Consider the following 56,292-nt stretch of genomic DNA (forward strand, 5'->3'; position numbering starts at 1 on the left):
CCGGTCGTGAGGCTCGCGGACCACCTGGTCGACACCAGTGCGTTGGTCCGGCTCCTGCGCGACCCCGACGCCCAGGCCCGGTGGGAACAGCCGCTCACGGCCGGCCTGCTCGCGGTCTGCCCGCTGGTCGAGCTGGAGTTCCTGTATTCGGCCCGCTCGCTGAGCGATCGCAGGTGGCTGGGAGAGCGGCTTCGCACGGTGTTCAACCGGGTGGGCATGCCGGACCGGATCCACGAGCGGGCGGCCGAGATCCAGGAACAGCTCACCGCCCGGGGCACCCACCGCTCGGCCGGTGCCGTCGACCTGCTGATCGCGGCGACGGCCGAACACCAGGGCCTGTCCCTGCTGCACTACGACCGTGACTTCGACCAGATCTCCGAAGTGACCGGTCAACCCATGCGATGGCTCGCCCCGGCCGGCACGATCAAGTAGGTCCCGGACCAACTCGTGCCAGCCGGGCATCCGCCGCCGACCCCACCCTGCCGCGGGCCGGGTCACCAGGCGGGGCGGGCGGCCGGGTCGAGGGCGAGGTCCCGGAGCTGCTCCGGGGTGAGCACGAACCGCCCGTCACGGCTGTGCAGCCAGATCCTGATCCAGGTGCCGTCGCGGTGCAATACGTCGACCCGCCGGTAGTGCGTCACGGCCCCGCCCCCGAAGGCTTCCCAGACGCGCGCGGTCTCCCGGACGCGCGCGCCGTCCGGCCCCGTCGACAGACCGCACGAGTCGACGATCTGCTTCCCGCAGTCCATGACGTCGCGGTTCAGGCCCGGCTGCGGTTCGGCCAGCGCCAGGGCCGACAACTCGTTGCCGAACGCGCCGGTGGGGTCGACCGGATAGGCGCGCACCGAGAAACCGACGTTGCGGTAGTCCTCGGACGCGCCCCCGACCGGCGCGTCGCCGGCCGGACCCGTCGGAACGACGTCGCGGCCCACCACGGTCGGTGACATCCAACGGACTCCAGGCGCCCGCGCCACGAGGGCCGCCGCCACCCCGTCCCGGTAGCGCCAGGCCGCCTCCGTGGGCAGGTTCTGGTTGCTCTTGCGGTGCGGGGGCCGCGAGGCGGTTGCCGGGGCCGCCGGCTGCATGTCCGGACGGTTGACCACCAGGCCCGCGCCGAGCACCAGCGCGAACACCCCGCCGGCCGCCGAGGCGTACGCCCCGAGCCGGCGCGTGCGGACCAGCCGGCGCTGCCGCAGGATCACCCCGTCCAGGTCGATCGAGGAGGGCGGCGGATCGCCGATCGCCGCGTCGAAGATCTCCCGGTACGTCACGCGAACCTCCCCGTCCTCAGGGCCGGCTGGTCCACGGCCAGCAGGCGTAGCGACTCCAACGCTCTGGCGGCCTGGCTCTTCACCGTGCCGGTGGTGACGCCCAGGATCTGCGCGGTGTCCTCCACGGAGAGGTCGCAGTAGAAGCGCAGCACCAGCACCGCGCGCCGCCGCTCGGGCAGCTTCCCGAGCAGGTCGAGCAGCAGCTCCCGGTCGGCCAGGTCGGGTTCGCTGTCCGGCGCGGCATCGTCGGGGACCTCGTCGGTGCTGCGTTCGCGCCGCCACGGCCGCCGCCGCTCGTCCAGCCAGGCGCGCGTGAGCACCTGCCGGACGTACGCCTCGACGTTCTCCGCCGCGCGGACCCGGGGCCAGGCCCGGTAGAGCTTGCCCAGCGTGATGGAGACGAGGTCGTCGGCGGTGTGCCAGTCCCGGCAGAGCAGGTACGCCGTGCGGCGCAGGTGCTCCAGCCGGGCCTCGACGAACTGCCGATACTCGTCCTCGTCCGCCCGCTTCACCTGTTCCGCCTTCGCCGCCTCATGTCCAAGGGACGGAGAGCGGGGCCGCGCAGGTTGCCCGGGTCAGCGTTCGAGGATGGCGGTCACGCCCTGGCCGCCGGCGGCGCAGATGGAGATCAGCCCCCGGCCGCCGCCCTTCTCCGCCAGCAGCTTGGCCAGGGTCGCCACGATCCGGCCGCCGGTGGCCGCGAACGGGTGCCCGGCGGCCAGCGACGAGCCGTTGACGTTCAGCTTCTCCCGGTCGATCGCGCCGAGCGGGGCGTCCAGCCCCAGCCGGTCCTTGCAGAACTCCGGGGACTCCCAGGCGGCCAGGGTGGCCAGCACCTGCGAGGCGAACGCCTCGTGGATCTCGTAGAAGTCGAAGTCCTGGAGGGTCAGCCCGGCCCGGGACAGCATCCGGGGCACCGCGTACGCGGGGGCCATCAGCAGCCCCTCGTCGCCGTGCACGAAGTCGACGGCGGCGGTCTCCGACCAGGAGAACCACGCCAGCACGGGCAGACTGTGCGCGCGGGCCCACTCCTCGCTGGCCAGCAGCACCGTCGAGGCGCCGTCGGTCAGCGGCGACGAGTTGCCGGCCGTCATGGTCGCCGCCTCGGCGTCGGGCCCCTTCGCGCCGAAGACCGGCTTCAGCGAGCCGAGCCGCTCCAGGCTGGTGTCGGGGCGCAGGTTCGCATCCCGGGTCAGCCCGAGGTAGGGGGTCAGCAGGTCGTCGAAGAACCCCCGGTCGTACGCGGCGGCGAGCCGCTGGTGCGAGCGCAGCGCCAGCTCGTCCTGGGCCTGCCGGTCGATCTGCCAGCGCAACGCCGTGCGGGCGGCGTGCTCCCCCATCGACAGCCCGGTACGCGGCTCCGCGTTGCGCGGGATCTCCGGCCTGAACGGCTGGGTGGGGCGCAGCTTCGCGGCGATCTTCAGCCGCTCGCCGAGGGTGCGGGCGCTGTTGAGCCGGAGCAGCGTGCGGCGCATCTCCTCGTTGACCGCGAGCGGCGCGTCGGAGGTGGTGTCCACGCCGCCGGCGATGCCGACGTCGATCTGCCCGAGGGCGATCTTGTTGGCGACCAGGATGGCGGCCTCCAGCCCGGTGCCGCAGGCCTGCTGGATGTCGTACGCCGGGGTGTGCGGGTCGAGCTTCGAGCCGAGCACGACCTCGCGGGTCAGGTTGAAGTCCTTCGCGTGCTTGAGCACCGCGCCGGCCACCACCTCGCCGACCCGCTGACCGGCCAGCCCGAACCGGGCGACGAGCCCGTCCAGCGCGGCGCCCAGCATGTCGGAGTTCGACGCGCTGGCGTACCGCGAGTTGGACCGCGCGAAGGGGATGCGGTTGCCGCCGATGACCGCCACCCGCCGGATGTTCTGCACGATCCCGCCTCCTCGAAAGACTTGCTCTCAACCTACTCGCCAGTAGGCTACGCCTATGACCGACAGGTACGCGAGCTTCGTCCGATCGGGGGCCGGTCGTGCGCTGGTCAAGCGCCTCGGGCTGCCCGACCCGCCGCGACTGCGCCGGCACACCCCCGGCGACCCCCTCGTGCCCGGCCCCGTCCTGCTGGGCGCCGCGACCGGCGGCCGGCTCGCCGAGCAGGCCGGCAAGCTCCTGACCGCCGCCGGGGTCGAGCTGCGCGATCCCGGCGCCGCGGAGTCCACCGGGCGCTTCGCCGCTCTGGTGTACGACGCCACCGGCATCACCGACTCCGCCGAGCTGCGGCAGCTGTACGACTTCTTCCACCCGCACGCCCGGTCGGTGCTGCCCAGCGGCCGGGTCGTCGTGCTCGGCACCCCGCCCGGGGAGTGCGCCTCGCCCCGGGAGGCAACCGCCCAGCGGGCCCTGGAGGGGCTGACCCGCAGCATCGGCAAGGAGTTCGGCCGGGGCGTCACCGCCCAGCTCGTCCACGTCACCAAGGACCCCGACGCCGGCACCTGGACCGGCCTGGAGGCGACCCTGCGGTTCCTGCTCTCCGGCCGGTCCGCGTACGTCTCGGGGCAGGTGGTCCGGGTCGGCACCGGCACGGCCGAGGCGCCGGCCGACTGGGACCGCCCGCTGGACGGGCAGGTCGTCCTGGTCACCGGGGCGGCCCGGGGCATCGGCGCGGCGTTGGCCCGGGTGCTGGCCCGCGACGGCGCCCGGGTGGTCGCGCTGGACATCCCGGCGGCCGGGGACGAGCTGGCGGCGGTCGCCAACGAGATCGGCGGCACGGCCGTCCAGCTCGACCTGACCGCCCCCGACGCCCCGGCCCGGCTCGCCGCGCACCTCGCCGACCGGCACGGCCGGGTCGACGTGGTGGTGCACAACGCCGGCATCACCCGCGACAAGACCCTCGGCCGGATGGACGCCGACCGGTGGGACTCGGTGCTCGACGTCAACCTCTCCAGCCAGGAGCGGATCAACGACGTGCTGCTGAAGCGGGAGCTGATCCCGGCCGGCGGCCGGATCGTCTCGGTCTCCTCGATCGCCGGCATCGCCGGCAACCGGGGCCAGACCAACTACGCCACCAGCAAGGCGGGCGTGATCGGGCTGGTGGAGTCGCTCGCCCCGGCGCTGCGCGAACGGCAGATCAGCGTCAACGCGGTCGCCCCCGGGTTCATCGAGACCCGGCTGACCGCGCGCATCCCGCTGGTGCTGCGCGAGGCGGGCCGGCGGATGAACAGCATGTCCCAGGGCGGGCTGCCGGTGGACGTCGCCGAGACCATCGGGTGGCTGGCGTGGCCGGCCTCCGGCGCGGTCAGCGGCAACGTCGTCCGGGTCTGCGGCCAGAGCCTGCTGGGGGCGTGATGGCGAGGCGAGAACGACCGGCGCCGGACCCGGACGACCTGTCGGTGCACGAGCTGATCGACGGCCCGACCGAGATCCTGTCGCAGGACACCCTGGACGCGGTCCGCGGGCCGGAAGCGTCCGGCCACGACCTGAGCCTGGAACAGACGCACGACCTCTCCGCCTCCGCCGCCGAGGCGACGCAGGACCTGTCGGGCCGGGGCCCGGCCGGTACGGGTGCCCGGGAGCGCGTCGAGCTGCCCCGGATGCCGGCGGCCGGGGCGCTCTACCGGCGGGCGCTGCTCGGCGCGCTGCCCGGCCTCGGCGGTGGGCGGCGCTCGGCGGGCGTCCCGGCGGTCGAGCTGGCCGTCGGCGGGATCGCCGTCGACCGGACGCATCTCGCCGACTACGACCGGGTCTGCGGGTTCCGGCTCACCGACCGGCTGCCCGCCACGTTCCCGCACGTCATGGGCTTTCCGTTGGCCCTGCGGCTGATGACCGCGCCCGAGTTCCCCATCCCGCTGACGGGCGTGGTGCACGTCGGCAACCGGATCACCGTGCACCGCCCGGTCACCGCCGACGAGACCCTCGACTTCCGCGCGTACGCCGAGAACCTGCGCCCGCACGACCGGGGGCGGCAGGTCGACGTGGTGCTGGTCGGCTCGGTCGACGGGACGGAGGTCTGGCGGGGCGTCTCGACGTACCTCGGCAGGGATGGCAAGCGGGGCGGCGGCGGTGGGCGGCGCGACCAGACCGGGCGGCCGACGACGCCGGCCGGTTCGGCCCGCTGGCGGGTCGAGCCCCGCGTCGGTACGGACTACGCGCGGGTCTCCGGCGACCACAACCCGATCCACACCTCCCGCCTCGGGGCCCGGCTGTTCGGTTTCCCCCGGCCGATCGCGCACGGGATGTGGAGCAAGGCCCGCTGCCTGGCCGCGCTGGAGAACCGGCTGCCGGACGCCTACACGGTCGAGGTGGCCTTCAAGCTGCCGGTGCCGCTGCCGAGCACGGTGAGCTTCGGCCTGCTGCCGGAGGGCGGGTTCGCCCTGCACGACTCGCGTGGTCGACCGCACCTGGCGGGCCTCGTGCGCTGAGGCGCCCCTGCCGAAGCTGGGCACGCCCCCGCCGGATCCGGATCCCGGGCTTGGCAGGGGCGTTCTCGTGCGCTAAGTTGTTCTCACAGCGAGATGTTCTCAGAATGAGAGAGACATGGTTGACGAGCAGGACTTCCTGGCCGGGTACGACCCCGGGGCCTACCCGTCGGTCGCCGTGACCGTCGACGTGGTGGCGCTGACCATCCGGGACGGCGCGCTGCACCTGCTGCTGATCCGGCGCGGCCAGCCCCCCTTCGAGGGGCACTGGGCGCTCCCCGGCGGCTTCGTCCGCCCCGACGAGGACCTCACCGCCGGCGCCCGACGGGAGCTGGCCGAGGAGACCGGGCTCGGCGGCGAGGGGCTGCGCCGCGTACACCTGGAGCAGTTGGGCAGCTACGGCACCCCCGACCGCGACCCGCGCATGCGCGTCGTCTCGGTCGCCCACCTCGCGTTCGCCCCCGACCTGCCCGACCCGGCCGCCGGCACCGACGCCGACGAGGCGGTCTGGCTGCCGGTGACCGCGCTGACCGGCCGGCAGCTCGCCTTCGACCACGGCCGGATCATCGACGACGCGCTGGAGCGGGCCCGGTCCAAGCTGGAATACACCCCGCTCGCCACGCGCTTCCTCGCCGGCGAGTTCACGATTAGCGAGCTGCGCGCCGTCTACGAGACGGTCTGGGGCCACCCGCTGCACGCCGGCAACTTCCACCGCAAGGTGCTCTCCGTGCCGGGCTTCGTGGAGAGCACCGGCACCAGCACCGAGCGCGGCGGCGCCCGGGGCGGCCCCCGCGCCCGGCTCTACCGGGCCGGCGACGCCCGACTGCTGCACCCGGCGCTGCTGCGCCCCGCCCGGGAGGAGGCGGTCCGATGAGGACCGCCGACGCCGTCCGCCTGGTCGCGGCGGCCCGCACCGACGCCGACCTGTTCGGCACGGACCAGCCGGCCCGGCGCTACCGCGAGCTGGTCGCGGCCCTGCACCCCGACCGCCTGCCGCCCGATCCGGCGGTACGCGCCGAGGCCACCGACGCGTTCATCCGGGTCACCACCCGCTGGCGGGCCCGGCAGGTCACCGTCCTCGGCGACTACCGGCTCGGCACGCCGGCCTACTCGGGCGACCTGGCCGATCTCTACGACGTCGGCGCCGACCGGCTGCTCAAGCTGCCCCGGCGGCCCGCCGACAACGACCTGATGGCCCGCGAGGCGCACGCCCTGCGCACCATCGCCGAGCGCGGCGACCCGCGCTACCTGCCGTACGTGCCCCGCCTGGTCGAGGACTTCCCGCACCGGGACGCCGCGACCGGCGCCGAACGGCGGATCAACGTGCTCGCCACCGCGCCCGGCCTGCACGACCTCGACGAGGTCCGGCGCGCGTACCCGGACGGGCTGGACGCCCGCGACGTGGCCTGGATGTGGCGCCGGCTGCTGGTGGCGCTCGGCCTGGCGCACGGGGCGGGCATCGTGCACGGCGCGGTCCTGCCGCCGCACGTGCTGATCGAGCCGGACGGGCACGGCGTGGTGCTGGTCGACTGGTGCTTCTCCGCCCCCGTCGGCAGCACGGTCCCCGCGCTGGTGCCCGGCTACGACGCGAACTGGTACCCGGACGAGGTCCCCCGGAAGCGGCCCTGCGGGCCGGGCACCGACATCGCCATGGCCAGCGGATGCATGAGCTGGCTGATGGGGCCGCGCGCGCCCCGCGAGCTGGACGCCTTCGCGCGGGGCTGCCGGCAGCGGGCCCTGGACGCCCGGCCCGACGACGCGTGGCGGCTGCTGCGCGAACTGGACGAGGTGCTGGAGCGGCTCTACGGGCCGCGCACCTTCCGACCCTTCACCCTCAACCCGTAAGGAGCTGTCATGGGCAGTGGAATGTGGTCCACCGACGTGTACGACGCCGCCGACCGCTACCGCCGGAAGACCGGCAAGAGCGCGTTCTCCTACAGCGACAGCGGGGCGCGGACCGTGCACTCCGCCCTCGACCCCCGCGACGCGATGCGCGAGAGCCGCGACTCCGCCGAGCACCCCCGGTCGACGCCCATCGCGGTGCTCTTCGACGTCACCGGCTCGATGCGCAACGTGCCGCGCGTCCTGCAGACCAAGCTGCCGCAGCTGCTCGGGCTGCTGCAACGGCAGGGCTACGCCAGCGACCCCCAGATCATGTTCGGCGCGATCGGCGACGCCACCTGCGACCGGGTGCCGTTGCAGGTCGGCCAGTTCGAGTCGGACAACCGGATGGACGACGACCTCGGCCGCATCGTGCTGGAGGGCGGCGGCGGCGGACAGATGACCGAGTCGTACGAGCTGGCCATGTACTTCATGGCCCGGCACACCGTGACCGACTCCTGGGAGAAGCGCGGCCGGCGCGGCTACCTGTTCATCATCGGCGACGAGCTGGCGTACCCGAAGGTGAAGGCCCGGGAGGTGGCCCGCGTCATCGGCGACGACATGCGCCAGGACGTGCCGCTGCGACAGGTCGTCGACGAGTTGACCCGCCGCTGGGACACCTACTACCTGCTCCCCGCCGGCAGCCACAACTCCGGCAACGCCAAGGTGCTCGACTTCTGGCGGGACCTGCTCGGGCAGAACGCCGTCGTGCTGGACGACCTCGACGCGGTCTGCGAGACGATCGCGCTCACCATCGGGCTCGGCGAGCAGGCCATCGACCTGGACGAGGGCCTGCGCGACCTCGACCGGGCCGGCTCGGGCGCCACCGGCACCGTGTCCAAGGCGCTGGCCCGCCTGCGCGGGGGGCGGCGCGCCGAGGTGTCGACGCTGCCCGCGTTCCGCGACACCGGCGGCGAGGTGACCCGGCTGTGAGACCCGTGACGGTGGTCGACCTCGGCTCCGGAAAGGTGACCCGGCGATGAGACACGTGGCGGTGGTCGACCTCGGCTACGGCGACGCCGGCAAGGGCACGGTCGTGGACTGGCTCTGCGCCACCCGGCCCGTGCACACGGTGGTCCGCTTCAACGGGGGCGCACAGGCGGCGCACAACGTCGTGCTGCGCGACGGGCGGCACCACACGTTCGCGCAGTTCGGGGCCGGTACGTTCCACCCCGGCGTCCGTACGCACCTGTCGCGGCACGTGGTGGTGGACCCGCTGGCGCTGGCCGCCGAGGCCGACCACCTCACCTCGGTCGGGGTGCCCGACGCGCTCGACCGGCTGACCGTGGACGGGGAGGCGCTGCTCGCCACCCCGTACCACCGGGCCGCGAACCGGGCCCGCGAGATCGCCCGGGGAGCCGACCGGCACGGCTCCTGCGGGCTGGGGGTGGGCGAGACCGTCGCGTACGGTCTCGCCCACCCCGACGAGGCGCCCCGGGTGGCCGACTGCCGCAACCCGGGGCTGCTGCGCCGCCGGCTGACCGCCCTGCGGGACCGGCTGACCGCCGAGCTGGGCCCGTTGGACGCGCCGCCCGTCGAGGACTGCCTGCCCGCGTTCACCGGCTTCGCCGGGCGGGTCGCGATCGTCGACCGGAGCTGGCTGGCCGGGGCGCTGCGCGCCGGCACCTGCGTCTTCGAGGGCGCGCAGGGAGTGCTGCTCGACGAGTGGCACGGCTTCCACCCGTACACCACGTGGAGCACCACCACCTTCGCCAACGCCGACAGCCTGCTCACCGAGGCGGGCCAGCCCGGCGGCGCCACCCGCATCGGGGTGCTCCGGGTGGTCACCACCCGGCACGGGCCCGGCCCACTGGTGACCGAGGACCCGGCCCTGCCGCTGGCCGACCCGCACAACCCGACCAACCCGTGGCAGGGGCGGTTCCGGTTCGGCCACTTCGACGCGGTCGCCCACCGGTACGCCCTCGCCGCCGCCGGCGGGGTCGACGGCCTGGCGCTCACCCACGTCGACCTCGCCGGCCCCGGGCTGCGGATCTGCCGCCGCTACGACACCACCGACCGGCTCACCCCGGGCCCGCCCGGCGACCTGGACCGGCAGGCCGCGCTCACCGCCCGCCTGATGCGCTCCCGTCCCGTGTACGACGACCCGCCCGTCGACTGGCCGTCGGCGGTGGCCCGGGAACTCGGCGCGCCGGTGGTGCTCACCTCGCACGGCCCCACCGCCGACGACAAGACCCCGCACGGCCCGCTCCTCGCTCCGCGCCCCCTCCCGCCGGTCAGAACGCCGGCCGAGGCGTCGGCGTGACGCCGGGCCCCGCCGGAGGTCGACGCGGGTGATCCGGCGACTCGGCCACCGGCCGGTGCGCGCCCGGCGAGCATGGGAGGCATGGAGTCCGTGCTCGACCTGCTCCGGCAGCTGGTCGCCTCACCGTGGGTGTACCTGCTGATCTTCGGGCTCACCGCGGTCGACGCGTTCTTCCCCGCCGTGCCCGGCGAGGCGGCCGTGATCACCGCCGCCGTGCTCGCCACCGGCGGCGACCCCGACCTGGTGTGGGTGATCGTCGCCGCCGCGCTGGGAGCCTTCGCCGGCGACCACGTCTCGTACGCCATCGGTCGCGGCGGCGGCGCGAACCGGCTCGCCCGCTTCCCGGCGGACAGCCGGCGCCGGGCCAGCTCGGAATGGGCCCGGCGGGCGCTGCACCGGCGCGGCGGGCTGATCCTGACCACCGCCCGGTACGTCCCCGGTGGCCGCACGGCGGTGACCCTCACCATGGGCGCGGTCCGCTATCCGCTCCGGTCGTTCCTGCTCTTCGACGCCGTCGCGGCGGTGAGCTGGGCGCTCTACTGCGCCCTGCTCGGCTACTTCGGCGGGCTGGCCTTCGAACGCGATCCCATCAAGGGCATCCTCGCCGGCGTGGGCCTCTCGCTGGCGATCACCCTCCTGCTGGAGTCGTTCCGCTGGCTACGCCGCCGCAGGCGCCGCTGAACGCGCGACGGGACGCGGCACACCCGCCGCCGAACCGCGTGACGGGTGGAACGCCACGGCTGTCTCGGGGCCTCTTTGACAACCATGGCGTTCCACTCGTGCGACTGCCGCCGCGGATGCCCGCCGCCGGCGGGCGAGCAGGTCAGGAGGGGGTGGCCCGTGGGTGCCAGGTGACGCCGTGGAGGAGTTGACCCGCGCCCAGCCAGGCCACGTTCATCATCCGGGTGGCGGTCTTCTCCGGGTCGGCCTCCGGGTGGTCGGCGAGCCAGTCCGCCAGCGACTCGGTCGCCCCCACCAGGGCGTACGCGACGACCTCCAGGTCGGTCTCGCCCACCTCGCGGCCCTCGGCGCGCAGCGCGTGGTCGAGCATCCCGGCGACCACCTCGACAAGCCGGGCACGCATGCCGGCCAGCTCGCCGGCGAAGGGCTGCTCGCCCCGGGCCTGCCGGTAGAGCACCGCCCATCCGTCACGGTGCGCTCCGACGAAGCCGAAGAAGGCGCGCAGCCCGCGCCAGAGCCGCTCGTCGGCCGGCAGTTCGGGGGCGGCCGCCCCGGCGATGGCCTGCATCATCCGGGTGCCCTCCCGGTGCAGGCAGGCGACGAAGAGTTCTTCCTTCGTGCCGAGGTACGCGTAGACCATGGGCTTGGAGATGCCGGCGTCCTCGGCGATCTCGTCCATGCTGGCGGCGTGGAATCCCCTGCGGGAGAACACTTTCACGGCCGCGTCGAGCATCTGCTGCTCGCGTACGGCGCGGGGGAGGCGCTTGAAGGTGGGTGGGGTGGACACCTTGCGAGCATACCTACTCGCCCGTAAGGTTACGCACGAGTAGCCAATACCCGGAAGGTGCAGCCCCATGACTGACTTCGACCCGGCCAACTTCGCGAACGTCGGCCCCAAGGAGTTCGCCCAGCTGGTCAAGTCCACCCCGGACGACAAGATCGCCGAGGTGATGTCCGGCGACCTGCGCGGCAAGATCCTCGGCGAGGTCTTCGGCCGGATGCCGCAGCTCTTCCGCGCCGACCGGGCCGGCTCGACCAACGCGGTCATCCACTGGAACATCACCGGCCGTCCCGACGGGGGCACCGACACCTACGAGGTGGTCATCGCCGACGGCGCCTGCACCGTCAACGAGACCCCGCAGCACGACCCGAAGCTCAGCCTCACGATGGGCCCGGTCGAGTTCCTGAAGATCGTCTCCGGTGGCGCGAACCCCGTCATGATGTTCATGACCGGCAAGCTCAAGGCCAAGGGCGACCTGGGCCTGGCCGCCAACATCGCCAACCTGTTCGACATCCCCAAGGCCTGACATGGCCGAGTTCTCGCTCGACCTGAACGAGGAACAGCGGGATCTGCGCGACTGGGTGCACGGCTTCGCCGCCGAGGTCGTGCGCCCGGCCGCGGCCGAGTGGGACGCCCGGGAGGAGACTCCCTGGCCGATCATCCAGGAGGCGGCGAAGGTCGGCCTGTACGGCTTCGAGTTCCTCGCCACCTGCTGGGCCGACCCCACCGGCCTCTCCCTCCCGATCGCCAGCGAGGAACTCTTCTGGGGTGACGCCGGCATCGGGCTGGGCATCTTCGGCACCTCCCTCGCGGTGGCCGCGATCTACGGCGCCGGCACCCCCGACCAGATGGTCGAATGGGTGCCGCAGTGCTTCGGCACCGTCGACGAGCCGGCCGTCGCCGCGTTCTGCACCACCGAGCCCGAGGCCGGCTCCGACGTCGGCGCGATGCGCACCCGGGCCGTCTATGACGAGGCGGCCGACGAGTGGGTGCTCAGCGGGCAGAAGGCGTACGCCACCAACGGCGGGATCGCCGGGGTGCACGTGGTCACCGCCTCGGTCGATGCGTCGCTCGGCTCCCGCGGGCAGGCCGCGTTCGTCGTACCGCCGGGCACCGCCGGTCTGACCGCGACCCGCAAGCTGCGCAAGCTGGGCCTGCGCGCGTCGCACACCGCCGACGTCTTCCTCGACGACGTACGCGTGCCGGGGCGCTGCCTGCTCGGCGGCCGGGACGCCCTGCTCGAACGGCTCGACCGCGCCCGCTCCGGCAAGCGCGCCTCGGGCCAGGCCGCCATGCGCACGTTCGAGCTCTCCCGGCCCACCGTCGGCGCGCAGGCGCTGGGCGTGGCCCGGGCCGCCTACGAGTACGCCCTGGACTACGCGAAGGAGCGGGTCCAGTTCGGCCGCCCGATCATCGAGAACCAGGCGGTCGCGTTCGCGCTGGCCGACATGAAGATGGAGATCGACGCGGCCCGGCTGCTGGTCTGGCGCGCCTCGTGGATGGGCCGCAACAACCGGCCCTTCACGGCCGGCGAGGGCTCGATGTCCAAGCTGAAGGCCGGCGAGGTGGCCGTCTCCGTCACCGACAAGGCCGTGCAACTGCTCGGCGGGGCCGGCTTCCTGCGCGACCACCCGGTGGAGCGCTGGTACCGGGACGCCAAGATCTACACCATCTTCGAGGGCACCTCCGAGATCCAGCGGCTGGTCATCTCCCGGGCCATCTCCGGCGTCCAGATCCGCTGACCGACCGCAGCACCGGACCACGGCACCACCTCACCGGTGCGCAGCGCGGCCGCCGTACCGGAAGTGTGCCGGTCCGGGCGTCCGCCGCACCCGTACCACCGCGCACCTGATCTCCCCGATCGCCGCGTGGGGCCCTGCCCCGGGCCCCACGCGCACCGCCTGAGGAGGTTGCGTCATGGATCTGCCGTTCGTCGTCGCCACCCTGACCCGACGCGGGCTGCTCGCCCCCGGCCGACCGATCCGCGTCGCCTCCCAGCTCCGGGCGCTGCGCAAATGGGGCTGGAACATCGCCGGCGAGCTACGCCAGGCCGCCGCCCGCGACCCCGAACGGACGGCCGTCGTCGACGAGCAGGGCACCGGCCTGACGTACGCCGAACTGCTCGACCGGGCCGAGCGGCTGGCCCGGGGGATGCGGACGGCGCTCGGGGTGCGGGCCGGGGACCGGGTCGGCGTGCTCTGCCGCAACCACCACGGCCCGGTCGAGACGATCGTGGCCGCCACCCTGCTCGGCGCGGACGCGGTGCTGGTCAACACCGGGCTCTCCGCCGGGCAGCTCGCCACCGTGGCGGAGGAGCAGCGGCTGCGGGTGCTGGTGCACGACACCGAGTTCGCCGACCGGGTCGCCAACCTCCCCGCCGAGGTGCAGCGGCTCGACGAGCGCGCCCGGGAGGCGCTCGTCGCCGGCGCGGTCCCCGGCGAGCTGCGTCCCCCCGAGCGCGACGGCCGGATCATCGTGCTCACCTCCGGCACCACCGGCGCCCCCAAGGGTGCCCGGCGCCCCACGCCGAACGGCTTCGGCCCGCTGGTCTCCATCATCGACCGGATCCCGCTGCACGCCCGGGGCACCGTCATGATCGCCGCGCCGCTCTTCCACACCTGGGGGTACGCCGCCCTCCAGGTCTGCTTCGCCCTGCGGGCCACGATCGTGCTGCACCGACGTTTCGACCCGGCCGCCACGCTGGCCGCCCTGGTGGCGCAGCGCTGCGACGCGCTCTTCGCCGTGCCGGTGATGCTGCAACGGCTGCTGGAGGTGCCACCGCCGGACCCCCGCCCCCCGCTGAAGGTGGTCGCGGTCAGCGGCTCCTCGCTGCCGGGCGGCCTCGCCCTGCGGTTCATGGACGTCTACGGCGACGTGCTGCACAACCTCTACGGCTCCACCGAGGTCTCCTGGGCGTCCATCGCCGGCCCCGCCGACCTGCGCACGGCTCCGACCACCGCCGGCCGCCCGCCGCACGGGACCCGGCTGGAGATCCTCGACGCGGCCGGCGAGCCGGTGCCGGCGGGGCAGGTGGGCCGGATCTTCGTCGGCAACGAGATGCTCTTCGAGGGATACACCTCCGGGGCCGCCCGGGAGCACCACGACGGCCTGCTCGACACCGGCGACCTGGGGCGGCTCGACGCCGGCGGGCTGCTCTTCGTCGACGGCCGGGCCGACGACATGATCGTGTCGGGCGGGGAGAACGTCTTCCCGGCCGAGGTGGAGGACCTGATCGCCCGGCTCCCGCAGGTACGCGAGGCCGCCGTGATCGGCGTACCGGACCCGGAGTACGGCCAGCGGCTCGCCGCGTTCCTCGCCCTGCACCCCGGCGAGACGCTCGACGCGGAGGCGGTGCGCGAGTACGTCCGGCACTACCTGGCCCGGTTCTCCGTACCGCGGGACGTGGTCTTCGTGAAGTACCTGCCCCGCAACGCCACGGGCAAGGTGCTGGCCCGCGAGCTGCGTCGCTACTACGGCTGACCGTTCCCCGGCCGTTACTGCCCGGATGCCCCGCCACCCCTAGGCTGGCGGCACCATGATCGGCTCCGGACCGCGCCGCCGTGCCCGTCACCGCCACCATCCCCGTCACCGCCAACCGGGACCACGGAGGGCACCGCTGCTGCTGGTCGAAGCGGCGACGCTGCTCTCCAACACCGGCAACGGCGTGGCGAACGTGGCCCTGCCCTGGCTGGTGCTGGAACGCACCGGCAGCCCCACCGCCGCCGGCGTGGTCGCGGCGGCCAGCGCCCTGCCGCTGCTGCTGTCCGGCCTCGTCTCCGGCACGATCGTGGACCTGCTCGGCCGGCGGCGTACGGCACTGGTCTCCGACACGCTCTCCGCCGTCTCGGTCGCCGCGATCCCGGTCGTCGACGCGCTGCTCGGGCTGAACCTCGGCTGGATCGTCGCGCTGGCGGTGCTCGGCGCGGTGTTCGACCCGGCCGGCCTGACCGCCCGGGAGACGCTGCTGCCGGCCGCCGCGCAGGCCGCCGGCTGGCGGATCGAACGGGCCAACGGGGTGCACGAGGCGGTCTGGGGGCTCGCCTTCCTGATCGGACCCGGCGTCGGCGGCGTGCTCATCGCCGCGATCGGCCCCGGCTCGACCCTCTGGGTCACCGCCACCGGGTTCGCGCTGGCCGTCGCGATGATCTCCGCCGTCCGGCTGCCCGGGGCCGGCCGCCCCGAACGTCCCCCCTCCGGGTTGTGGCGCGGCACCGTCGAGGGGCTGCAATTCGTCTGGCGGGACCGGCTGCTGCGGACCATCGCGCTGCTCTCGATGGTGCTGGCCGCGCTCTACCTGCCGGTCGAGGGCGTGCTGCTGCCGGCGTGGTTCGTCGGTCAGGGAGAACCGGCCCGCCTCGGCGCGATCCTGATGGCGATGAGCGCCGGCGGAGTCGTCGGCGCGCTCGCCTCCGGCGCGGCGGGCCGGCGGATCCGTCGCCGCACCCTGATGGTGACCGCCCTCGTCGTCATCGGCGTGGCCCTCGTCGGGCTGGCCACCCTGCCGCCGTTCCCGGCCATGATCGGCTTCGCCGTCGCGATCGGGCTCGCGTACGGGCCAATCAACCCGCTGTCCAACTACGCCATGCAGACCCGCACCCCGGAACGGTTGCGCGGGCGCGTGGTCGGGGTGATGACCTCGTTCGCGTACGCCGCCGGCCCGGCGGGCTACCTGCTCGCCGGGCCGCTGGTCGGGTGGCTCGGGCTGCGTACCGCCTTCCTGGTGCTGGCCGGGGCGCTGCTGGTGGCGGCGCTGACCGCCGTGCCGCTGCCGTCGCTGCGGGCGCTGGACGAGCCGCCCCGCTATCCGCCCGCCCCGCCCGGCGGCCCGGCGAACCGGGTGGAGGAGCCCGTCCCGCTCAACGGGCAGTACGCCTCCGCGGCGCACCGGGACGCGCCCCGCGTACAGGGGCGCGCCCGGGTCGACGAGCTGTGGACGCCCGCCGCGCACCGGGACGCGCCCGTGCGGGGCTGACGGCCCGCGTCAGGGATGGAGCGTCAGCCCGGGCGTGGTGGCGATGGCCGCCAACTGCGCCACGGTGAGCACCGGTGGTGGACCGAACCGGATCGTCGGCGTGGCGCCGTTCTCCCCGCCCTCGACGTGGTGGTTGTCCGTCGTCACCGTCACGGACGTGCCGTCCGCCCGTCGCACCTGCGCCCAGCGCTGCTCGAAGCCCTCGTCGCCCGGGGTGACCCTGCTGGTGGCGAGGGTGCCGCCGTCCGGCAGGCGGCTGCTCGTGCAGGTACGGGGGTCGGGGGCGGCGGCGCATCCTTCGGACGCGTCGACGGCCGTCGGGATCAACGACACCGTCACGTTGTCGGCCCGGCCGTTGCCGCGCAGCCGGGCGTGGGCGTAGTAGTGCCGGTGGCTCTTCTCGTAGGTGAACTGCACCGGGTCGCAGCCCGGGATCGTGCCGTGGACCGTCAGCCCCGCCGGCACGACGGCCGCCAGCGCCGGACGCAGCACGAGGGTCAGCCGGGCCACGCCGGCGTCGGGGCGTTCGGTCGGCCGGTCGCGCACCGTGTCGTACGACTGCTGGGGCGCCGGCGGTCCGCTCGGCTCCGGTTCCGCCACCGGGCAGAGCGCCGCGTCGGCGGACGGTGAGCCGTCACCGGTCGGCAGGGTGGGCCCACCCGGTCCGGCGGCCGGGCCGACGAGCAGCGCCGGTGTCAGCACGACCGCGGCGACCAGGGCGGCGACCCCGGTACCCGCCGTCGCCCACACCCGATGGCGGCGGCGCCGCCGGTCGTCGGCGATCAGCCGGTCCACGTCGATCCGGGTGGGCGGCGGCGACGCCACCGCGGTGCGCAGCTGCCGGGCGAGTTCATCCATCGGTGCGTGCCTCCTCGGCTCGGGCCGGCGCGCCCACGAGGCGGCTCCGCAGCGCCTCGATCGCGCGCGCCGACTGGCTCTTGACGGTGCCGGTGGTGCAGCCGAGTTCGCGGGCGGTCTCCTCCACGGACAGGTCGCAGAAGTAGCGCAGCACCAGGACCGCGCGACGGCGCGGCGGCAGCTCGGCCAGCAGGGCGAGGACGGTCAGCCGGTCGGCGGCGCCGTCGGTGGCGGAACGGACGTCGCCGTCGGGGACGTCGGCCCAGGCGGCCTCGCGTCGCCACGGCCGCCGTCGCTCGTCCAGCCAGACCCGCAGCAGGGTACGCCGGACGTACGCGTCGGGGCTGTCCATCCTGGACACCCGCCGCCAGTGCCGCAGCAGCTTGACCAGCGCCGTCGACACCAGGTCGTCGGCCGTGTGCCAGTCACCACAGAGCAGGTACGCCGTGCGGCGCAGCGGCTCCAGCCGCGCCCCGACGTACTCGCGGTAGCCCTCGATGTCGGCAGGCAATCCCGCCACCTCCTCGCCTCACCGCTCAAACGGAGGCGGGGCTGGGGGAGGTTGCCCGGTCAGCCCGGAATGCTGATCCGACCCTCGACGGCGGCGGAGGCGATGTCGGTGCGGTGGTGCGCCCCGGCCAGCTCCACGCCGGCCACCAGCGCGTACGCGGCGTCCCGGGCGGCGGGCAGGTCGGCACCGGCGGCGGTGGCGCAGAGGACCCGGCCACCGGCGGAGCGCAGCGACCCGTCGGCGTCCCGGCGGGTGCCGGCGTGGATGATCCCCGGCCCCTCGGCCCCGGTGATCACGTCGCCGGTGCGCGGGGCGGCCGGGTAGCCGTCGGCGGCGACCACCACCGTGACGGCGGCACCGTCGCGCCAACGCAGCGGCGGGTGCCCGGCCAGCGTGCCGGTCGCGGCGGCGTGCAGCAGCCCGGCCAGCGGGGTCTCCAGCAGCGCCAGCACCACCTGCGTCTCCGGGTCGCCGAAGCGGGCGTTGAACTCGATCACCCGGGGGCCCTCGGCGGTGATCGCCAGCCCGACGTAGAGCAGGCCCGCGAACGGGGTGCCCCGACGGGCCATCTCCGCCAGGGTCGGGTGGACGACGTCGCGCATGACCTCGTCGACCAGGCCGGACGGCGCCCAGGGCAACGGCGCGTACGCCCCCATGCCGCCGGTGTTCGGGCCGGTGTCGCCGTCGCCGACCCGCTTGAAGTCCTGCGCGGGCAGCAGCGGCACCGCCGCCTCGCCGTCGGTGACCACGAAGAGGGAGACCTCCGGGCCGGCCAGGTACTCCTCGACGACGACCCGACCGCACTCCTCGGCGTGCCGCAGCGCGACGGCGCGGTCGTCGGTCACCACGACGCCCTTGCCGGCGGCGAGCCCGTCGTTCTTCACCACGTACGGCGCGCCGAACTCGTCCAGCGCCCTGCCGGTGCTCTCCGCGTCCGTGCAGGTGTACGCGCGGGCGGTCGGTACGCCGGCGGCGGTCATCACGTCCTTGGCGAACGTCTTCGAGCCCTCCAGCCGGGCCGCCTCGGCGGACGGCCCGAACGCGGGGATCCCCTTGGCGCGTACGGCGTCGGCGACCCCGGCCACCAGCGGCGCCTCCGGCCCGATCACCACCAGGTCGGCCCCGGTCTCCACCGCCAGCGCGGCGACGGCCGCCGGATCGCAGGCATCCACCGCCCGCAACGAGGCGAGCGAAGCGATCCCGGGATTACCGGGCGCCGCGACCAACTGCTCGACGGCCGGATCCGCAGCCAACCCGAGCGCGAGCGCATGCTCCCGCCCCCCACCACCAAGAAGAAGAACCCGCACGCCCGCATCCTACTGACCCCCTCCCCAAGCCCCGTTGATCAAGAAGTTTGCGTCCCATTTTCGGCCCGGGACGGGTCAGAACCTCTTGATCAGCCATCCGGGCTGGAACGGAGCGCTGCCTTGACCGTGTGGGGGATGTAGTCGGGACGCAATGTGTCGGCCCAGGTGAAGCGAAGGATTCGCCAGCCGGCGTTGACCAGCCGGTTCTGCCGCGTACGGTCCTCGAAGACTGCCTGGGGCGTGCGATGGGGAGCCTGCCCGTCCGCCTCGGCGATCACCCGCGCCGCTCGCCAGCCGAGGTCGCCGACGCCGAGCAGACAACCGTCCCGGTCACGCACCTCCAACTGGAGTACGTCGGGCGGCACGCCGCCGTCGACACACCGCAGCCTGGTGCGGGTCTCCAGCGGGGACTGCGCCCGCCCGTCCGCCTCCGCGAGGTGACGCCGGGCCGCGACGGCTCCCCTACGGCCCACGAGAAGGGACGGGATCCGGGCCAGGTCGGACTCGGTGACGACCTGCCGGTTCAGCGCGGAATCGAGTACGCACACCGCCGAGTAGCGGTCCACGCGGAGGATGACATCGGCGACCGTACGCAGTGGGGTGGTCACGGGCATCCCGGCGACCACACCGACGGTGCCCGGACCGATGGTGAGCTGGTGCACCACGACATCAGGGTCGGTGAGCCGCTGCGGTCGTGGCCGGTTAGCCGGCAGCGACACGTGGATGGCGGATGCCGGACGGAGCCCGGCGATCCGATGCAGCTCGGCTGCGGTGTCGAGAACGACGACCGAGCCCGGCCCCAGGCTGGTGATAACAGCCCGGATGCGGGCTCTACGCAGCGCGGCAGGGCTCAACTCGGGGGCCGGCACGAAGCAACCCCTCGCCACCCGGATCCAACGCCCCGAGCGGCACAGGTACCGGATCTGGCTCCGACTGAAGCCGGCGGACAGTGCCTGTGCGGCCGTCACCACCCCATTCTGGCGGCCAGCGATACGGCGGAGGACATCGACACTCACCCCACCACGATGACGAGCCGTCCACGCCTCGCACCGCCCCTGTGGACAGCCCCGCCCTCCTGTGGATAACCCGATCTCCCGGTGGAACCTCGACGCCGCGCTCGTCCGATCAAGAAGTTTGCGTCCGGATCCGGGCCGGGTCAGGACGCAAACTTCATGATCACCGCGCAGAGTCCCCGGGATGGGGGGTTAGGGGAGGAGGGGGTGGCGGAGGACGTTTTCTTCGCGGCCCGGGCCTACGCCCACCACGCTGACGCGGGTGCCGCAGAGTTCCTCGATGCGGGCGATGTAGCGGCGGGCGTTCTCCGGGAGCTCGTCCTCGGTGCGCGCCTTGGTGATGTCCTCCCACCAGCCGTCGAGCTCCTCGTAGATCGGAGTCGCGTGGTGGAAGTCGGTCTGGGTCATCGGCATGTCGTCGAAGCGCTCGCCGTTGATCTCGTACCCGACGCAGATCGGCACCTTCGGCAGGCCGGTGAGCACGTCCAGCTTGGTGACCACCAGGTCGGTGACCCCGTTGAGGCGGCAGGCGTAGCGGGCGACGACGGCGTCGAACCAGCCGCAGCGGCGCTCCCGGCCGGTGGTGGTGCCGTACTCGTGGCCGATCTTGCGCAGGTGCTGCCCGTTGTCGTCGAAGAGCTCCGTCGGGAACGGCCCGGAGCCGACCCGCGTCGTGTACGCCTTGCTGACCGCGATCACCTTGCTGATCGCCGTCGGCGGGATGCCGGCGCCCACGCAGGCCCCGCCGGCCGTCGGGTTCGACGAGGTCACGAAGGGGTACGTGCCGTGGTCCATGTCGAGCATGGTGGCCTGGGCGCCCTCCAGCAGGACGGTCTCGCCGCGGTCCAGCGCGTCCCAGAGCATGACCCGGGTCTCGGCGATGTACGGCTTGAGCCGCTCCGCGTACCGCAGGTATTCCTCGACGGTCTCTTCGACGTCGATCGCCTTGCGGTTGTAGATCTTGAACAGGAGCTGGTTCTTCTCGCGCAGCGCCAGTTCCAGCTTCTTGCGCAGGATGCCCGGGTCGAGCAGGTCCTGCAGCCGGATGCCCATCCGGGCGACCTTGTCCCCGTACGCGGGGCCGATGCCCCGGCCGGTGGTGCCGATGCGGGAGCTGCCGAGGTAGCGCTCGACGACCCGGTCGAGGGCCCGGTGGTGCGGCATGATCAGGTGCGCGTCGCCGGAGATCCGCAGGCGACTGACGTCGACCCCGCGCTCGGCGAGCCCGTCGATCTCGGCCAGCAGCACCTTCGGGTCGACCACCACGCCGTTGCCGATGACGATCATCGCGCTCGGGGAGAGCGCCCCCGACGGCATCAGGTGCAGCGCGTACTTCTGGCCGTCCGGCGTGATCACCGTGTGGCCGGCGTTGTTGCCGCCGGAGTAGCGCACGACGTAGTCGACCCGCCCACCCAGCAGGTCGGTAACCTTGCCCTTGCCCTCGTCGCCCCACTGGGCACCGAGGAGCACGATCGCTGGCATCTCTTCGCCTCCAGAAGGCTCGGGTGCCAGGTGGCGACCGGTCAGCGAGCCCGGGGTGTCAGGCTAACAAGTAGTGGCGGCGCGGCCGGCAGGGGTCGCGTCGAGAGGCAGGAGGCCTTTCCGTGTACGACGTGGTGCTGCTCACCCTCGGCTCGGAGCGCGACGCGCCCGGCGGGGCCTGCGGCAGCGGCGGCTGCTGCGGCGCGGCGCCTCAGGACGGGGCCGGCCCGACCGACAACGCGAAGGACGGGGCCGGCCCGACCGACAGCGCGAAGGACAGGGCTGGCGCGACCGACAGCGCGACGGCCGACGCCTGCGCGACCGGCGGTGCAACGGCCGACGTCTGCGCCCCCGCCGACGGCGCGACGGCCGACGGGCGCTGCGACACCCCGCGGGTGCCGGTGCTGGCCTGCGCAGAGGCGCTCACCGCCCGGGGTGCCCGGGTCGAGACGGTCACCGCCCGCTCCGACGCCGAGATCGACGAGGTGCTGACCCGGTTCGACGGCCCGCCCCGCCCGGACGGCCTGACCTGGCCCGATCCGGACTCCAAGACCCGACTCGTGGTCGCCTCGGCCAGTGACGCCCAGTTGCGCGCCGTCGTGCGCCGGCTCGTCCGGCGGTACGCCCCACCGCCCAGCCGCCGCCCCGACGACCTGCCCGGCAACCGGACGGTGCCGGACCTGCCGCCGATCGGCGTACTCCCGCTCGATCCGGCGCGGAGCACGACGCACCGTGACCTGGCGGCGCAGCTCGGGCTGCCCCGTGACCCGGCGGCGGTGGCCGCCGCGGTGCTGGACGGCAGGCCCCGTCGGCTGGACCTGCTGCGCAACGACGGCGGCTCGGTGACCCTGGACGGCGCGCTCCTCGGCGCCGCCGACGACAGCGGCCGGCCGCTGCACTGGCGCGGTCGGGTGGAGGTGGACGACGCCGTGCTCTCGAACGGCGACGATCCGCTGCTGGCCTGCGCGATCGGCAACGCGGGCGGGTACGCCCGGCTCGACGACGTGGCCCTGCTCGGCGACCCGGATCCGACGGACGGGCTGGTCGAGGTGGCGGTCGCCGTTCCCGTGGTGACCCGCTCGGCGTTGGGCAGGAAGCGGGTGCGGCTGGAGGTACGACGCGCCCGGGGACGCGCCGTGGCCGTGCTGCCCCGCGAGGGGAAGGTCCCGTTCCTCGACGACGGGGCCGAGGGCGAGCTGAGCCGGAAGCGGTCGTGGTGGACCGAACCGGGCGCCTGGGCGGTCTGGGCGAGCTGACCTCGACGTCCCCGACGCGACCGACGCGGCCGGCCCGCGACGGCCGACCCGACGCGGCCCCTGGGCCTATCCTCGGCAGGAGGAATGGGGAGGAACCGTGGTGGACGAGAACGTCGACCGGGTCCACGTGCCCGGCCAGCAGCCGATTCCGGAGCGGGACATCGAACCACTCTGGCCGCCGGAGCAGATCGACGGCACCGACACGCCGCCCTGGGCGTCTACCGCCGCGCCCCCGTCCGCCGTCCCGCCCCAGGGCCGGCCGGGTCACCCGCCCTCGCCGGCCGACTACCCGTCCCTGAACGGCGGGGTGCCGCTCCCCGGCGCGGGAGCCACCGCCGCGCAGGGCGCGAACACCGGCTGGTCGCCCCCACCACCCGCGGTCCCGGGCCACCCGCCGGTCGCAGTCCCGGGACCTCCACCGGCCGTGGCCCCCGGGCCTCCGCCCGCCGCAGCCTCGGGCCACCCGCCGACCGCGGTCCCGGGCCACCCACCGACCTGGGCCTCTGCCCATCCAGCGGTCGGGACCTCGGGCCCTCCATCGGCCCCGGCGCCGGGATGGGGGCCGGACGCCTCGGCCTGGGCACCGCCGACACCCGCCGCGCAGGCCCCACCGGCCACCCCGAACGCCCCCACGGGCCCGACGGTCCCGCCGGGCCCGAGCCCGAGTCCGGGTCTTGGCGCGGCCGGCCCACCCGCCCCCGGCCCTGCCGGCGACCGCACGGCAGTCGGGATGGGCGGAAGTCCGTCGGTGGCCGCTGGAGGCGGCGTGCCCGCTCCCCGGGCTCCGCAGACCGGTCCCGCCCGGGTCGACCTCGACATGCCCTTCAGCCTCGACCAGCCGGCCGTACCCGTCCCGGTGACCTCCCCGCGCCCCTTGGCCACCGCCCGGACCGGCGCCGGTCCGGGCGAGCCGGCCCAGGGATTCGCCGGGCGGCAGGACGGTCCCTCGCCGTCCGCCGCGGCCGGTGCCTCCCCGGACTACCGGCCGTCGCCCCACGACACGGCGCCCTACCCCGGCGGATCCACCAGGGTCGACGGCCCGCACCGGGCCGGCGACGTCCCGACGGGCGGCAGGCCGACGACGGGCGGGGACGAGACCGGGGACCCGGCGAACGACGGCCCAACGAGCGGGAGTACCAGCCCGACGGATGGCGGTTCGGACGGGACGACGAATGGCAGTGCCGGCGAACCGACGGATGGCAGTGCCAGCGAACTGACGAATGACAGTGCCGGCGGCCCGACGGATGACAGTGCCGGCAAAGCGACGGATGGCAGTGCCGGTGACCCCGCGAACGGAGGTGCCGGCGGTTCCGCGAACGGGGGTGCCGGCGGCGGGGCGACGAGCGGCGGCCCGGTCAACGGCGGCGGGGCGCGGATGCCGGCTGAGTCGCCGTGGGCGCAGCCGCCGCAGCGACCCACCACGTCGGCGGCCGAGCCCGGACCGGGGTCCGGCGCGACCGGTCCCGCGCCCACACACCAGGGCGCCGCGCTCCGACAGGCTCTCCACCACCAGCAACCGGCCCAGCCGGGCCCGGTCGACCAGGGCATCCCCCCGCAGGGTCCGGCCGACCAGCGCCCGCTCCGGCAGGGCCCGCCCCAGTCGGGTGCGCCCCACGTCCCGTTCCCGCACGATTCGGAAGGGCGGGGCGTGCCGGTCGGGCCCGCGCCGGGGCCGTACCCGCCGCAGCAGGGCGGCCCGACGCCGCCCGGGCCGTACCCGCCCGGGTGGCATCCGCCGCCCTGGCAGCAGGCCGCCCCGGCTCCGCAGCAGGCGTACCAGCCGGCCGAGGGGGTCACGGCGGTGCCGCCGGCACAGCCCGACGCGAACTGGCATCCGGCGATCACCGACCCCCCGACGGCCGAGGATTTCGCCCGCCGCCGGCAGGTCCGGCCCGCCGACCCGGTGGCCACGATGGGCGTACGGGCGGTTGCCAACCGGATGGGGCTGCGGCTGCCGCCGGGGCGGCACGAGCAGGAGCTGCGGCGGGACATCGAGACGGTACGCCGCAACTTCGGCGGGCTGCGCCAGGTGACCGTGGTGAACCCAAAGGGCGGTGCCGGCAAGACGGTGGCCATCCTGCTGCTGGCGATGACGTTCGGCCAGAAGCGCGGCGGCTACGTGCTGGCCTGGGACAACAACGAGACCCAGGGCACCCTCGGGATGCGCGCCCAGCAGGACTTCCACTCCCGTACGGTGCGGGACATGCTGCGGGACCTGGGCCAGTTCCAGGGCGCGCACGGGCGGGTGGGCGACCTGTCGCAGTACGTCCGCTCGCAGGGCGAGGGGATGTTCGACGTCCTCGCCTCGGACGAGTCGGCCACGGGTGGCGAGATGCTCACCGCCGCCGCGTTCGCCGAGATCCGCGAGGTGGTCAGCCGGTTCTACAAGCTGATCTTCGTGGACACGGGCAACAACGTCCGGGCCCAGAACTGGCAGGCCGCGATGGACGCCACCGACCAGTTGGTGGTCACCATGTCGGCCCGCAACGACTCGGCGGAGACGGCCGCCCGGATGCTGGACCACCTGGAGCAGAGCGGCCGGCAGCGGCTGGTCCGGCAGGCGGTCACCGTGGTCTCCATGCCGCCGTCGCGCAAGGAGATCGACCTGCCGGCGATCCAGGAGCACTTCGCGGCCCGCACCCGGGCGGTGCTGCTCGCGCCGTACGAGCGCCTCATCGACACCGGCGAGCCGATCCGGTACGGAGGGCTCTCCGCGGCCACCCGGGACGCCTGGCTGAAGATCGCCGCCGCCGTCGCCGAGGGGTTGTAGGGCGTCGCCGGTCTCCCCCGGTGACGCCGCCCGGCGTCCCGGCGGCGTCGCCAGGTGGACGACGTGCCGGGACCGCCGGGCACCGGACGGGCCGACGGCCGGGGCGGGACTGAGCCGCGCCGGCCGTCGGCCCCAACGTCAGTTGCTCGCCAGCGCGTCCGCGGCGGCCGGGTCGCAGTCGCGGAGGAACTGGGCGCAGCGGGCCGCCTCGTCCGACTCGCCGATCTCGTCGGCGGCCCGGGACAGCACGTAGAGGCAGCGCAGGAAGCCCTGGTTGGGCTCGTGCGACCAGGGCACCGGACCGAATCCCTTCCAGCCGCTGCGGCGCAGCTGGTCCAGGCCCCGGTGGTAGCCGGTGCGCGCGTAGGCGTACGCCGGGATGACCTGGCCGGCGGCGAGAGCCCGCGCGGCCAGCGCACCCCAGCCGGCGCTGTAGGTCGGGAAGCGCGCCGCCACCTCGGCGTGCGCCTCGTCGCTGCCGGCCTGCTCGGCGGCGGCCAGGGCGGCGTCGGCCTCGTCGTGCGCGGGGAGAAGGGTGGCCGGTGGTTCCGGCAACAGGTTCTGCATCGCCCCATTCAACCCGCTTCGCCCCGGGGCGCGCGAGGGGGTTGGGCGAGCCGACTGGCTGAACGGCTGAGGAGTTGGTCACGCCTGCGGCCCATGCCCCGGGCCGATGCTTTCGACTACAACTATTGGTCCGGAGCCTCCCCAGGACCCGGTACCGCGGAAGCCCGGTGGTCACGGCCGCCGGGCTCCCGTCGGTCCAGCGCAGGCCGGGCGACGCGCAGGCCGGGGTCCGACGCGGACCGGGGTCCGGTGACGCGCAGGTCGGGCGGCCTTCAGCGGCGGGGTCGCCGGTGCGCGCAGGTTTCCCAGGTTTGGCCGGTTGACCCGGCGGGGCAGGATGACCAGGGTGCCGACCCCACCTCCCGCGGACGTCATCGAGCCGCACACCTGCACCGACGAGATCGAGACCCGCGCCGAGTTCGACCGGCGGCTGACCACCGGCAGCCTCGTCGGGCTGACCGTGCAGGGGCTGCGGCTCGACCTCGACCCCGTCCCCGACCTCACCGCCGTCGAGGTGACCGGCACCCTCTTCGTGGGGTGCCGCTTCGCCTCCCGGGAGGTCGGCGCCGACCTGGTCCGGCGCGGCGCCAACGTGGTGCCGCCGTTCTCCGGGCTGCCCTACCCGACCCAGCCGTCCCACCTCTACACGCCGGAGGAGCTGTCCGCCGGCTTCGCGGAGGGCGGGTTCGCCGGGATGTACGACACCCGGGTCTACGAGCACTTCCGGGCGCACGGCGGGGCGTTGCCGGACGTCCGGGAGGCGCTCGGTCAGCGGCTGCACGACCACGGCGTGGACAACGCGCTGGCCGACGCCACCCGCGCCTGGCTGGCCACCCACGGGCCGCAGTCGGTGGTCGGCATCATGGGCGGGCACGCGGTGCCGCGCGGCAGTGCGCCGTACCGGATGGCGGCGGTGCTGGGCTGGGAGCTGGCCCGGGCCGACCGGCTGGTGGTGACCGGCGGCGGCCCCGGGGTGATGGAGGCCGCCAACCTCGGCGCCTACCTCGCGCTGCGGCCGATCGAGGATCTGGACGCCGCGATCGACCTGCTCGCCGGGGTGCCGGACTTCACCGACCACGACCGCTACACGGCGGCGGCGCTGCGGGTCCGGGAGCGCTACGGCCAGCCGGTGGTGCCGCCCCGGCCCCGGGCCGCCGATCCCGGCAGCGTGTCCCGCGCCGACTCGGCGGAGCTGGCGGGCGGCGACGTGGACTGGGCGCGCGCGGGCGGGCTGGCCATCCCGACCTGGCTCTACGGGCACGAGCCGGCGAACCTCTTCGCCGGCCGGATCGCGAAGTACTTCTCCAACGCCATCCGCGAGGACACCATCCTGCGGCTGGCCCGGGGCGGGATCGTCTTCGCCCCCGGCCGGGCAGGCACGGTGCAGGAGGTGTTCCAGGCCGCCACCAAGACCTACTACTGCACCGACGGGGCCAGCGGCGCGTACGTCTTCCTGGACCGCGCCTACTGGACCCACGAGCTACCGGTGGAGTCGCTGCTGCGGCCGCTGCTGGCCGCCTCGCCGTACGGCGACGTGTCGTCCTCGGTGCACCTCACCGACGACGTCCACGAGGCCGTCCGGGTGCTCACCGCGACGCCCTGACGGCTGCGGACACGGCGACGGCCGGCCCCCGGGTTGGGAGCCGGCCGTCGGCGGTACGCGTCAGCGTGTCACTTGGCCAGCGTGGTGCCGGTCGAGCGCAGGTGCTCGCAGGCCTCCGCCACGCGGGCGGCCATGCCGGCCTCGGCGGCCTTGCCCCAGACCCGCGGGTCGTACAGCTTCTTGCTGCCGACCTCGCCGTCCACCTTGAGCACGCCGTCGTAGTTGCGGAACATGTGGTCCGCGACCGGCCGGGTGAAGGTGTACTGGGTGTCGGTGTCGATGTTCATCTTCACCACGCCGTAGTCCAGCGCCTCGCGGATCTCCGACAGCAGCGAGCCGGACCCGCCGTGGAAGACCAGGCTGAGCGGCTTCTCCTTGCCGTACTTGGCGCCGACCGCCTCCTGGATCTGGTTGAGGATCTCGGGGCGGAGCTTGACGTTGCCCGGCTTGTAGACGCCGTGCACGTTGCCGAAGGTCAGCGCCGCCATGTAGCGGCCCTTCTCGCCCAGGCCGAGCGCCTCCACCATGGCCAGGCCGTCCTCGACGGTGGTGTAGAGCTTGTCGTTGATGGCGTTCTCGACGCCGTCCTCCTCGCCGCCGACCACGCCGACCTCGATCTCGAGGACGATCTTGGCCTCGGCGGCCCGGTCGAGCAGCTCGGCCGCGATCTCCAGGTTCTCCGCCACGGGCACGGCCGAGCCGTCCCACATGTGCGACTGGAACAGCGGCTCCTGGCCGGCGGCCACCCGCTCCTTGGAGATCTGCATGAGCGGCCGGACGAACTTGTCCAGCTTCTCCTGCGGGCAGTGGTCGGTGTGCAGGGCGATGTTGACCGGGTACTTCTTGGCGACCTCGTGCGCGTACGCGGCGAACGCCACCGCGCCGGTGACCATGTCCTTCACGGAGGAGCCGGAGAGGTACTCCGCGCCACCGGTCGAGACCTGGATGATGCCGTCGCTCTCCGCGTCGGCGAAGCCCTTCAGCGCCGCGTTCAGGGTCTGCGAGGACGTCACGTTGATCGCGGGGTACGCGTACCGGCCGGCCTTGGCGCGGTCCAGCATCTCCGCGTAGGTCTCGGGGGAAGCGATGGGCATGTCGAACGCTCCTTACTTACCGCTCTCGGCCGTCACCGGCCGCTGTTGTCCCTGGGTGCGCCGGACCGCGCTGTCCACCGTCGGCAGTATCCCGTAGAAGGCCGGGGCCGGCACAACCGACCCGGCACGCGCCCGGTTCCTGGCACCGCTCACCGCCCCTCCCACCTGTCGGGCACGACGACGCTGATCAGCCAGGTCGCCACGGCCATCACGATGGCGCCCCAGAACGCGGCCCAGAAACCGTCCACGTGGAACGGCAGGTCCAGCGCCCGGGCGATCCGGTCGGTCAGCAGGAACAGCAGGGCGTTGACCACCAGCGCGAACAGGCCGAGGGTGAGCAGGTAGAACACGCAGCCGAACACCCTGATCAGCGGCTTGAGCACCGCGTTCACCACGCCGAAGATCAGGGCCACGACGACGAGCGTGACAGCGGTGGTGGTGCCGGAGCGGCCGCTCACCTCCACCCCGGGCACGATCAGCGTGGTGATCCACAGCGCGACGGCGGTGATCGCCAACCGGATCAGGAAGCCCACCGTCCCATCCTGGCACCGGGGGCGGCGGCCGGTGGGGCGATTCGGTCGACTCGGCTTCCGAGCGGCGGGCGGGCGCAGCCCGTACGGTGTGTGGGGAACTGTCCGCTGAGATCCCGGGAGGGACTGATATGGGTCAGCCCGAAGAGGACTTCGCACCCAGCGACCACCTCAGCCCCGAGGAACGCGACATGGAGGCGGAGCCGGCCGACGCGGTCGAGCAGGCCGCCGCGATCGACCCCGGCGACGCCGACACCGAGCCGCGCCGTGGCCTGGAGGTCGACGACTGGGACGCGATGGAGCAGGCGCGGGTGGTCGGTGCCGACGAGGAGGACTACCGCTGAGCCGCACGCGGGCCGGCCGCCACCGGACGATGCCGGTGGTGGCCGGCCCGCGCGTCAGCGGGTGCGGTTGACCTGATCCGGATGCTGCGCCACCCACTGCGCCAGCCGGTCCTCCCGCAGGGCGGCCAGGAACGCGGGGGCTTCCTCCGGGTCCGGTGACAGCCGCCAGCCGAGGTCGTCCGGCGGCCCGACCGGGAGACTGAGCCCGACCGGATCGACGGACCCCAGATCCGGAAGCACCTTCAGCAGATCCACAAGTGGCAGGTCCTCACCGCCCACAACCAGGTTCGCACCGACGATGTCGGCTAGGGCGAGGATCCTGACCGGGTTGGTCAGCACCCCCTGCTCGCCGGCCCGGCGGATCAGCCCGGCGGCGAAGAGCTGCGCGTGCCGGTCCCGGTCGAGCCCGCCCTCGGGCAGTCCCCGCCGCTGCCGCAGCAGGTCGACCGAGGCGGCGCCGTCGAGCCGCTGGCAGCCGCCCGGGAAGACCCGCTTCGTGTGCAAGGAGCGCACCTCGCGCGGCAGGCAGACCTCCACACCGTCGACCTCGTCGGTGAGCCGGCGCAGCACCGGGTAGGTGAGCATCGCGCCGGCGTCCACGCGTACGCCGGTCAGGTCGGCGACCACCCGGCGGGTCAGGTCGTAGCCGCGCTTCAGGTCGGGCCGGGGCTCGCCGGCGCCGTGCAGGAAGGCGGCGTTGAGCTTGTCGGTCCCGTGCCCGGGGATCGGCACCGCCAGGTCGCGGGGCAGCGAGATGAGGTACGGCCGGCTGCGGTCCGCCGGGATGTGCACCAGCAGGACGGAGTCCGCCAGCCGGTAGGGACGCTCCGCCGCACCGTCCACGCCGAGCAGCAGGATGTTCAGCGCGTCCGTCGGCGCCGGTCCGGCGGGCTCGGCGAGCAGGGTGGCGTCCTCGGCGACCCGGTCGGGCGTGAGCTGGGGTACTCCGATCCCGAGCACGCCGAGCAGGGCCAGCGCGGCGCCGCCGGCCCGCAGCCGCAGCCGGCGACGGCGACGGGCAGCCGCGAGCCGGTCGATGGCGGAGCGCAGCGGGCCGGCGGGCGGGGTCAGGGTCTCGTGCCGGGCGAAGGCGGCCCGCAGTTCGTCCTCGATCATGAGCATGCCTCCACGTGTTCGGCGCGCAGCGTGGCCAGGGCGCGGGAGATGGACGAGCGGACCGTCCCGACGGCGCAGCCGAGGATGTCGGCGATCTCCGCGTCGGGCAGGTCCTCGTAGTAGCGCAGCACCAGCGTGGCCCGCTGCCGGCGCGGCAGCCGGGACAGCCAGGACCAGACCTGGTCCCGGTCGACGGCGTGCTGGGCGTGGTCGACCCGCACCGGCACCGCGTCGTCGGGCTCGGCGCGCAGCAGCACCCGACGCACCCAGGAGCCGCGCCGCCAGTCGACGTACTGGTTGGTCAGCATCCGGCGGACGTAACGCTCGGGCGAGTCGGCACGGGCCACCCGACGCCAGTTGAGCTGGACCCGGACCATGGTGTCCTGCACCAGGTCCTGCGCCTGGTGCGGGTCGCCGGTCAGCATGACCGCGTACCGCAGCAGCGCGGCCAGCCGCGAGTCGGCGAACTCCTCGTACGTCACTGCACCTCCCGGACTCCTGCTCCTGATGACGGAGGCGGGCGGCCGGAACGTTGCGGCGATCCTGGTCAGCCGTTCGGTCGATGTTTGCCCGCCGGAGGCCGACCGGGCAGCGGCGGCTCTTAAGGAATCCTTAAGATCCGCTGGCCACTCCTGGCATTCCCACGGGAGGAACCCCCCACATGCTCAAGCACTCCACTCGGCGCTGGCTGGCCGGGCTGGGCGTCGCAGGCGCGCTCGTCGCCGCCTCCGCCTCCCCGGCCGTCGCTGAAGAGCCCGGCGAAGAGTTTCTCCTCTACGCCAACAACGCGCTGGTCGCACCGGGCGGCGAGGCCAAGTCCGTCACCCTCTACGCGTACGCGGACATGCTGCCCGAGAGGCTGACCCTCACCGTCGACCGCGGCAAGGTCGACGGCTTCGCCAAGGTCGTCCTGGGAGACCGGACGCCGGGCTGCACGGAGGCGGGCCCGGTCATCACCTGCGCACTCAACGGCACCGACATCACCGACTACCTGATCAACCTGACCGTCACCGCCAAGGCTTCGGCCGAGCCCGGCGACAAGGGGGAGCTCGTCCTCAGCGTGGCGGCCAAGGGGATGCCCACCGCCACCGCACAATCCACTGTGGAAATCGGTGAGGGCGTCGACCTCAAGACCGAGCGCTCCCTGGAGCTCGTCGGTGCTCCCGGCGCGACGGTCAAGGCGCCGCTCACGGTGGCCAACGTCGGCGACCGGTCCGCCCGTGGTGCGGTGCTCCTCCTCGCCACGACCCCCGGCCTCGCTCCGGCTCGGCGACACTCGAACTGTTCCTACCTCTCGGAGTTCGGCAGCAACTTCGCCCAGTGCCACTTCGACGACGAACTCCCGCCGGGGGCCGCTTTCCAGCTCGACGACTCGTCCGCCCTGACGATCGCGTCCGACGTCTGGGCACCGGGCCGGCAGTACGGCCAGGCGATCTGGTTCGCCAAGGGCGACTGGGAGTCGTTCATCGCCGACTTCTCTGACGGGGACTGGGAGAAGGGCAGCGGAAACGCCCTGAAGCTGGTGCCGGCACCGGCGTCGCGGGCGCGCACGGTACAGCAGACCGACAAGGACACGACCAACAACGTCGTCGACATCGACGCCACCGTCACCGGCGACCAGCGCGCCGACGTCGCCGCCGCCGGCGCCCAGGTTGTCGGCGTGCCGGGCCAAACGGTCACCGCCAAGGTCGGCTTCGTCAACAACGGGCCCGCCGCGGTCAACTCGTATTCCCCCGACGAGCTCCTGACCGGCGCATTGGTCACCATTCCCGCCGGGGCCACCGTGGTGGACGCACCTGAGCAGTGCTCGCCGGGCACGGCCGAGGAGCCGACCGGGTCGTACGGCGAGCCGGGCGGCCGCGTCTACTTCTGTGAGTGGTTCGAGCTGCTTCGCAAGGGCGAGTCCGCCGTCTTCGAGTTCGGCCTCCAGATCGACACGGTGGGCGGCACGCCGGGATCTGTGCGGCTGCTGCACTTCGGCGCAGGCGAGCCGGGGAAGGTCGTCGACCTGAACAGCAGCAACGACACCGCTGCGCTGGTCGTCAAGGCGGCGACCGGCGGCGAGGGCGGCGGTGACGGCGACGGCGACGGTGACGGCGGCACCCTGCCGATCACCGGCGAGTCCACCGGCCTGATCGCGGGCATCGGCGGGCTGCTGCTCGTCGCCGGCGTCGGCGGCTACGTGGTGACCAAGCGCCGCAGGACGCGCTTCGTCGCCTGATCCACCCGCACCACCGGTGCCCCGCCGACCCCAGGCCGGCGGGGCACCGCCACGTCCACACCCGCCCATACACCCACCCCCGGAAACCCCACCCGTCGAGCACCCGAAAACGGGACGACGCAAGATCGACGAGGCTGAGACCATTGGCGCGTGCTGCTCACCCTGACCACCACGCACCGGCCGGCGACCGACCTCGGGCACCTGCTGGTCAAGCACCCCGACCGCGCGCACTCCTTCGACGTGCCGGTCGGCACCGCGCACGTGTTCTACCCGGAGGCGGGCGAGCAGCGTTGCACCGCCGCCCTGCTGCTCGACGTCGACCCGCTGCGGCTGGCCGGCGTGCGGGGCAAGGGTCGCGGCCGGCAGCCGGCCCCGACCCCCGACAGCTTCACCCTCGGGCGGTACGTCAACGACCGGCCCTACGCGGCGTCCAGTCTGCTCTCCTCCGCGCTGTCCAAGGTGTACCGCTCGGCTCTGCGCGGCGAGTCCCGCGAGCGCCCCGAGCTGGCCCGTACGCCGATCCCGCTGGAGGTGCGGGTGCCGGTGCTGCGCTGCCGGGGCGGTGCGGACGTGGCGGTCCGGATGTTCGGCCCGCTCGGCTGGGCGGTGACCGCCGCCCCGATCCCACTCGACGAGCGGCACCCGGAGTGGGGCGACAGCCGGTACGTCGACCTGACGCTGACCGGCACGCTGCGCGTCGCCGACGCGCTCAACCACCTCTACGTCCTGCTGCCGGTGCTGGACGACGCCAAGCACTACTGGGTCGCCCCGGACGAGGTCGACAAGCTGCTCCGGGCCGGTGCGGGCTGGCTGGCCGACCACCCGGAGCGCGACATGATCACCCGCCGCTACCTGGCGCACCGGCGGGCGCTGGCCGGGCTGGCCCTGGCCCGCCTGGCCGAGCGACACCCGACCGACGAGCCGGCCGCCGACGAGGCGACCGGGGACGGCACGACCACGGACGGGGCGACGGGGGAGGGCGGGCAGGCCACGGCCCGCCGGGCGTCACTGGCCGCGCGCCGGCGGGAGGCGGTGCTCGGCGCGCTTGCCGGGGCGGGTGCGAGCCGGGTGCTGGATCTCGGCTGCGGCGGCGGTGCCCTGCTCGCCGCTCTGGTCGGCGACCGGCGGTTCACCGAGATCGTCGGCACCGACGTGTCCACGCACGCGCTGACCCTGGCCGCCCGGCGGCTGCGGTTGGACCGGCTGCCCGAGCGGCAGCGGGACCGGATCCGGCTCTGGCAGTCCGCGCTGACCTACCGGGACGACCGGCTGCGCGGGTACGACGCGGCGGTGCTGATGGAGGTGATCGAGCACGTCGACCCGCCCCGGCTGCCGGCGCTGGAGGACGCCGTGCTCGGGCACGCCCGGCCGGCCACTGTCGTGGTGACCACGCCGAACGCCGAGTACAACGTCCGCTACGAGGGGCTGCCCGCCGGGCGGTTCCGGCACGCCGACCACCGCTTCGAGTGGACCCGCGCGGAGTTCGCCGCCTGGGTCGACCGGGTGTCCACCACGTACGGCTACACCGCCGCGATCAGCGGGGTCGGCGACGACGATCCCGAGGTCGGCGCCCCCACCCAGCTCGTCGTGCTGACCCGGAAGGAGAACCCGTGACCACCCTCGACATCCCCGAGCTGGCCCTGGTCGCACTCGTCGGCGTCTCCGGCTCCGGCAAGTCCACCTTCGCCCGCCGGCACTTCGCGCCCAGCCAGGTGCTCTCCTCCGACATGTTCCGGGCCATGGTCGCCGACGACGAGAACGACCAGTCCGCGTCCGCCGACGCCTTCGACGCGCTGCACCACGTCGCCGCCACGCGGCTGCGCCGGGGCCGGCTCACGGTGGTCGACGCGACCAATCTCCAGCCGCACGCCCGGGCCGCCCTGGTGCGGGTGGCCCGCGAGCACGACGTGCTGCCGGTGGCCGTCGTGCTGGACGTGCCCGAGGCGCTGGCCTGGGAACGCACAGAGGGCCGCGCCGACCGCACCTTCGGCCGGCAGGTGCTCGCCCGGATGCAGCGCGACCTGCGCCGGTCGTACAAGCTGCTGGCCCGGGAGGGCTTCCGCAAGGTGCACGTGCTGCGGGGCGTCGAGGAGATCGACGCCGCCGAGATCCGCTACGAGAAGCTCTTCAACGACCGGCGGGAGCTGACCGGGCCGTTCGACATCGTCGGCGACGTGCACGGCTGCCGCGCCGAGTTGGAGGCGCTGCTCGTCCGGCTCGGCTGGGAGCTGCGCCGCGACGAGCGGGGCCGGCCGGTGGACGCGACGCACCCGTCGGGGCGTACCGCCGTCTTCGTCGGTGACCTGGTGGACCGCGGCCCGGACTCCCCCGGCGTGCTCCGCCTCGTGATGGGCATGGTCGCCGCCGGGCACGCGATCTGCGTGCCCGGCAACCACGAGCAGAAGCTGCTGCGCCGGCTGCGCGGCCGCGAGGTGCGGCTCACCCACGGGCTGGCCGAGACCATGGAGCAGCTGGCGGCGGAGCCGGACGCCTTCGTGGCCGAGGTGGCGGGCTTCATCGACGGCCTGGTCAGCCACTTCGTGCTCGACGGCGGCCGGCTGGTGGTCGCGCACGCCGGGCTGAAGGAGGCCTACCAGGGCCGCGCCTCGGGCCGGGTGCGCTCGTTCGCGCTGTACGGCGAGACCACCGGCGAGACCGACGAGTACGGGATGCCGGTGCGTTACCCGTGGGCGCGGGAGTACCGGGGTTCGGCGATGGTGGTCTACGGGCACACGCCGGCCGCCGTGCCGGAGTGGGTGAACAACACCATCTGCGTCGACACCGGCTGCGTCTTCGGCGGCCGGCTCACCGCGCTGCGCTACCCGGAGAAGGAACTGGTCTCGGTGCCGGCGGAGCGGGAGTGGTACGCCCCGGTGCGCCCGCTGACCGCCGCCCCGGCCCGACCCGACCAGGTGCTGGAGCTGACCGACGTGACCGGTCGGCGGCACGTCGAGCACGCGTACGGGTCGCTGACCGTGCCGGCGGAGAACGCGGCCGCCGCGCTGGAGGTGATGAGCCGCTTCGCGGTCGACCCGCGCTGGCTGGCCTGGCTGCCGCCGACGATGGCGCCCTGCTCGACGGCCACGGCGGGCGGCTTCCTGGAGCACCCGGCGCAGGCCTTCGCCGACTACCGCGCGGCGGGCGTGGACCGGGTGGTCTGCGAGGAGAAGCACATGGGCTCGCGGGCGGTGGTGCTGGTCTGCCGGGAGCCCGACGGCGGGCCCTTCGGCCCGGGCGGCGGGGTGGTGCACACCCGCACCGGCCGGCCGTTCTTCGGCGCGCCGCTCGACACGGAACTGCTCGACCGGGTGCGCGCGGCGGTCGGCGGGGCGGGGCTCTGGGACGAGCTGGCGACCGACTGGCTGCTACTCGACTGCGAGCTGCTGCCCTGGTCGGCGAAGGCGGGCGGCCTGATCCGCGAGCAGTACGCCGGCGTCGGCGCCGCCGGCCGGGCCGCGCTGCCGGCGGCGCTGGCCGCGCTGGAGGCGGCGGCCGGTCGGGGCCTGCCCGTCGACGGGCTGCGCGACCGGATGGCCCGCCGTCGCGACGAGATCCTGGCCTACTCGGACGCCTACCGGGCGTACGTGGGGCCGACCGACGGGCTGCGCGGGGTGACCCTGGCCCCGTTCGCGGTGCTGGCCGGCGCGAAGGCCAGCTACGCCGACCGGGACCACGGCTGGCACCTGGGGCTGGCCGACCGGCTCTGCGCCGCCGACCCGGAGTTCTTCACGCCGACCCGTCGCCAGGTCGTCGACCTGGCCGATCCGGCCGCCGAGGCGGCGGCCACCGAGTGGTGGTTGGCGCTGACGGCGGCCGGGGGCGAGGGCATGGTCGTCAAGCCGTACGCCGGCCCGGCCGCCCGCAGCGAGCGGGGTTCGCTGCTCCAGCCGGGCATCAAGTGCCGGGGGCGGGAGTACCTGCGGATCATCTACGGTCCGGGGTACGACGAGCCGGAGCAGCTCGCCGCGCTGCGCCGCCGGTCCCTGGGGCGCAAGCGGGGGCTGGCGCTGCGCGAGCACGGGCTGGGGCTGGCGGCGCTGGACGCGCTGGTCGCCGGCGCCCCGCTCTGGCGCCGGCACGAGCTGGTCTTCGCCATCCTGGCCTGCGAGTCCGAGCCGGTCGACCCTCGGCTCTGACGGTTCGCCGGCACCGCGGACCGTTCGCGCGACGTGGTGCGCTGCCCCGAGGCTCGGCACCGGTAGCCTGTGTGGCCGTGGCGAACGCCACACAGGCAGCGGTTCGAGTGATGACGAACGGATTCTCGCAATGGCATGGGGCGAACGCATTGGCCACATCTTCCGTGGGGCGGCCATCGGTGTGGCTGAGGCCGTTCCGGGGGTCAGCGGTGGCACGATCGCGCTGGTCACAGGAGTGTACGAGCGGGTCATCGCGTCCGCCGGCCACCTGGTGAACGCGGTCCGCTTCGCGGCCTCGGACGTCCCTCGCGGAAGGGGGTGGACGCGGGCCTCGCACCAGTTCCGGCAGGTGCACTGGGAGGTGGTGATCCCGCTTCTGCTGGGCATGGTGCCCGGTCTGCTGATCGCGGCGAAGCTGCTGGAACCGCTGCTGCACGATCACCCGGAGCAGACCCGTGGGCTGTTCCTGGGTCTCGTGCTCGCCTCGGTGCTGGTGCCGATCTCGATGGTGGGCAAGCCGTGGCGGGGCAAGGAGGTCGCCGCCCTGGTGGTCAGCGCCGTGGCCGCCTTCGTGCTGACCGGTCTCCCGCAGGCGACGATCGCCCCGAATCCACTGGTCGTGCTGGTGGCGGCGGCGGTCGCGGTCTGCGCGTTGGTACTGCCCGGCGTTTCCGGCTCGTTCCTGCTGCTGACCGTCGGCCTCTACGAGCCGACGATCAACGCGGTGAACGACCGTGACTTCGGCTACCTGGCCGTCTTCGCGGCCGGGATGGTCATCGGCTTGGCGCTGTTCGTGAAGCTGCTTCAGTGGTTGCTGGAGAAGCACCGTCGCATGACGTTGGCGGTGATGGCCGGGATCATCGTCGGCAGCCTCCGCGCCCTGTGGCCGTGGCAGTCGGAGGACCGGTCGATGCACGCCCCGGGCGACAACCTCGTGTCGATCCTCGCGCTCTTCCTGCTCGGCGTGGCGCTGGTCAGCGCAATGATCATCGCCGAGCGTCGCCGGCTGCGACGCGCGGCGAGGGATCTCACCGAAGAGACGTACGAGAGCCCGCACGTCCGCTGAGCCGGTACGGCACCGTACGACCCATCCGCTCGGTGGCCGCCTTGAGGGCGGTCACCGAGCGGACCGGATCGGAAGAGTCAGCGCGCCTTCTTGGTGGCGCGCTTGCGCGGCGGGGTCAGCAGATCGGCGATCGTGGCGATCGCCGTCGGCACCAGCCGGTAGTACGCCCAGACACCGCGCTTCTCCCGCTCCAGCAAGCCGGCCTCGGTGAGGATACGCAGGTGGTGACTGACCGTCGGCTGCGAGAGGCCGAGGGGCGCGGTCAGGTCGCACACGCACGCCTCGCCCTCGGGCGCCGACTGGATCAGGCTGAGCAGCCGAAGTCGAGCGGGGTCGGCGAGGGCCTTGAGGACCCCCGCGAGACGCTCGGCATCGGCACGTTCGATCGGCTCGCCGGCAAGCGGCGAGATCTGAGGCATAGTCATTTCGGCCAACGCAGTTCCCACGTATTCCATCCTTCCACCAGCAGCATCGATCCGCCTGCATATCGGCGGATCCGAATCGGCAGACTTTTACGCCACAAGGCCGAGGTCAGCCAACGTATAGGCCGCTCGATACGGCAATCCGGCGGCTCGCACCGCGTCGCCGGCGCCTCGATCAACAATAACCGCCACACCCACGATCTCGGCCCCGACCTCGCGAAGGGCCTCGACCGCCGTCAAAACACTTCCCCCGGTGGTGGAGGTGTCCTCCACCGCCAGCACCCGCCGGCCGGCCACGTCCGGCCCTTCGATCCGGCGCTGTAGACCGTGCGTCTTACCCGCCTTGCGGACCACGAACGCGTCCACCGGGCGATCGGTCCCGGACGCGGCGTGCACCATCGACAGCGCCACCGGGTCGGCGCCCAGGGTCAGCCCGCCCACCGCGTCGTACTCCCAGTCGGCCGTCAGGTCACGCATCACGCGCCCCACCAACGGAGCGGCCTGGTGATGGAGCGTGACGCGACGTAGATCGACGTACCAGTCGGCCTCGCGGCCTGAGGAGAGCACCACCCGGCCGTGGACCACCGCCAGGTCAGTGATGAATTTACGCAGGTCGTCGTGGTCCCCCATGCCGATAGAGGGTACTGCTCAAGTCTGAGAGTCGTGTGCGGGGTCCACCGGGATCAGTCCTGGGGGCGACCGGCGGGTGGCGATGCCCGGCTACGCTGAGCGACCGTTCAGCCGGACAAATCGGACGATCGACGAAGATCGACGGGGCGAGCCGGCCCCGGCCCGTCGGTCAGCCGCCGTCGCGGCCGATCCGGCCCCGGGTGTCCCGGGACACGGCTTCCAGCAGCCGCCTGGGCGCGTGCCGCAGTCCCGCCACGGCGAGCTTGTACTTCCACGCGGGAACGCTGACCAGCTTGCCTTTCCGCAGGTCACGCAGGGCCTCGTCGACCACGTCGTCGGCCCGCAGCCACATCCACTCCGGCGTCTTCGACATGTTGATGCCGGCGCGCTCGTGAAACTCCGTACGCGTGTAGCCGGGGCAGAGCGCCATCACGCGTACGCCGAAGGGCCGGGCGGACTGGCCGACGGACTCGCTGAAGTTGGTGACCCACGCCTTGCTGGCGGAGTATGTCGAACCGGGCATGACCACGCCGAACCCCGCCACCGAAGAGACATTTATCACTGCCCCACGGCGCCGCTCGGTCATCGGACGCAGGGCCGCGAGGGTCAGCCGCATCACGGCGTGCACGTTGAGCCGCAGCAGCCGCGCCTCGTCCTCGGCGGAGGACCGCAGGAACGGGGTGTTCAGGCTGATCCCGGCGTTGTTGACAAGCAGCTCGACCGGCGACCCCTCGGCCAGCCGCCCCTCGACCGTCGCGCAACCGTCGTCGGTGGACAGATCGGCCGGGATCATCTCGACCTCCCGGCCGTGCCGCCCGGTCAGCTCGGCGGCCGTCGCGGCCAGCCGGGTCGCGTCCCGGGCCACCAGCACCAGGTGCCAGCCGTCGGCGGCCAGCCGGCGGGCGAAGGCGGCACCGATCCCGGCGGTCGCTCCGGTGATCAGGGCCCGCCGCTCGCTGGCCGGCTGGTCGAGCGTCACGGGCGGTCCTACCTCGGCGGGTACGGGGGCGCGGGCGGCGCCCCGGGCGGCTGGTGCGGGGGCTGGACGGGTGGCGGCGCGGGCGACGCCGGAGGGTGGTGCGGGGCGGACGGCGCGGGCCGCCGACGGAACCAGGCGCTCGCCGCCGGCAGTGCCAGCAGCACGGCTACCACAAGGTAACCGAGCACCTGGCCGACGGAAAGCCCCGCGCCCAGCGGAATCCACCAGGACGGGTAGGCGTCGGCGAGCAGACCGAGGAGTTCCGCCGTCGCCCGGTCGTCCTCCCCCGATCCCAGCGGGATGGCACGCTGGCCGACCAGCAACGCGAGCCCGCAGCAACCGGCGATCAGCCCCAGCCCGGAGACCACCCAGGTCGCGGTGCGGGCGCCGTCCCGGCCGGCCCGCAGGCCGAGGGCGAGACCGCCGAGGAGCAGCCCCGCGAGCAGGCTCACCACCGCCGTCAGCACGGTGGACGCGCCCAGCAGGGTGACCGTCCGGTCGATCTGGTCCGGGCCCGCCGAAGTGCCCCCGGCGGCGGCGCGGAACCGGTCGACGGTGCCGCCGCGCGTCGCCACACCGGCGGCGGCGTACGCGAGGGCGGCGACCGCCATCAGCGCCAGCAGCGCCACGGCCGCCGTGACCACGGCCGGGCGGCGGGCCGGTGCCCGATCGGGGTGCGACACGACGAGTCCCTCCGGTAGGCGTCGGGTTGCAACCTACTCGGAGGGACCGTCGGCGTCGCTGTTATCGACCGGTCAACTCACCGGCGGCGGGGTCGGGCCGGGACGGTCCGAACCGGGCTGATCGCCACCCGGGTTCGATCCCGGCTGGCCCGGCTGGCCCCCGCCGTACGGCGCGGACGGCGGCTGGTTGCCCGGGGCCGGCGGGTAGCCCGGCTGGTCGGACGACTGCGGCTGGCCCGGCGTCGGCGGGTACCCCGGCGTGGGCGGGTAGCCGGGCTGGCCGGACTGCGGGTAGCCGGGCTGGCCACCGGACTGCGGGTAGGCCGCACCCGGGACCGGCGGCTCCCAGCCCTGCTTCGGCTTGCGGAAGAACTCGTTGGCCTTCGGCAGCGCCAGCAGGATCAGCGCGGCGAGCAGCGCGAGCAGCCCGATCACGGTGAGCAGCGTGGTTACCGGGGTGAACCAGCCGGGCAGCGCCTCGTCAAGGCGGCGCTGGATCTCCTCCGGGCTCGGCCCGTCGCCGGTCGTCTGACCGGTGCCCATGCCGCCGCCCACTCCGCTGACCAGGCCGCCGCCCGTGCAGCAGACCATGATGCCGCCGAGCACCCAGGTGGTGATCCGCGACCCGTTGCTGCCCCGGTTGTTGAACACCCCGAGCACGGCCAGCACGACCGCGATCAGGAGCACGAAGACCGCGCCACCGATGGTGATCATTGTGGTGATGTCGGCCAGGTTCTGCGTGCCGTTGGCGTCGGTGCCCCGGTACGCGTCGTCGAGCACCTGCGAGATGGTGCCGACGGTGGAGAGCGTGATGATGAGGCCGATCAGCTGGGTGAGCGCGAACAGCCACAGCAGATACGTGGATATGGTCACCACACCCGGCCGGGTGCGGGCCGGCGTGTTGTGGGAATCGACCATGATTCTCCTTCCCTAGATCGCGGTCACACCGTATCCAGGTCGGGCCACTCCGGCACGTCAGACGGGCATTGACCCGCCGGGACGGCGGCAATCGCGGGCCGCGGACCTGTTCACCGGCGGGCTGTGGCCGCCGGGGCGCCTCAGTAGCCGCGCCACTCCGCGCGGGCGTACTCCAGCACGCGGGGCTGGAGCAGGGTGGAGGCCGGCACGTCCACCCGGCGGCGGTCGGCCGGGAAGTTGCCGGCGGCGGTCAGGGTCGCCGCGTCGAGGAAGCGCAGCCCGGGGGCGCCCGGCGGCAGGGCCAGGGCGGGCGCGGTCGGGCCGGGGGCGGCCAGCAGGAAACCCCAGTCGCCGAAGGACGGCACGTCCACGTGGTACGGCGTGGTGGCGAAGCCCGCCTCGCGCAGCGACGCCTCGATGGACCAGTACGACCGGGGCGCGAAGTACGGCGAGCCGGACTGCACCACCAGCCGACCGCCCTCGGCGAGCACCGTCCGCACCAGCGCGTAGAACTCGACCGTGTAGAGCTTGGCGGTGGCCGTCTCGTCCGGGTCGGGCAGGTCGGCCACGACCGCGTCGAACCGGTCGGCGGCGGTACGCAGCCAGGCGAACGCGTCGGCGTGCACCACCCGCACCCGGGGGTCGTCGAGCGCCCCGCCGTTGAGCCGGCGCAGCTGCGGCTCGCTGCGGGCCAGCGCCACCACCGCCGGGTCCAGGTCCACCACCGTGATCCGCCGGACGTCGGGGTAGCGCAGCAGCTCGCGTACGGCGAGGCCGTCACCGGCGCCCAGCACCAGCACCTCGCCGCGCGGGCCGTTCAGCACCGGATGCACCAGCGCCTCGTGGTAGCGGTACTCGTCGACCGAGCTGAACTGGAGGTCGCCGTTGAGAAAGAGCCGCAGGTCGGTGCCGGCGCGGCCGGTCTCGGCCACCGAGCGGGTGAGCACGATCTCCTGGTACCGGCTGCGCTCGGCGTGCACCACCGGGTCCCGGTAGAGCTGCTGGCGGGCGGTCAGCTCGAAGTCGTGCGCGGTCACCCACGCGTACCCGAGGCTGACGAAGACCACGACGCTGCCGGCGCCGAGCGCGACGCGGGCCCGGCGGCTCAGCTCCCGCCGGAAGACCGTGCAGACCAGGGCGAGCCCGGCGACGGCGTTCACGGCGCCGACCACCAGCGCCCCCTTGAGCTGGCCGAAGACCGGCAGCAGCAGGAACGGGAAGGCCAGCCCGCCGAGCAGCGCGCCGACGTAGTCGGCGGCGAACAGGTCCGCCACCGCGCTGCCGGCGGCCTGCTCCCGGATGCGTTGCAGCAGCACCATCAGCAGCGGGATCTCCGCGCCGATCAGCAGGCCGAGCACGAAGGCGGTGCCGATCAGCGCCGGGCCGTAGAGGTCCAGCCACGCGAAGGCCGCGTAGAGACCGAGCACGGAGAGGCCGCCGAGCAGGGCCAGGGCCAGCTCGATCGCGGCGAACGCGGCGGCGGCCCGCGGCTGCAACGGCTTGGCGGCGAGCGCGCCGACGCCCATCGCGAACACCATCACGCCGAGCACGATCGACGCCTGCCCGACCGTGTCCCCGATCAGGTAGCTGCCCAGGGCGACCAGGGCCAGCTCGTAGACCAGGCCGCAGGCGGCGCAGACGAAGACCGCGACGAGCACCGCCGCGCGGGACAGCCGCCACCGCGCGGGTGCCGGCGCCTCGACGGTCACCGACCCTCCGGCGTACGCCCGGCGGCCCGGACGTCCCTCGTCCGCCCCTGCCCTCCGGCCTCCTTGCGGCGCTGGCGGCCGCGCTGCCAGAAGCCGGCGGCGAAGAGCAGCGCGGTGAACAGCAGCAGGCCGACCGCGGCGAGCAGGTAGCCCCAGCGGTCACGCCAGAGGTCGCTACCGGCGTCCGGCAGCGGCGGCGCGTCGGCCGTCGCGGCTGCCGGGGTCGGCGCCGGCTCCACCACACCCGCCTCGGCGGCGAGCAACGGCAGCGAGACGGCGGCGCGGGTGACGGCCCAGCCGGGCTCGTCGACGAAGGCGTCCTCGGTCAGCCCGAGCCGTTCCAGCCCGCTCTCCATCCGCAGGCGGGCGGTGGCGGAGACGTCGTCGGAGGCTTCCACCGTGACGCGGGCGAAGTCGTTGCTCTCGCTGCTCTCCGACGTGTAGGCGACCCGGGCGACCACCTGCACCCAGCGCGGGCAGGCGGCGTTCTCCTCGACCGCGATCCCGTCGCCGAGGTTCGACCCGACGCTGAGGTCGGTGTACTTGTAGAAGTCCCGGAGCACCCAGCCGTAGCAGATGCCCTGGCTGGCGCTGGAGCGCTGGAGGATCGGCACGGTGTCGCCACGTTCCTGCGAGGTCGGCGGCAACACGTCGTCCCCGCCCCCGTTGCGGTTGACCACGCCGATGCCCACGCAGCACAGGACCATCACACCGATGACCACCCAGACGATCCAGGTGCCCTGGTTCGCGTTCGCGACCGCCGCCTGCTGCCCGCCGGGCTTCTTCGCCGTCGCCATCAACTGATCGCGGCGGCGATGATCGCGCCGGTGGCGAGGTGCACGACGGCGGAGACCCAGACCGCCGGGTGCGGCTGCTGGTCGACCAGGATCTCGCCGAGCTTGCCCGGCGTGGCGACGTCGAGCAGCACGAAGGCCGCCGCCATGATCACCAGGCCGAGGATCCCGTAGGCGGACGCGCCGACGATGCCGAGCACGAAGTCGTCGTCGCTGGCGGCGATCGCGGCGACCACGATGACGCCGACGCCGGCCAGGTTGGAGGCGAGCAGCAGCGCCGCGTTGCGGTTGCGCTCGGTCCAGATCAGCTGGTTGAGCCGGCCGGGGGTGGCGAGGTCCACCAGGACGTAGCCGATGCCCATCAGCAGGACGCCGACCGCCCCGTAGGCGAGGGTGACCAGCAGATCGGTGACGAGGGTCTGCACAGGAGGCTCCAGGGTGAGGGGGGTCGGTGCGTCACTTGCCGCTGCCGGGGCCGCCGCCCCGGACGGTGCTGCCACGGCCCCAGCCCCAGTGGGAGCCGACCGTGGAGTGGTAGCGGGGGTAGGCGGTGCTCATGCGCTCCAGCAGGATCACCGAGCCGGCGGCGATCGGCAGGATCACCAGCGAGTCGTCGTCGTAGCGCAGGTAGACGCCGCTGCCGTCGACGTACTGGTCGGCGGGCTGCCACGCGTCGGTGACCTCCTTCGCCACCTGACTCGGCGAGCGGGGCGAGGTGTAGGCGACGGCGTTGCGGCCGATGTCGTGGCTCGCCGCCCGCTTGTACTTGTCCTCCACGTAACCGCGCGGGGAGAAGCTGCCGTAGAAGATGGCGAAGGCGGCGACCAGGGCGCCGATGACGGCGAACGCCACCCCCACCACGAACCAGCGTCGGTACGTCATCGCAGTGCCACCACCGTCTCGGTCAGGACCAGCTCGTTGGTCTGGGGATACGCGTGCCAGGTGCGCCAGGCGAGGGTGCCGGCCGGCGGGTCGGGGCGGACCGCCAGCGCGGTCACCGCGTCGACGTCGCCGGGGAACACGCCCACCAGCGCGTACGGGTCGTCGGCCAGGTCGGCGCGGAGGGCGGCGACCTGCTCGCTCAGCCCCGTGCCGGCGGGCCGCAGCACGGTCGCCGTGAAGTGGTAGCCGCTCGCCTCGTCCCGCACCGCCGGCGGCAGCTCGGGCGGGCGGCCGGGCAGGCAGGCGACCGTCTCGGTCAGCGTGGCGCCGGGCGCGTGCAGGACCACCTGGTGCGAGGCGCCGAGCAGCCGCAGCCGCAGCCGGACGCCGCCGGGCAGGTCGAGGTCGAGCACGTGCAGCGCGGGCCGCTCGACGTCGTCGAGCGCCAGGCTGAGGTCGGCGGCGCTGGTGTCGACGTACGGGGCGTCGAGGGTGACGAGCATCAGCCCACCTCGGACTGCGGGTAGATCATCACGTCGCCGCGGTGCAGCAGCTCACCGAGCGCCACCTCCCAGCCCGCCTCGCCGTACGCCTCGAAGGAGAGCCGGGCGCCGCCGGGCGCCTGGTAGTCGTGGTACCGCATGGTGCCGGTCGGGTCGAGCCCGGTGTTGCCCACGGCGGTGAAGCGCGCCTGGCCGGACTCGTTCCAGTTGTAGCGACGGCCGGCGAAGTCGATCGTCGGCGCGCCCGGGGTGACGGTGGCGCCCTGCTCGGCCCCCCAGAGCACCAGCTCCAGCTCCGGGTCCTCCTCGACGGAGAGCCAGCGCCGCACGCCGGCGGCGTCGTCGAGCAGGTGCTCGGCCCAGCTCCAGCCGCCCTCGACCAGGCGGATCGAGCCGCGCACCGCGTACGACACGCCCCGGATCTCGACGATGTCACCGGGCTTCAGCCGGCGCGGGTCGCCGCGCAGCGCGTCGGCGTCCCGGTCCCGCAGCGGGTCGCCCGGCCCCTTGGCCCGTTGCTGCGGGCGGGAACGCGTCCGGTTCCAGGCCACCGCGGCCACCACCAGGCCGCCCACCCCGACCAGACAGCCCATCGCCGCCAGCACGAATGCGATCGTCCCGCTCATCCCGACCACCTCCCCAGGTACGTCGGCGAGGACGGTAACAACCCCGCGCACCTGGGGAAACATCCTGTCGGCTGAGTGAGGGAACGGTCACCCGGCGTACCTCCGCCGGGACCGTCCCCGGTGTGTCCCGGGGATCGTTCCGGGCGTGCTCCGGGTACCGTTCCGGGCGTGCTCCGGGGACCCTTCCGGGCGTGCTTTCCGGCGAGCCGTTCCCGGGCGGCGGGTCGGCCGCGGGGCTGTTCCCGAGCGTCGGGGGTCAGCCTCGGGACAGGTGGTCGGTGGCGTACTCGCGCAGGGTGGTGCGGCCCATGACGCAGCCGGTGAAGGTGCCGAACTCGGCCGGGTCGCCGCCCAGCGCCGTCCAGGCGGCCCGCCCGGCGGCCGGGTCGACGCCTTCGATGAGCGTGGCGGCGTAGACGCGCCCCGCCGGGGTGGCCTCGGTGAGCAGCCGGTCGAGTTCCCCGCGTACGCCCTCGGGGTCCTCGGCGAGCGCCGCCTCCACCCGCCGGTACGCCTCGGTCACCGGCAGCACCGTCCCGGCGATCCCCACCCCGCCGAACGCCACCGTGTCGGCCTGCCGCAACTCGTCGAGCGCCGCCTGGATCTCCCGGTCCCGCTTCTTCCCGATCCCGAACATGCCCCTGTTCCTTCCCCCGCCGCGCCCCGCCCACCCTGTCGATCAAGAGGTTTGCGTCGTCGACGGAGCGCTGCCGGGACGCAAACCTCTTGATCGTCACGGGCTCGCCCCGGTCGGCGGCGCCGACCGGGGCGAGGTGGAGCGGGTCAGGCCGCCGCGACCGTCAGGGCGTCCCTGGTGTCCGCCAGGTCGACCTCGACCGTGTCGCCGTCGCGGATCTGCCCCGACAGGAGCGCCTTCGCGAGCTGGTCGCCGATCGCCGTCTGGACCAGGCGGCGCAGCGGGCGGGCACCGTAGATCGGGTCGTAGCCGTGCTCGGCGAGCCAGACCCGGGCCGGCTCGGTGATCTTCAGGCCGAGGCGGCGGTCGGCGAGACGCTTGCGCATCCGGTCGAGCTGGATGTCGACGATCGCCCGCAGGTCGTCCCCGAGCAGCGCGGCGAAGACCACGATGTCGTCGAGGCGGTTGAGGAACTCCGGCTTGAAGTGCGAGCGGACCACCGCCAGGACGCCCTCCCGGCGCTGCTCCTCGGCCAGCGTCAGGTCGCCGATCACCGACGAACCCAGGTTGGAGGTGAGGATCAGGATCGCGTTGCGGAAGTCCACCGTGCGGCCCTGCCCGTCGGTGAGCCGGCCGTCGTCGAGCACCTGGAGCAGGATGTCGAAGACGTCCGGGTGGGCCTTCTCGACCTCGTCGAGCAGGATCACCGAGTACGGCCGGCGGCGCACCGCCTCGGTGAGCTGACCGCCCTCCTCGTAGCCGACGTAGCCGGGCGGGGCGCCGACCAGCCGGGCGACGGAGTGCTTCTCGCCGTACTCGCTCATGTCGATGCGGACCATGGCCCGCTCGTCGTCGAAGAGGAACTCGGCGAGCGCCTTGGCCAGCTCGGTCTTGCCGACGCCCGTCGGGCCGAGGAAGAGGAAGCTGCCGGTGGGGCGGTCGGGGTCGGCGACCCCGGCCCGGGCGCGGCGGACCGCGTCGGAGACCGAGCCGACCGCCTCGGCCTGACCGACCACGCGGGCGCCGAGCGACTCCTCCATCCGCAGCAGCTTGGCGGTCTCGCCCTCCAGCAGCCGGCCGGCGGGGATGCCGGTCCAGGAGGCGACCACGGCGGCGATGTCGTCGGCGCCGACCTCCTCCTTGAGCATCGCGCCCTCGGCCTGGAGCCGGGCCAGTTCCTCCTCGGCCTGCTTCAGCTCGGCCTTGAGGGCGGGGATCCGGCCGTAGCGCAGCTCGGCGGCCCGCTCCAGCTCGCCGTCGCGCTCGGCCCGCTCGGCCTCGCCGCCGAGCCGCTCCAGCTCCTCCTTGGCCGTGGAGAGCTTGGTGATGTGGCTCTTCTCCAGCTGCCAGCGCTCCGACAGGACGGTGAGCTGCTCCCGCTTGTCGGCCAGCTCCTTGCGCAGCCGCTCCAGCCGCTCGGCGGAGGCGGCGTCCGGCTCCTTGGCCAGCGCCATCTCCTCGATCTCCAGCCGGCGCACCGCCCGCTCGATCTCGTCCACCTCGACGGGGCGGGAGTCGATCTCCATCCGGAGCCGGGACGCGGACTCGTCGACCAGGTCGATCGCCTTGTCCGGCAGGAACCGGTCGGTGATGTAGCGGTCCGACAGGGAGGCGGCGGCGACCAGGGCGGCGTCGGTGATCCGTACGCCGTGGTGCACCTCGTAGCGCTCCTTCAGGCCGCGCAGGATGCCGATGGTGTCCTCGATGGTCGGCTCGCCGACCAGCACCGGCTGGAAGCGGCGCTCCAGGGCCGGGTCCTTCTCGATGTGCTCGCGGTACTCGTCCAGCGTGGTCGCGCCAACCATCCGCAGCTCGCCGCGGGCCAGCATCGGCTTGAGCATGTTGCCGGCGTCCATCGAGCCCTCGCCCTTGCCGGCGCCGACCACGGTGTGCAGCTCGTCGAGGAAGGTGATGACCTGACCGTCGGAGTTCTTGATCTCCTCCAGGACGGACTTGAGCCGCTCCTCGAACTGGCCCCGGTAGGAGGCGCCGGCCACCATCGCGCCGAGGTCGAGCGAGACGAGCTTCTTGTTCCGCAGCGACTCGGGCACGTCGCCCGCGACGATCCGCTGGGCCAGGCCCTCCACGATGGCGGTCTTGCCGACACCCGGCTCACCGATGAGCACCGGGTTGTTCTTGGTCCGCCGCGACAGCACCTGGATCACCCGGCGGATCTCCGAGTCCCGGCCGATGACCGGGTCGATCTTGCCGTCGCGGGCGCTGGCGGTCAGGTCCACGCCGTACTTGGCCAGGGCCTGGTAGGTCTGCTCGGGGTCGGCGCTGGTGACCCGCCGGTCCCCGCCGCGCACCGACGGGAAGGCGGCGACGAGGGTCTCCTCGGTGACACCGGCCGACTTCAGCGCGTTCGACACCGCGCCGCCCACCCGGGCCAGCCCGGCGAGCAGGTGCTCGGTGGAGGTGTACTCGTCGCCGAGCGGCCGGGCGATCTGCTCGGCGGCCCCGATGGCGTTGACGAACTCCCGGGCCAGGGTCGGCTCGGCGATGCTGGAACCCCGCGCGGCGGGCAGGTTGTCGACCGAGCGCTGGGCGACCCGACGCAGCTCGCCGGGATCGGCCCCGACGGCGCGCAGCAGGCCGGCGGCGGTCGAACCGTCGGTGTCCAGCAGTGACAGCAACAGGTGCCAGGGCTCCACGGTGGCGTGGCCACGCTGGTTCGCCAGCGCGACGGCACCGGTGATGGCCTCGCGGCTCTTGGTGGTGAGACGTTCCGTGTTCATGGGCTCCCCCGGATCGGCGTGTCCACTGGAAAGGACACAACCAGAGTTGAGCCTATTCCGCTCAACCCTGGCCACGTGAGCTGGCTCACACCCTTCGCGGCCGGCGGTCGGACTTCCCGGCATCGACGTCCCACGCCCGTGGAGCCGAGTCGTCCACATCTGTGGCGGAGAAGCACTGACAGATCACTCAGCGACAGGCGACATCCTGACAGGATCCGCAGGTGACGGCGGGGAGTAGCCTGACCGCGTGCGCGTACGTGTCGAACAGACCGCCCTGCCTGGCATCGGGGTCCGTCACGATCTGCTGACGGAATCCGGCCGCCGCCTCGGCGTCGTCTCCCACCGCAATGGCCGCCGTGACCTCGTCCTGTACGACCCGGACGATCCCGACTCATGTCAGCACGACATACCGCTGACCGACGACGAGGCGGAGGCGCTCGCCGACATCCTCGGCGCGTCCCTGATGCTGGGCCAGCTCTCCGGGCTGCGCGACCAGGCCGCCGGGCTGCTCACCGAGCAGATCGCCATTCCGGCCGGGTCGAAGTACGTCAACCGGAAGCTCGGCGACACGCAGGCACGTTCCCGCACGAGCGCCTCGATCGTCGCGGTGCTGCGCCACGGCGAGGTGATCGCCTCGCCGGACCCGTCCTTCCGCTTCGCCGCCGGTGACGTGGTGGTCGTCGTCGGGACCCGCAAGGGCCTCGACGGAGTGACAGCCATCCTCGCCGACAGTGACCCGGACGGCTGAGGCGCGGATGCACCACACGACAACCCTGCTCGTCGAAGTCGGCGCGCTGCTGTTCCTGCTCGGCCTGCTCGGTCGGCTGAGCCGCCGGATCGGCCTCTCGCCCATCCCCCTCTACCTGCTCGCCGGGCTCGCCTTCGGGCACGGCGGCCTGCTCCCCCTCGCCGCCAGCGAGGAGTTCTTCGCGGTCGGCGCCGAGATCGGCGTGATCCTGCTGCTGGTGATGCTCGGCCTGGAATACTCGGCCAACGAGCTCGTCGGCAACCTGCGCGCCGCGGCGCCCGCCGGGCTCATCGACGGGGTGCTCAACGCGCTGCCGGGAGCGGCGTTCGCGCTGCTGCTCGGCTGGGACTGGGTCGCCGCCCTGGTGCTGGCCGGCATCACCTGGGTCTCCTCCTCGGGCGTCATCGCCAAGGTCCTCGCCGACCTGGGCCGCCTCGGTAACCGGGAGACGCCGGTGGTCCTCTCGGTCCTGGTGATCGAGGACCTGGCCATGGCGTTGTACCTGCCCCTGCTGACGGCCGTGCTCGCCGGCACCGGCCTGCTCGGCGGCGGGATCGCGCTCGGCGTCGCGGTCGGCACCGTGCTCCTGGTGCTGGTGGTGGCCATCCGGTACGGCAACCTGATCTCCACAGCGATGTCGGCGAAGGACCCGGAGGCGCTGCTGCTCGGCGTACTCGGGATGACCCTGCTGGTGGCCGGCATCGCGGCGAAGCTCCAGGTGTCGGCGGCGGTCGGGGCGTTCCTGGTCGGCATCGCGCTCTCCGGGCCGGTGGCGCACCACGCCACGGAGCTGCTCACGCCGCTACGGGACCTCTTCGCGGCGGTCTTCTTCGTCTTCTTCGGCCTGGTCACCGACCCCCGGGACATCCCGCCGGTGCTGCTGCCCGCGCTCGCGCTGGCCATCGTCACCATGGCGACGAAGACCCTCACCGGCTACCTGGCCGCCCGCCGGGTCGGCATCGCCGAGCCCGGTCGATGGCGTGCCGGTCTGGCCCTCGTACCACGGGGTGAGTTCTCCATCGTCATCGCGGGCCTCGCGGTGGCAGCCGGTAGCGTCGAGCCGAAACTGGCGGCGCTCGCGACGGCGTACGTGCTGATCACCGTGGTGACCGGGCCGATGCTGGCACGGCTGCCCGACTTCGCGTGGTTCAAGCGCTGGCTGCGGCAGCGCGGCGCCGCGCAGCGGGCCCAGCCGGCACCCGTGGCGGAATGACCGACGTTGGCCGGAGGCCGGATCGACCGTACGGTCGGGTCGGCCCTCGGCCAACGGATGCCGAATTGCTCCTCACGGGGTCTACCGCCGACCAGCGCTCCGGGTTACCGTTTCGCCCCAGCAGCCAGAGCTCGTGGGTGGCCGACGCCCTCACGGGCTCAGAGCGGAAGGTTGGCCGGTGAGCGTGCAGGAGTCGACGTTCCACGGCTTCGCCAACCCCGTCGACCCGACCCCCGCCGAGTTGCGGGCGTGGGCCTACCAGCCGGACTCCGTACCGCTGACCTCGATGCCGCCGGACTGGGACCTGTTGGTCTCCGGCGACCGGCTGGTGGCGGTGCTCTTCGGCCTGGCGATGGACCCGGCCTGCCCGGCGCGCCGGTTCGCGCTGCACTGCCTCTACATCTACGCCGCCGACGGCATCCGGACGAACTTCCGCGCCCACCCGAAGCGGCGCTTCCGCAAGCTCGTCGAGCAGGCCGAGCGCGACGGCGACGACCTGATGCGCACCTGGGCGTACAACAGCCGGGCGCTGCTGGCCCGCCCGGAACTCTTCGTCTACCGGGACTGGTGCGAGGGCGGCCTGGTCCGGGAGAACCGCCGCATCGCCTGAGCAAACGCAGGCACCCCCGAAAACGAACGGGCCGGGACCCCCGCACGGAACCACGAGCGTCCCGGCCGCAGTCTCGACAACGTGCGGGCCGGGACCCCCGCACGGAACCACGAGCGTCCCGGCCGCAGTCTCGATGACGTGCGGGCCGGGACCCCCCGTGGGTCCCGGCCCGCACGTCGGCGGATCGTCAGTGCTCCGGTCCGCCCTGCTCGCGGCGTCTCGCCTCGTTCCGTCCCTGGCCGGCCCGGTCGGCGGACGTGCCGTTCTTGGCCTTGTCGGTGAGGCGGCCCTCGGTGACCCGGTCGAATCTCTCCCGGACGTTCTTCGCCACCTCGTCGAGCCGTTCCTCCGCCTGCTGGGCAACCTTCCTCGCGGCTTCCGTCATGGCTCCCCCTGCCATTGGAGTCCGGATTAAGCTGGTTGGACCTGATTCGCAGATTAGCCGATCCGGTGCCTCCCCCGCCGGCAAACCGGCAACCGCGCACGGGTGGAACACCACGGGTGTCATTCGCGGGCGGTGACACCCGTGGTGTTCCACCCGTGGTGCGGGCCGGGGTTACGTTCGGCGCCACGTCGGACGCGGCGCGCCGAAACGGCCTTGCCCCGGAAAGACGGCCGCGCCCGGCCGCGGGAGGGCGGCCGGGCGCGGTGAGGCTTCGTCAGCGCTCGGGGCCCCGGCGGGGACGCCAGACCACCAGCGCGGTGGAGGTCCGGTTGGTCGGCACCAGGTCGCTGCCCGGGAAGCGGGCCAGCGCCTCCAGCTCGGCGATCCGCCGGTACGCGGCGTCCAGCTCCGCCTCCAGTCGGGCCACCCGCTGCTGCGCCTGCTCCAGCAGCCGTTCCAGCCCGATGATCCGCTTGACCCCGGCCAGGTTGATCCCGTCGTCCTGGCTGAGCCGCTGCACCTCGCGCAGCAGCACCACGTCGCGGACGCTGTAGCGGCGCCCGCCGCCGGCGGCCCGTCCCGGCTGGACCAGGCCCAACCGGTCGTACTGGCGCAGGGTCTGCGGGTGCATCCCCGCCATCCGCGCCGCCACCGAGATCATCAGCACCTTGGCCTCGTAGGCAGGGTCACCCGAGCCGACGAACTCGTCCGACATCCCGCTCACCTCCGCGTGCACTCCACCGAGCCGACTGAACACCGGGTCAACTGAATCGACGTACCCGCGCCTCGAGATGTTCCCGGGCGGCCGGCGGGGTCTGCGCGGCGAAGCTCTCCAACGCCGCACGCGCCTCGTCGGACACCTTCGCGGGCACGACCACGTCGAGCGTCACCAGCAGGTCGCCCGCCTGGCCGTCCCGGCGGACCACCCCCTTGCCCCGCGCCCGCAGGATCCGGCCGCTCGGCGTACCCGGTGGCACCCGCAGGGTCACCGCGCCGTCGAGGGTGGGCACCCGCAGGTCCGTGCCGAGCACGGCCTCCGCGAAAGTGACAGGCACCGTCAGCGTGAGGTCGTCGCCGGTACGCCCGAACAGTTCGTCCGGCCGCACCTTCACGTGTACGAAGAGGTCGCCCGCCGGGCCACCCCGCGCGCCGGGCTCGCCCCGCCCGGCCAGCCGGATCTTCTGGCCGTCCGCCACGCCGGCCGGGAAACGGACGTTCAGCGTGCGGGTCTTGGTGACCCCGCCGGTGCCCTGGCACTCGGGGCACTTCTCGTCCACGACCGTGCCCACGCTCTGGCAGTTGCGGCACGGCTCGGAGAAGCTGAACGACCCCTGGTTGCGGTTGGTCACGCCGGCCCCGTGGCACACCGGGCAGGTGCGCGGCTGGGTGCCGGGCTTGGCCCCGTTGCCGTGGCAGGTGTCGCACACCCCGGGGGCGCGCAGCGTCAGCGGGAGCGTCACCCCGCGTACGGCGTCGCCGAAGTCGAGGGCCACCTCGGCCTCGACGTCCCGCCCCCGGGCCGGGCCACGGGCCGCCGCCCCGCCGGCGGGACCGCCGGCACCGCCCGAGAAGATCGAGCTGAACAGGTCCTGGAAGCCGGCCCCGCCGAAGCGGCGGTCACCGCCCCCACCCGCGGCGCCCCCGAACAGGTCGGAGACGTCGAACGGCACGCCGCCGGGCTGGCCGGGACCACGGGCCCCGCGCCGGAACGCCCCCGAGCCGAACAGCGACCGCAGCTCGTCGTACTCCCGCCGCTTGGCGTCGTCGCCGAGCACGGCGTACGCCTCGGAGGCGGCCTTGAAACGCTCCTCGGCCTTCGGGTCGCCGGGGTTGTGGTCCGGGTGCGAATCCCGGGCCAGTTTCCGGTACGCCTTCTTGACGTCGTCGGCGGTGGCGGCCTTGTCCACGCCCAGCACGGCGTAGAAGTCCTTCTCGATCCAGTCCTTGGAACTCACCGGTCCACCCCCTTCCCTAGCTGGGGACCGACCGTCCCGCCCGCCCTCTGCGGGCGGGCGGGACGGTCCGGTCGTCGTTCCGCACTACTCCGGGTCGGCGACCGCGACCATCGCGGGCCGCAACAGCCGCTCACCGACCTGGTAGCCCCGACGCATCACCTGTACGCAGGTGGGCTCGGTGACGTCGGCCGAGGTCTGGTGGGCGACCGCCTCGTGCCGGGTCGGGTCGAACGGGTCGCCCTGCTCGCCGAACGGGGTCAGCCCGAACTTGCCGAGCGCCGTGGTGAGCTGTTCGGCGACGGTGCCGAACGGCCCGACCAGGTCGCCGTGCTCGCGGGCCCGGTCCAGGTCGTCGAGGATCGGCAGCAGCGCGGCGAGCACCGCGCCGGTCGCCTGCTCGGTGACCAGGCCCTTGTCCCGGTCCACCCGCTTGCGGTAGTTGGCGTACTCCGCCGTCACCCGCTGGAGGTCCCGGGTCCGCTCGTCGAGGTCCTTGCGCAGCGCCTCGAGTTCGGCGCCGAACGCGGTCGGACCACCGTCGGCCGGCTGCGCCGGGGCGTCCACCACCGGCGGGCCGGTCACCTCGGCCGCCTCGACCTCGATCTCGTCGACGACGACCTCGGACTCCTCGACCAGGCCCTCGGCGGGGGCGTCCGAACCGGCGTCGGCGGCGGCCGGCTCGGACGTCTCGCTGATCTTGCGGTTGTTACGGATGACGACCCGCGGCCCGTCGCCGGCCTGCTCGGCGGGCGCGGAGCCACCCGGCGCCGACCCGGTCGCACCCGGGTCGGCAGCTCGTGGCTTCTCCGTCATGGGGCTACCTCATCCCTCTGCCGTGGTTCCGTGTCCGGGGACGAACCGTCACTTCTTGTCCTTGTCCTCGTCCACGATCTCCGCGTCGACCACGTCGTCCGCGCCACCGGCGGGGCCGCCGGCCTGCGGGCCACCGGTCGCCCCGGCGCCCGCGGCACCCGCCGCGCCCGGGCCGGCCTCGCCCGGCTGCTCGCCCTGCTGGTTGTAGAGCAGCGAGCCGGCCTGCTGGGAGACCTGCGCCAGCCGCTCGTGGGCCGACTTGATCTTCTCGAGGTCCTGGCCGCCGAGCGCGCCGCGCAGCTCGCCGAGCGCCTCGTTGATCTGGTCACGGGACTCCGAGGGCAGCTTGTCGCCGCTCTCGGCCAGGAACTTCTCGGTCTGCCACTGGAGCGCCTCGGCCAGGTTGCGGGTCTCGGCCTCCTCGCGGCGGCGCTTGTCGTCCTCGGCGTGCTCCTCGGCGTCGCGGCGCATGCGCTCGATGTCGTCCTTCGGCAGCGAGGAGCCGCCGGTGATCGTCATCTTCTGTTCCTTGCCGGTGCCGAGGTCCTTGGCGTGGACGTTGACGATGCCGTTGGCGTCGATGTCGAAGGTGACCTCGATCTGCGGCACGCCGCGCGGCGCCGGCGGGAGACCGGTCAGCTCGAAGGTGCCGAGCTTCTTGTTGTAGGCCGCGATCTCCCGCTCGCCCTGGAACACCTGGATCAGCACCGACGGCTGGTTGTCGTCGGCCGTGGTGAAGACCTCGGAGCGCTTGGTCGGGATGGTGGTGTTGCGCTCGATCAGCTTGGTGAAGATGCCGCCCTTGGTCTCGATGCCCAGGCTCAGCGGGGTCACGTCGAGCAGCAGGACGTCCTTGACCTCGCCCTTGAGCACACCGGCCTGGAGGGCGGCGCCGACGGCGACGACCTCGTCCGGGTTCACGCCCTTGTTGGGCTCCTTGCCGGTGAGCTGCTTGACCAGGTCGGTCACGGCCGG

The 56,292-nt window shown here is 73.7% G+C and carries 56 protein-coding genes (2 of these 56 cut by a window edge); 24 read left to right on the forward strand and 32 right to left on the reverse strand.

The window, feature by feature from the left end; all coding sequences use genetic code 11:
- A protein-coding gene (locus DER29_RS10875; protein WP_121399140.1) for a type II toxin-antitoxin system VapB family antitoxin crosses the window boundary here: on the forward strand, positions 1-10 show its 3' portion. The gene continues 200 nt to the left of window position 1, outside the view; only the last 10 of its 210 coding nucleotides appear in the window; its start codon lies off the left edge, out of view; it ends in the stop codon at positions 8-10.
- Positions 7-432, forward strand: coding sequence for a PIN domain nuclease (locus DER29_RS10880; RefSeq protein WP_121397237.1), 426 nt, complete (start codon positions 7-9; stop codon positions 430-432). The genes DER29_RS10875 and DER29_RS10880 overlap by 4 nt, the downstream gene beginning before the upstream one ends.
- Positions 433-494: 62 nt before the next feature.
- On the opposite strand, the gene DER29_RS10885 is transcribed toward DER29_RS10880, so the two are convergent.
- The 3 genes from DER29_RS10885 to DER29_RS10895 form a co-directional block, all read right to left on the reverse strand.
- Positions 495-1,271 (reverse strand): hypothetical protein, encoded by a 777-nt coding sequence (locus DER29_RS10885; RefSeq protein WP_121397238.1) that lies wholly within the window; start codon positions 1,269-1,271, stop codon positions 495-497.
- A complete protein-coding gene (locus DER29_RS10890; RefSeq protein WP_121397239.1) occupies positions 1,268-1,783 on the reverse strand; it encodes a SigE family RNA polymerase sigma factor in 516 nt (171 codons plus the stop codon). Before DER29_RS10890 ends, DER29_RS10885 begins: the two co-directional genes overlap by 4 nt.
- Positions 1,784-1,846: 63 nt before the next feature.
- Complete coding sequence (locus DER29_RS10895; protein ID WP_121397240.1) at positions 1,847-3,139, reverse strand: acetyl-CoA C-acetyltransferase; 1,293 nt, start codon at positions 3,137-3,139, stop codon at positions 1,847-1,849.
- A 55-nt stretch (positions 3,140-3,194) separates the two neighbouring features.
- On the opposite strand from DER29_RS10895, the gene DER29_RS10900 reads away from it, so the two are divergent.
- The 7 genes from DER29_RS10900 to DER29_RS10930 all read left to right on the forward strand — a co-directional run bounded on the left by DER29_RS10900 (position 3,195) and on the right by DER29_RS10930 (position 10,445).
- Positions 3,195-4,550, forward strand: a complete 1,356-nt coding sequence (locus tag DER29_RS10900) for a 3-oxoacyl-ACP reductase (protein WP_121397241.1) — start codon at positions 3,195-3,197, stop codon at positions 4,548-4,550.
- A gap of 245 nt (positions 4,551-4,795) precedes the next feature.
- Complete coding sequence (locus DER29_RS10905; RefSeq protein WP_233600044.1) at positions 4,796-5,623, forward strand: MaoC/PaaZ C-terminal domain-containing protein; 828 nt, start codon at positions 4,796-4,798, stop codon at positions 5,621-5,623.
- Between the two features lie 115 nt (positions 5,624-5,738).
- The gene (locus DER29_RS10910; RefSeq protein ID WP_121397242.1) at positions 5,739-6,494 is read left to right on the forward strand and encodes an NUDIX domain-containing protein; all 756 of its coding nucleotides are present in this window, start codon (positions 5,739-5,741) and stop codon (positions 6,492-6,494) included.
- Positions 6,491-7,465 (forward strand): serine/threonine protein kinase, encoded by a 975-nt coding sequence (locus DER29_RS10915; protein ID WP_121397243.1) that lies wholly within the window; start codon positions 6,491-6,493, stop codon positions 7,463-7,465. The genes DER29_RS10910 and DER29_RS10915 overlap by 4 nt, the downstream gene beginning before the upstream one ends.
- 9 nt (positions 7,466-7,474) lie before the next feature.
- Positions 7,475-8,434: a hypothetical protein gene (locus DER29_RS10920; protein WP_121397244.1), complete on the forward strand. Its 960-nt coding sequence runs from the start codon at positions 7,475-7,477 to the stop codon at positions 8,432-8,434.
- 46 nt (positions 8,435-8,480) lie between these two features.
- A complete protein-coding gene (locus DER29_RS10925) occupies positions 8,481-9,764 on the forward strand; it encodes an adenylosuccinate synthetase (RefSeq protein ID WP_121397245.1) in 1,284 nt (427 codons plus the stop codon).
- Positions 9,765-9,845: 81 nt separating this feature from the next.
- A complete protein-coding gene (locus DER29_RS10930; RefSeq protein ID WP_121397246.1) occupies positions 9,846-10,445 on the forward strand; it encodes a DedA family protein in 600 nt (199 codons plus the stop codon).
- 142 nt (positions 10,446-10,587) lie between these two features.
- On the opposite strand, the gene DER29_RS10935 is transcribed toward DER29_RS10930, so the two are convergent.
- Positions 10,588-11,232, reverse strand: coding sequence for a TetR/AcrR family transcriptional regulator (locus tag DER29_RS10935; protein WP_121397247.1), 645 nt, complete (start codon positions 11,230-11,232; stop codon positions 10,588-10,590).
- Positions 11,233-11,299: 67 nt separating this feature from the next.
- Here DER29_RS10935 and DER29_RS10940 point away from each other — a divergent pair, with 67 nt between their 5' ends.
- The 4 genes from DER29_RS10940 (at position 11,300) to DER29_RS10955 (ending at position 16,198) form a co-directional block, all read left to right on the forward strand.
- The gene (locus tag DER29_RS10940) at positions 11,300-11,752 is read left to right on the forward strand and encodes an SCP2 sterol-binding domain-containing protein (RefSeq protein ID WP_089002639.1); all 453 of its coding nucleotides are present in this window, start codon (positions 11,300-11,302) and stop codon (positions 11,750-11,752) included.
- A 1-nt stretch (position 11,753) separates the two neighbouring features.
- Complete coding sequence (locus DER29_RS10945) at positions 11,754-12,968, forward strand: acyl-CoA dehydrogenase family protein (protein WP_121397248.1); 1,215 nt, start codon at positions 11,754-11,756, stop codon at positions 12,966-12,968.
- A 175-nt stretch (positions 12,969-13,143) separates the two neighbouring features.
- Positions 13,144-14,706, forward strand: coding sequence for an AMP-binding protein (locus tag DER29_RS10950; protein ID WP_121397249.1), 1,563 nt, complete (start codon positions 13,144-13,146; stop codon positions 14,704-14,706).
- 55 nt (positions 14,707-14,761) lie between these two features.
- Positions 14,762-16,198 (forward strand): MFS transporter, encoded by a 1,437-nt coding sequence (locus tag DER29_RS10955; RefSeq protein WP_121397250.1) that lies wholly within the window; start codon positions 14,762-14,764, stop codon positions 16,196-16,198.
- Positions 16,199-16,207: 9 nt separating this feature from the next.
- On the opposite strand, the gene DER29_RS10960 is transcribed toward DER29_RS10955, so the two are convergent.
- The 5 genes from DER29_RS10960 to DER29_RS10980 all read right to left on the reverse strand — a co-directional run bounded on the left by DER29_RS10960 (position 16,208) and on the right by DER29_RS10980 (position 21,369).
- Positions 16,208-17,056, reverse strand: coding sequence for a hypothetical protein (locus DER29_RS10960; RefSeq protein WP_121397251.1), 849 nt, complete (start codon positions 17,054-17,056; stop codon positions 16,208-16,210).
- The gene (locus tag DER29_RS10965; protein ID WP_121397252.1) at positions 17,049-17,567 is read right to left on the reverse strand and encodes a SigE family RNA polymerase sigma factor; all 519 of its coding nucleotides are present in this window, start codon (positions 17,565-17,567) and stop codon (positions 17,049-17,051) included. Before DER29_RS10965 ends, DER29_RS10960 begins: the two co-directional genes overlap by 8 nt.
- A 59-nt stretch (positions 17,568-17,626) precedes the next feature.
- Entirely contained in the window at positions 17,627-18,874 is a 1,248-nt protein-coding gene (gene purD, locus DER29_RS10970; protein ID WP_121397253.1) for a phosphoribosylamine--glycine ligase, read from the reverse strand.
- Between the two features lie 89 nt (positions 18,875-18,963).
- On the reverse strand, positions 18,964-19,890 hold the full coding sequence (locus DER29_RS10975; protein WP_121397254.1) for a type IV toxin-antitoxin system AbiEi family antitoxin domain-containing protein: 927 nt from the start codon (positions 19,888-19,890) through the stop codon (positions 18,964-18,966).
- Positions 19,891-20,079: 189 nt separating this feature from the next.
- Entirely contained in the window at positions 20,080-21,369 is a 1,290-nt protein-coding gene (locus DER29_RS10980; protein WP_121397255.1) for an adenylosuccinate synthase, read from the reverse strand.
- 122 nt (positions 21,370-21,491) lie between these two features.
- On the opposite strand from DER29_RS10980, the gene DER29_RS10985 reads away from it, so the two are divergent.
- Complete coding sequence (locus DER29_RS10985) at positions 21,492-22,625, forward strand: hypothetical protein (RefSeq protein WP_121397256.1); 1,134 nt, start codon at positions 21,492-21,494, stop codon at positions 22,623-22,625.
- 1,648 nt (positions 22,626-24,273) lie between these two features.
- The gene (locus DER29_RS36230; RefSeq protein ID WP_370040059.1) at positions 24,274-25,395 is read left to right on the forward strand and encodes a MinD/ParA family protein; all 1,122 of its coding nucleotides are present in this window, start codon (positions 24,274-24,276) and stop codon (positions 25,393-25,395) included.
- A gap of 138 nt (positions 25,396-25,533) precedes the next feature.
- Here DER29_RS36230 and DER29_RS10995 read toward each other — a convergent pair whose 3' ends face one another.
- Entirely contained in the window at positions 25,534-25,962 is a 429-nt protein-coding gene (locus tag DER29_RS10995; protein WP_121397257.1) for a DUF3151 domain-containing protein, read from the reverse strand.
- A 346-nt stretch (positions 25,963-26,308) separates the two neighbouring features.
- On the opposite strand from DER29_RS10995, the gene DER29_RS11000 reads away from it, so the two are divergent.
- A complete protein-coding gene (locus DER29_RS11000) occupies positions 26,309-27,565 on the forward strand; it encodes an LOG family protein (RefSeq protein ID WP_370040060.1) in 1,257 nt (418 codons plus the stop codon).
- Positions 27,566-27,633: 68 nt separating this feature from the next.
- On the opposite strand, the gene fbaA is transcribed toward DER29_RS11000, so the two are convergent.
- Together fbaA and DER29_RS11010 are read right to left on the reverse strand one after the other, a co-directional pair.
- On the reverse strand, positions 27,634-28,659 hold the full coding sequence (gene fbaA, locus DER29_RS11005; protein WP_121397259.1) for a class II fructose-bisphosphate aldolase: 1,026 nt from the start codon (positions 28,657-28,659) through the stop codon (positions 27,634-27,636).
- Positions 28,660-28,808: 149 nt separating this feature from the next.
- Entirely contained in the window at positions 28,809-29,192 is a 384-nt protein-coding gene (locus DER29_RS11010; protein ID WP_121397260.1) for a phage holin family protein, read from the reverse strand.
- A 128-nt stretch (positions 29,193-29,320) separates the two neighbouring features.
- On the opposite strand from DER29_RS11010, the gene DER29_RS11015 reads away from it, so the two are divergent.
- On the forward strand, positions 29,321-29,533 hold the full coding sequence (locus tag DER29_RS11015) for a hypothetical protein (RefSeq protein WP_121397261.1): 213 nt from the start codon (positions 29,321-29,323) through the stop codon (positions 29,531-29,533).
- Between the two features lie 54 nt (positions 29,534-29,587).
- Here the strand turns inward: DER29_RS11015 and DER29_RS11020 are convergent, their stop codons facing one another.
- Together DER29_RS11020 and DER29_RS11025 are read right to left on the reverse strand one after the other, a co-directional pair.
- The gene (locus DER29_RS11020; protein WP_121397262.1) at positions 29,588-30,649 is read right to left on the reverse strand and encodes an LCP family protein; all 1,062 of its coding nucleotides are present in this window, start codon (positions 30,647-30,649) and stop codon (positions 29,588-29,590) included.
- Complete coding sequence (locus DER29_RS11025; protein WP_121397263.1) at positions 30,646-31,131, reverse strand: SigE family RNA polymerase sigma factor; 486 nt, start codon at positions 31,129-31,131, stop codon at positions 30,646-30,648. The genes DER29_RS11020 and DER29_RS11025 overlap by 4 nt, the downstream gene beginning before the upstream one ends.
- A 179-nt stretch (positions 31,132-31,310) precedes the next feature.
- Here DER29_RS11025 and DER29_RS11030 point away from each other — a divergent pair, with 179 nt between their 5' ends.
- The 4 genes from DER29_RS11030 to DER29_RS11045 all read left to right on the forward strand — a co-directional run bounded on the left by DER29_RS11030 (position 31,311) and on the right by DER29_RS11045 (position 38,072).
- On the forward strand, positions 31,311-32,870 hold the full coding sequence (locus tag DER29_RS11030; RefSeq protein ID WP_121397264.1) for an LPXTG cell wall anchor domain-containing protein: 1,560 nt from the start codon (positions 31,311-31,313) through the stop codon (positions 32,868-32,870).
- Between the two features lie 150 nt (positions 32,871-33,020).
- On the forward strand, positions 33,021-34,484 hold the full coding sequence (locus tag DER29_RS11035; RefSeq protein WP_121397265.1) for a 3' terminal RNA ribose 2'-O-methyltransferase Hen1: 1,464 nt from the start codon (positions 33,021-33,023) through the stop codon (positions 34,482-34,484).
- The gene (locus tag DER29_RS11040; protein WP_121397266.1) at positions 34,481-37,006 is read left to right on the forward strand and encodes a polynucleotide kinase-phosphatase; all 2,526 of its coding nucleotides are present in this window, start codon (positions 34,481-34,483) and stop codon (positions 37,004-37,006) included. The genes DER29_RS11035 and DER29_RS11040 overlap by 4 nt, the downstream gene beginning before the upstream one ends.
- A 181-nt stretch (positions 37,007-37,187) precedes the next feature.
- Positions 37,188-38,072: a DUF368 domain-containing protein gene (locus DER29_RS11045; RefSeq protein WP_233599715.1), complete on the forward strand. Its 885-nt coding sequence runs from the start codon at positions 37,188-37,190 to the stop codon at positions 38,070-38,072.
- A gap of 77 nt (positions 38,073-38,149) precedes the next feature.
- Here DER29_RS11045 and DER29_RS11050 read toward each other — a convergent pair whose 3' ends face one another.
- The 13 genes from DER29_RS11050 to clpB form a co-directional block, all read right to left on the reverse strand.
- The gene (locus DER29_RS11050) at positions 38,150-38,527 is read right to left on the reverse strand and encodes a helix-turn-helix transcriptional regulator (RefSeq protein ID WP_007073957.1); all 378 of its coding nucleotides are present in this window, start codon (positions 38,525-38,527) and stop codon (positions 38,150-38,152) included.
- Positions 38,528-38,584: 57 nt separating this feature from the next.
- Positions 38,585-39,124, reverse strand: a complete 540-nt coding sequence (locus DER29_RS11055) for an orotate phosphoribosyltransferase (RefSeq protein ID WP_121397268.1) — start codon at positions 39,122-39,124, stop codon at positions 38,585-38,587.
- Between the two features lie 169 nt (positions 39,125-39,293).
- Positions 39,294-40,103: an SDR family oxidoreductase gene (locus DER29_RS11060; protein WP_121397269.1), complete on the reverse strand. Its 810-nt coding sequence runs from the start codon at positions 40,101-40,103 to the stop codon at positions 39,294-39,296.
- Between the two features lie 8 nt (positions 40,104-40,111).
- A complete protein-coding gene (locus DER29_RS11065) occupies positions 40,112-40,786 on the reverse strand; it encodes a hypothetical protein (RefSeq protein WP_121397270.1) in 675 nt (224 codons plus the stop codon).
- 72 nt (positions 40,787-40,858) lie between these two features.
- On the reverse strand, positions 40,859-41,704 hold the full coding sequence (locus tag DER29_RS11070) for a hypothetical protein (protein ID WP_121397271.1): 846 nt from the start codon (positions 41,702-41,704) through the stop codon (positions 40,859-40,861).
- 140 nt (positions 41,705-41,844) lie between these two features.
- Complete coding sequence (locus DER29_RS11075; RefSeq protein WP_121397272.1) at positions 41,845-43,413, reverse strand: polyamine aminopropyltransferase; 1,569 nt, start codon at positions 43,411-43,413, stop codon at positions 41,845-41,847.
- Positions 43,410-44,120: a hypothetical protein gene (locus tag DER29_RS11080; RefSeq protein ID WP_370040277.1), complete on the reverse strand. Its 711-nt coding sequence runs from the start codon at positions 44,118-44,120 to the stop codon at positions 43,410-43,412. The genes DER29_RS11075 and DER29_RS11080 overlap by 4 nt, the downstream gene beginning before the upstream one ends.
- A gap of 89 nt (positions 44,121-44,209) precedes the next feature.
- Positions 44,210-44,632, reverse strand: a complete 423-nt coding sequence (locus tag DER29_RS11085) for a DUF350 domain-containing protein (protein ID WP_121397274.1) — start codon at positions 44,630-44,632, stop codon at positions 44,210-44,212.
- Positions 44,633-44,663: 31 nt separating this feature from the next.
- The gene (locus DER29_RS11090) at positions 44,664-45,089 is read right to left on the reverse strand and encodes a DUF4247 domain-containing protein (protein WP_121397275.1); all 426 of its coding nucleotides are present in this window, start codon (positions 45,087-45,089) and stop codon (positions 44,664-44,666) included.
- Entirely contained in the window at positions 45,086-45,592 is a 507-nt protein-coding gene (locus tag DER29_RS11095) for a DUF2617 family protein (protein ID WP_121397276.1), read from the reverse strand. Before DER29_RS11095 ends, DER29_RS11090 begins: the two co-directional genes overlap by 4 nt.
- Positions 45,592-46,218, reverse strand: coding sequence for a DUF4178 domain-containing protein (locus DER29_RS11100; RefSeq protein WP_121397277.1), 627 nt, complete (start codon positions 46,216-46,218; stop codon positions 45,592-45,594). Before DER29_RS11100 ends, DER29_RS11095 begins: the two co-directional genes overlap by 1 nt.
- 256 nt (positions 46,219-46,474) lie before the next feature.
- Complete coding sequence (locus tag DER29_RS11105; protein WP_121397278.1) at positions 46,475-46,855, reverse strand: hypothetical protein; 381 nt, start codon at positions 46,853-46,855, stop codon at positions 46,475-46,477.
- Positions 46,856-47,001: 146 nt separating this feature from the next.
- The gene (clpB, locus tag DER29_RS11110; protein WP_121397279.1) at positions 47,002-49,593 is read right to left on the reverse strand and encodes an ATP-dependent chaperone ClpB; all 2,592 of its coding nucleotides are present in this window, start codon (positions 49,591-49,593) and stop codon (positions 47,002-47,004) included.
- A gap of 247 nt (positions 49,594-49,840) precedes the next feature.
- On the opposite strand from clpB, the gene DER29_RS11115 reads away from it, so the two are divergent.
- The 3 genes from DER29_RS11115 to DER29_RS11125 all read left to right on the forward strand — a co-directional run bounded on the left by DER29_RS11115 (position 49,841) and on the right by DER29_RS11125 (position 52,164).
- Positions 49,841-50,341, forward strand: coding sequence for a cation:proton antiporter regulatory subunit (locus DER29_RS11115; protein WP_121397280.1), 501 nt, complete (start codon positions 49,841-49,843; stop codon positions 50,339-50,341).
- Positions 50,342-50,348: 7 nt separating this feature from the next.
- Positions 50,349-51,554, forward strand: coding sequence for a cation:proton antiporter (locus DER29_RS11120; RefSeq protein ID WP_121399142.1), 1,206 nt, complete (start codon positions 50,349-50,351; stop codon positions 51,552-51,554).
- 178 nt (positions 51,555-51,732) lie between these two features.
- Positions 51,733-52,164 carry a hypothetical protein gene (locus DER29_RS11125; RefSeq protein ID WP_121397281.1) on the forward strand — a complete coding sequence of 144 codons (432 nt, stop codon included), beginning with the start codon at positions 51,733-51,735 and terminating at the stop codon, positions 52,162-52,164.
- A 187-nt stretch (positions 52,165-52,351) separates the two neighbouring features.
- On the opposite strand, the gene DER29_RS11130 is transcribed toward DER29_RS11125, so the two are convergent.
- The 5 genes from DER29_RS11130 to dnaK form a co-directional block, all read right to left on the reverse strand.
- A complete protein-coding gene (locus tag DER29_RS11130; RefSeq protein ID WP_121397282.1) occupies positions 52,352-52,549 on the reverse strand; it encodes a hypothetical protein in 198 nt (65 codons plus the stop codon).
- A gap of 274 nt (positions 52,550-52,823) precedes the next feature.
- Positions 52,824-53,264 (reverse strand): heat shock protein transcriptional repressor HspR, encoded by a 441-nt coding sequence (locus DER29_RS11135; RefSeq protein ID WP_121399143.1) that lies wholly within the window; start codon positions 53,262-53,264, stop codon positions 52,824-52,826.
- Positions 53,265-53,310: 46 nt separating this feature from the next.
- Complete coding sequence (gene dnaJ, locus DER29_RS11140) at positions 53,311-54,504, reverse strand: molecular chaperone DnaJ (protein ID WP_121397283.1); 1,194 nt, start codon at positions 54,502-54,504, stop codon at positions 53,311-53,313.
- An 84-nt stretch (positions 54,505-54,588) separates the two neighbouring features.
- Positions 54,589-55,317, reverse strand: a complete 729-nt coding sequence (gene grpE / locus DER29_RS11145; RefSeq protein ID WP_121397284.1) for a nucleotide exchange factor GrpE — start codon at positions 55,315-55,317, stop codon at positions 54,589-54,591.
- 48 nt (positions 55,318-55,365) lie between these two features.
- Positions 55,366-56,292 carry the 3' portion of a molecular chaperone DnaK gene (gene dnaK, locus DER29_RS11150; RefSeq protein WP_121397285.1) on the reverse strand. It continues 954 nt past the right edge of the window, so only the last 927 of its 1,881 coding nucleotides appear in the window; the start codon falls outside the window, past its right edge; the stop codon is at positions 55,366-55,368.

The sequence above is a fragment of the Micromonospora sp. M71_S20 genome (assembly GCF_003664255.1).
In the GTDB taxonomy this organism is placed as follows: Bacteria; Actinomycetota; Actinomycetes; order Mycobacteriales; family Micromonosporaceae; genus Micromonospora.

Excerpts from the sequence above, each read along its gene's own strand:
- clpB (WP_121397279.1), bottom strand. The coding sequence starts at position 49,593 with ATGAACACGGAACGTCTCACCACCAAGAGCCGCGAGGCCATCACCGGT.
- DER29_RS10940 (WP_089002639.1), top strand. The coding sequence starts at position 11,300 with ATGACTGACTTCGACCCGGCCAACTTCGCGAACGTCGGCCCCAAGGAG.
- DER29_RS10960 (WP_121397251.1), bottom strand. The coding sequence starts at position 17,056 with ATGGATGAACTCGCCCGGCAGCTGCGCACCGCGGTGGCGTCGCCGCCG.
- DER29_RS10915 (WP_121397243.1), top strand. The coding sequence starts at position 6,491 with ATGAGGACCGCCGACGCCGTCCGCCTGGTCGCGGCGGCCCGCACCGAC.
- DER29_RS11015 (WP_121397261.1), top strand. The coding sequence starts at position 29,321 with ATGGGTCAGCCCGAAGAGGACTTCGCACCCAGCGACCACCTCAGCCCC.
- DER29_RS10925 (WP_121397245.1), top strand. The coding sequence starts at position 8,481 with ATGAGACACGTGGCGGTGGTCGACCTCGGCTACGGCGACGCCGGCAAG.
- DER29_RS11030 (WP_121397264.1), top strand. The coding sequence starts at position 31,311 with ATGCTCAAGCACTCCACTCGGCGCTGGCTGGCCGGGCTGGGCGTCGCA.
- DER29_RS10955 (WP_121397250.1), top strand. The coding sequence starts at position 14,762 with ATGATCGGCTCCGGACCGCGCCGCCGTGCCCGTCACCGCCACCATCCC.
- DER29_RS10980 (WP_121397255.1), bottom strand. The coding sequence starts at position 21,369 with ATGCCAGCGATCGTGCTCCTCGGTGCCCAGTGGGGCGACGAGGGCAAG.
- fbaA (WP_121397259.1), bottom strand. The coding sequence starts at position 28,659 with ATGCCCATCGCTTCCCCCGAGACCTACGCGGAGATGCTGGACCGCGCC.
- DER29_RS10930 (WP_121397246.1), top strand. The coding sequence starts at position 9,846 with ATGGAGTCCGTGCTCGACCTGCTCCGGCAGCTGGTCGCCTCACCGTGG.
- DER29_RS10920 (WP_121397244.1), top strand. The coding sequence starts at position 7,475 with ATGGGCAGTGGAATGTGGTCCACCGACGTGTACGACGCCGCCGACCGC.
- DER29_RS10995 (WP_121397257.1), bottom strand. The coding sequence starts at position 25,962 with ATGCAGAACCTGTTGCCGGAACCACCGGCCACCCTTCTCCCCGCGCAC.
- DER29_RS11070 (WP_121397271.1), bottom strand. The coding sequence starts at position 41,704 with ATGGTCGATTCCCACAACACGCCGGCCCGCACCCGGCCGGGTGTGGTG.
- DER29_RS11130 (WP_121397282.1), bottom strand. The coding sequence starts at position 52,549 with ATGACGGAAGCCGCGAGGAAGGTTGCCCAGCAGGCGGAGGAACGGCTC.
- DER29_RS10945 (WP_121397248.1), top strand. The coding sequence starts at position 11,754 with ATGGCCGAGTTCTCGCTCGACCTGAACGAGGAACAGCGGGATCTGCGC.
- DER29_RS10950 (WP_121397249.1), top strand. The coding sequence starts at position 13,144 with ATGGATCTGCCGTTCGTCGTCGCCACCCTGACCCGACGCGGGCTGCTC.
- DER29_RS11050 (WP_007073957.1), bottom strand. The coding sequence starts at position 38,527 with ATGGAATACGTGGGAACTGCGTTGGCCGAAATGACTATGCCTCAGATC.
- DER29_RS11090 (WP_121397275.1), bottom strand. The coding sequence starts at position 45,089 with ATGACGTACCGACGCTGGTTCGTGGTGGGGGTGGCGTTCGCCGTCATC.
- DER29_RS10900 (WP_121397241.1), top strand. The coding sequence starts at position 3,195 with ATGACCGACAGGTACGCGAGCTTCGTCCGATCGGGGGCCGGTCGTGCG.
- DER29_RS11055 (WP_121397268.1), bottom strand. The coding sequence starts at position 39,124 with ATGGGGGACCACGACGACCTGCGTAAATTCATCACTGACCTGGCGGTG.
- DER29_RS11120 (WP_121399142.1), top strand. The coding sequence starts at position 50,349 with ATGCACCACACGACAACCCTGCTCGTCGAAGTCGGCGCGCTGCTGTTC.
- grpE (WP_121397284.1), bottom strand. The coding sequence starts at position 55,317 with ATGACGGAGAAGCCACGAGCTGCCGACCCGGGTGCGACCGGGTCGGCG.
- DER29_RS11135 (WP_121399143.1), bottom strand. The coding sequence starts at position 53,264 with ATGTCGGACGAGTTCGTCGGCTCGGGTGACCCTGCCTACGAGGCCAAG.
- DER29_RS11095 (WP_121397276.1), bottom strand. The coding sequence starts at position 45,592 with ATGCTCGTCACCCTCGACGCCCCGTACGTCGACACCAGCGCCGCCGAC.
- DER29_RS10910 (WP_121397242.1), top strand. The coding sequence starts at position 5,739 with ATGGTTGACGAGCAGGACTTCCTGGCCGGGTACGACCCCGGGGCCTAC.
- DER29_RS11105 (WP_121397278.1), bottom strand. The coding sequence starts at position 46,855 with ATGTTCGGGATCGGGAAGAAGCGGGACCGGGAGATCCAGGCGGCGCTC.
- DER29_RS11080 (WP_370040277.1), bottom strand. The coding sequence starts at position 44,120 with ATGGTCCTGTGCTGCGTGGGCATCGGCGTGGTCAACCGCAACGGGGGC.
- DER29_RS11100 (WP_121397277.1), bottom strand. The coding sequence starts at position 46,218 with ATGAGCGGGACGATCGCATTCGTGCTGGCGGCGATGGGCTGTCTGGTC.
- DER29_RS11020 (WP_121397262.1), bottom strand. The coding sequence starts at position 30,649 with ATGATCGAGGACGAACTGCGGGCCGCCTTCGCCCGGCACGAGACCCTG.
- DER29_RS10905 (WP_233600044.1), top strand. The coding sequence starts at position 4,796 with ATGCCGGCGGCCGGGGCGCTCTACCGGCGGGCGCTGCTCGGCGCGCTG.